Below are 57671 nucleotides of genomic sequence, written 5' to 3'. Positions count from 1 at the left end.
ATATTGCCAAATACAAGATACCCCGCTATGTCTTTTTTGTGGATGAGTTCCCGATGACCGGTAGCGGCAAGATACAGAAATTCCGCCTTAGGGAAATGGCCCTCGAGTTGTGTGAGAAAAATGGTATCGCAATCCTATAGATTACAGTTCCGATAGTTTTCGGATATTGTAAAATAAATATTCGATGTTTCAGATGTTGTCTTTATGCCGGGCATACGAGTCTGTTGCTCGAATGCTGGCTTTTGGTCGGACGCTATTTTTGGGTTACTTTCTACCGGTAGGTCGTATTTTGTAGGTTGGTTAGGTGACATTGCTGTTCAATGTGATGCTCGTTCCGGTTTCCAGCTTATCAAAAGGAATAATATCCACCTTGTCATACAAATTCACGTATGGGGGCCAGTGGACTGGCTGCGGGTTTGTGAATTGCACGAGAGTCTGGGTACAGAGTGATTCTGTTATGAAAACAGATTTTCCGAGGTGAGAATAAATATCAGGAAGAAAACTATATTTAATAATCCATTTATATCATGTATATTTGTATGCAGAAAATCGTTCAGCCACCGCAAATATTGTAGTCGTAGACAAAAGCAATGGTATTTTTTGAGAAGTAAAGACTATTGGTGGCCACACTTCCGATTTACATGACAAAAGACAATATGATGACGGGAGCCACCTCTGTTTTAATAATATATACAGGCGGAACTATAGGAATGATAAAAAACCAGGAAACCAATACCCTGGAAAGTTTTAATTTTGACTATCTGTTGAAATACATTCCGGAACTGAAAAAATTCAATTATCACATTTCTACATACCAATTTTCTCCTCCTATCGATTCTTCTGATATGGAGCCGGTACATTGGGCCCGTCTGGTAGAAATTATCAGTACCAATTACGACAATTATGACGGATTTGTAATTCTTCACGGTACGGATACTATGGCTTATACGGCATCTGCCTTAAGTTTTATGCTTGAGAATTTGAGTAAACCGGTCATCCTTACAGGCTCTCAACTTCCAATCGGAATGCTTCGGACTGATGCTAAAGAGAATTTGATTACTGCCATTGAAATAGCGGCAGCTAAAAATCCGGATGGAACTGCTATCGTGCCCGAAGTTTGTATTTTCTTCGAGAACCACTTGATGCGGGGTAACCGAACTACGAAAATAAATGTAGAAAACTTCAATGCCTTCCGTTCATTTAACTATCCTGCTTTGGCCCGTGTGGGCATACATATAAAATATGCCCAGAATCTTATTCAATATCCGGACATAATTCGACCTTTATTCCCCCATTATTTGTTTGATCCCAATGTTGTTATGTTGACTCTTTTTCCCGGCATCCAGGAAAGCATTATCACTTCATTACTCCATGTTCCTGAACTTAAAGCCGTTGTATTGAAAACCTTTGGTGCGGGAAATGCTCCTCAAAAGGAATGGTTTATCCATCAGTTGAGAGATGCCACCGAAAGAGGGATCATCATCGTCAATATAACACAATGTACTTCCGGTATGGTAGAAATGCAGCGCTACAAAACAGGAAGACAGCTGCTTGATATAGGCGTGATTAGCGGATATGACAGTACTCCTGAGTGTGCGGTTACGAAATTGATGTTTCTTTTAGGCCATAGGCTTTCAGAAAAAGAGATCAGGCACAGAATGAATACATGCATAGCAGGGGAAATTACAAAAGTATGATTCACATAAAAAAGGGCACAAAAAAACCGGTGATTTATCACCGGTTCGCTGTTAATTGTTTTTTTTACCTCATCTAACGAGTATCGTTTACCGTCGTCTGTTAGCTTATGTAGTTGTACTGTTAGCTTGTCCTGCATATCTTCTATGTCGTTCGCAGATAACTCGCTCAATATTGCTTCAAAGGCTTGTATAACGCCTTTTTTTAGTTGTGCTGTTTTCATCTGTACACGTCCTTTCTGTGATTAATATCAATTACTAATATAACAAGCTTTTCATCCTGTAGTTCATATAGCACCCTATAGTTCGCGACTTTTAACCGGTAGTAGCCGCTCATGCCCTTCAATGCCTTAACATTACTGCTCCCATACGGGTTTTGTTGTAACGCCTCAAGTTTCTCGATTATCAAATGTTTGATAAACCGGATCTATCTTTTGTAGACTCTTTAAAGCATTTCGGGTAAATTCTATTGCATACATACACAAAGGTATAGAATGTTTTTTACTTTGCTGGAAAACTTTCCTTTTAATGTGGTGATGCAATAAAAATCCTTGGTGTGTATTAGCAAAATTACAAAAAAAATGGGACAAATCTATCTTTTGTAAACTTGTCCCAAGAGGTGGAGATTACCGGACTCGAACCGGTCACCTCAACACTGCCAGTGTTGCGCTCTAGCCAGATGAGCTAAACCCCCGTTATTTATTATAAAAACTGCCTACCGTTTTAGACGGTGCAAAGATAATAATTATTCTGAAATAATATATTCTATCTTGTGATTTCTTTGTTTTAGGATGATTTGTTTTTCTTACAAAATAGCTGTAAATTTGATCTACCTATTCATCAATGTATCTACTTTCGCTTATCCGGCATAGAGGGTAGTAAAACAGCTTCAATTTCGAATAAAGAATTTGTATTTTTGTAAAATAATTCAGAAAATTAAAAGATCACAATATATGATTGTTTTTAATACCACTTTCCATGTGGAGGAAGAGATCCATGAAGAATTTGTAGAATATATGTTGCAGCATTTTATTCCTATGTCTACAAAAAGCGGCTTGCTCACATCGCCCCGTTTATCGCGTGTGTTTGGTAGAGAGGTGGAAGCAGGTCACTCTTTTGCGATGGAATTCCATGTAACCGATCTGGCTGCATTGGAGCGGTGGAATAGAGAAGAGAGTGGGGTAGTCTACGTTCCGTTGTTAGAGAAATTCAAAGAAAAGATGGTTGGATTTTCCACCGTGATGCAAACCATTAGTTGATGATGCAGAAAGAGCGGATTATAATGGGGATTGACCCCGGTACGCAGGTGATGGGATATGGTATCCTCCGGGTGCTCGACAATAAACCTTACCTGGAGGCGATGGGGGTAATGCAGTTGGGAAAATACGACGATCATTACCTGAAGCTGGCAAAGATCTATGCACGGGTCATAGGCCTTATCGAGGAGTATCTTCCGGATGAGCTGGCCATCGAAGCACCTTTCTTTGGCAAGAACGTGCAGAGTATGCTCAAACTGGGACGTGCCCAGGGAGTAGCTATGGCTGCTGCCATATCAAGGGATATTCCCATTTTTGAATATGCACCCCTGAAGATAAAGATGGCTATTACCGGGAATGGTCGGGCTGCCAAAGAACAGGTGGCTTATATGCTACAGAAACTGCTCCATATTCCGGATGAGAATATGCTTCCGCAACTGGATGCATCGGATGGCCTTGCTGCAGCGTTGTGTCACTTCTATCAATCGAATATTACCATGAGTGAGAAAAAATACAAGAGCTGGAAAGATTATGCGAATCATAATCCGGAGAAGGTGAAATCTGCGGGTAAGCGAGAACAAAGATAAACGGGTTTATCTTTGTCGAGTGGAAGCAGATTGTGTGAAGTAAAATCTATGGTAAGCGAGGACAAACATAAACTTGTTTGTGTTTGCCGACCGGGAGTGGATTACGTGAAGCGAAAAATGGCGGACTTGAGTGAAAAAAATCATTTTGTGAGGAATTAATTACAATTTTTTTTATCTTTGCCTTATGAATCAACTAATATCCCATATTGAATTTTTACTGCATGATCACAATTGTGTGATTATTCCCGATTTCGGAGGTTTTGTGGTAAATGCCATTCCCCCGCAGAGGGATGGGATAGCGGCTTTTGATGCGCCCGTCTGTGAACTGCTGTTTAACCGCGACCTCACCCATAATGATGGGTTGCTGGCCCAGTCTTATATGAAGAATGGCAATATGACGTTCGAATCGGCCATGCAAAAAGTGGAATATGATGTGCAGGTGTTGAAACGGCAATTGCGTGAACAGCGCCATGTGGACATGGGGAAGTTAGGTTCATTTAATATGCATGATGATAAGCGTTTTGTGTATACCCCCGGAGCATTTATCCGCCCTTCACTTTTTGGATTGACCAGGGCTACATTGAAACCACTCATACAAATGCAGCCGGTTGTACCGGTACAGAAAAGTGAAAACAGGCAGAAATGGGGACGTAATGCTGCAATTACTGCTGTCAGCGTGGCTGCCGTGGCCCTGTTGATGTTTATCCTTCCGGTAAGTGATAACACTATTGTCCGGCAATCTGCCCGGATGCTTTCTGAAACCGGGTGGTTACAGTCCAAAGCATCACAACCGGTAAACCGTATTGCTATGACGGATGAATTGGTAGTAAATGAAACGGAAAAAGCAGGAGAATATTCAACTACCCCAAACGGAATGAATGTACCTGCTGCAATGGATGCTGTTGAACAGAACGTAACGGACGATTTACCCAGGTATTATATCGTAATGGGGGTATATAAAGGAGTCGAGTCGGCTCAAAAAACCACAGAATTGTTGCTTGATGAGGGTTTTCATCAGACAGGGTGGCTGGAGCGACCCGACCGTATTGATGTATATGCGGCATCATTTACCGATGAATCTGCTGCAAAAGTCTATTTAAAAGAAGTCCATAAGAAATTTCCCGGGCATAATGATGCCTGGATTTTAAAAAGATAATTAGCTATGTCTTTGAAATGTAATATTATCACCGGCTTTGTCCTTTATTGGGCATATCAGCTCTACAGATATAGAAAGACGCTGACATCCCCTTTCGACAGGTTCCGTTTTCCGGATTTTTAATTTTCTAACTTCTGCCGGAATCTTTCTACTCCATTTTAACATTCAATCCGGACTCTTTTCCCAATCTTCTGTTGTACCTTTGGGGGCACATTTTGATGCACTATTTCATTAAGCCAAATGAGCAGAGTCAAGTTTTCATAGACTATGCCATGGTAAGGGATAGTCTATTTTTAATAAACTATTTTGATAAGCAATATGAGCAAAGTGTGAACTTTGCCAAACTCTGGAAAAGAAATGAACGAAAAAGAATATGAAGCTCAACTACTGAGTACGCCTTACCCAAAACAAGATCCTTATGGCGCATTATCGATGCCCGTTTACCATGCCCTTGCATATGAATTTGAGACAGCAGAAGAGATGGAAGCTGCTTTTTGCGGACGGACAGACGAGCATACTTATTCCCGCATAACCAATCCTACAGTACAACATCTCGAGGAGCGGGTGAAGAATGTGACCGGCGCATATGGTGTCACCGCACTCAATTCAGGTATGGCTGCAATCAGTAATACACTGATTACATTAGCTTGGAGCGGCTGTAATCTTATCACTTCGCGCCATCTCTTTGGCAATACCTATTCCTTTTTCGTAAATACATTGAATGCATTGGGCATGAAGGTACGGTTTTGTGACCTGACCAATCCGAAAGAAGTCGCGGAAGCAATGGATGAGCAAACTTGTGGCCTGTTTCTGGAAATAATCACCAACCCGCAAATGGAGGTGGCCGATTTGGCAGCATTGAGTAAGATTGCTCATGACAGAGGAGTCCCACTGATTGCAGATACCACGATTATTCCTTTCCCAATCTTTCGAGCCATTGATTTTGGGGTAGATATAGAGGTGGTAGCAAGTACTAAATACATCTCCGGTGGTGCGACAACCCTGGGTGGGCTGATCATCGATTACGGACGGTTCAATCAATATCGTACGCCATTGTTACAAGCTCTCAAGGGAACCTCACAATCACCGTTCCACACCAGGTTACGTAAGGAGGTGCACAGGAACCTGGGGGCTTATATGACTCCCGAAGTAGCTTATCAGCAGTCACTGGGTCTTGAGACATTGCAGTTGCGTTTTGAGAGACAGGCTACCGCGTGTAAGGAATTGGCCGGAAAGTTGCAGGCATTACCGCAAGTAAAGACTGTCAATTATACCGGTTTAAGGGATAATCCTTTCTATGGGATAAGTAAAAAACAATTCGGAAACTATCCCGGTGCAATGCTTACCTTCGATCTCGAATCGAGAGAAGAGTGTTACCGGTTTATGAATAGGCTTAAACTGATACGTCGTGCTACCAATTTGTTTGATAACCGTTCTCTGATCATCCATCCGGCCAGTACCATTTTCGGTTCATTTACCGCAGTACAACGCGAGTCAATGGATGTGAAAGAAACTACGATCCGGTTATCGGTAGGATTGGAGAGTGTGGCTAGTCTTTTTGAAGATATCTGCCAGGCGCTGGCATAATCGGGAATAGTCATCTGTCAGAAACTATTTAGCTCTTGTACAGATGCTTTGATATAAAAAATGCCCCCGGAGAGTGAAACAAAACTTTAGGGGGCATTTTAATTATGATAACCTTGCAATCTATTTAATTTATAATTCTTTATAATGGATATTCGTCGAAGGCGTAAAGCAGGGTGGAGAGATAACGTTCCCCTGTGTCGGGCAATACTACTACAATATTCTTTCCTTCATTTTCAGGTTTTTGGGCAAGCTGGAGGGCGGCATAAGCGGCTGCTCCCGATGAGATGCCCACTAATAATCCTTCTGATGCGGCCAGTTTCCGGCTGGTACGAATAGCGTCGTCATTGCTCACCGGAATTACCTGATCCACTACTGCAGCATTGTATGTGCCGGGGACAAAACCGGCGCCGATTCCCTGAATTTTGTGAGGCCCGGGTGCTCCGCCTGAGAGCACGGGTGAATCAGCCGGCTCTACAGCGACCACTTTGATATTGGGATTCAGTTCTTTCAGTCGTTTTCCTGCACCGCTCACCGTCCCGCCGGTGCCGACACCGCTTACCAGGATATCCACTTTTCCGTCCGTATCCCGCCATATCTCTTCACCGGTAGTGTGGTAATGGATTGAAGGATTGGCCGGATTTTCGAACTGTTGCAGGATAATGGCATCAGGCAATTCAGTCTGGAGTTGTGATGCTTTTGCAATAGCTCCTTTCATTCCTTCGGTACCAGGTGTCAGCACCAATTCGGCACCCAGCGCTTTCAACAGATTCCTTCTTTCGAGACTCATCGTCTCAGGCATGGTGAGGATCAGCCTGTATTTTTTGATGGAGGCGACAAATGCCAACCCGATACCTGTATTGCCACTTGTCGGTTCAATGATTACCGAACCGGCTTTTAGTAAACCCTTCTTTTCTGCATCTTCTACCATAGATAGTGCAATACGGTCTTTCACGCTTCCCAGAGGATTAAAGCTCTCTAACTTGGCTATAAGATTGGCTTTGACTTCTTCGGCCTCCTTGAATTGATTGAGTTTCACTAAAGGGGTGTTACCCACTAGATCTGTTAACTTCTCTGCTATCTTTCCCATAATTCTGTATATTAAAATTTTTGACAAAAATAGCAGGTATTGCAGGGGTATGAAATAGCACAATTGTGGTATTTTTTGGTAACAGCTCAGTTTTTCAAGGATTATATATGTTTTTTCAAGTAGAGTCGGTTACTCTGCCTTGCTATTATATCTCACAAAAGCAATCTGTTTGCCGTCAGGCGACCAACTGTGGACATTCAGGGTTCCTTGCCCGCCATAGAAAATAGGTGTCAGATCACGGCTTTCTCCGGTCTCTACGTCCAGTAATCTCAGTTTTACATCTTTTCCGAAAGGGTGTGCTCCCTTCTGATCTTCTATATATGCAATGTAAGCGACACTCTTGTTATCGGGTCCCGGATGTGGAAACCAGTTGTCGTAATCGTCGAACGTGAGTTGTGTCTGTTCACTTCCATCAGGCCTCATCCGGTAAATATGCATACGTCCGGTCCGATGGCTGTTGAAATAGATCCATTCACCGTCGTAACTATATTCGGGGCCGTCATCCAATCCATCGGCGTCTGTCAACCTGATCTCTTCACCGGTAATGACATGAGCCTTATACACGTCCCATTGACCGTCACGCATGGCGCAATAGGTCACCCATTGATTGTCGGGACTTATCCCGTGCCAGTAACTGGGATAATTGCTGGTGATAAGACGGGGTATGCCACCATTGGCCGCAAGGATGAAGATACGGGAATTACCTCCCGAAGAGGATACACGCGGATCATTGTGACTGATGATAAGCCATTTCCCGTCAAACGATAATCCGTGATCATTATTACAGTTATCGGCAAAACCGGTATCAATTATTCCCAAGTGCTTGCCTTTTACCGATATTTTCTCCAGTTTTCCTTTGGTATTGATAATCAAATGTTTTCCATCCCTCGACCAGTTGGGCGCTTCAAAATGCCGCTGTTCATGCAGGATGATTTTCTCTTTTCCGGTCTCTACATCCAACAACACAAGTTCACTACTGATAGGGGTGTTCTGGGCTGTTATTTCAGCCGTAATCAGGAATGTGAAGAAAATAAATGTGTGGAGGAGAAACGTCTTCATCTCTATGATTTTTAAGTTATTTTTTAGTTCCCAAATCCAAAATATCAGGTTCTCTCTAAAATTTTCCAGATAGCTTCCACCCATATGTCATTACTATTCAGCGCAGGAATAAAGGTGAATTTTTCACCACCCGCCTCCATAAATAGTTTGCGAGCTTCGATACCCACATCGTAAAGCGTTTCCAAATTATCGACCGGAAAGCCCGGAGCCACTACCGCCACTTTTTTCCATCCTAATTTGGGTAGATCACGGATATCTGTGTCAAGAAAGGGATTCAACCATTTTTTACCCCTTTGTGAAGAATAGAAAAGGAATGTATCATGCGGATCAATATCCAACTTTTCACAAAATAGCCTGTTGGTCTCTTTCAGTTGATAGACATAGTCGTATTCCTTTCCTTTTTTCCATCCTGCTTCCACCTGGGTCAGGGGAAGACTGTGATAGGAAAATATAAGTTTGTCAATATCGTCCAGATAGTTTTTCGCATAAGATGTGAGGGCATGGATATAAGCCGGATGATTGTAATAGGGCTCGGCAAACTTCAGTCTGAAAGAGTGGGGATGCCTGTAGAAGATATTTCCTATCATGTCCTTGGATGTCTGGGTGGTCGATTGCGCATAATGAGGATATAATGGAAAAACAATCACTTCATGTAGAAGCGGGCATTTCCTTTCTAATTCCCGGAAAGCAGATGCCACATCCGGTTTCCCGTACCGCATGGCAATCTCCACAGGGACGCCTTTCTGCTCTTCCAGTTTTTCCGCCAGTTTTCGCATATGATAAATCAGAGGGGAGACCGGTGTCTCTTCGTTATGCCAGATTAATTTGTATTTCTCAGAGACCCGCGATCCGCTACTTGGCGCGATTATATTTTTCGCAAGGAATTTTGACCACCATTCCGGTTTTCCCGTCAAAAGCGGATCCGAAAGCATTGCTGCAATAAATTCCTTTACATCGTTTGGATTTGTACTCGCAGGTGTCCCTACATTAATTAACAGTATACCTCTCATTTTCCGTTTCCGGTTTTATCTATTCTACATTCCACTTGAATTCTTCTCAGGCACCTAATCACTTAGGCACCTTCCCACCTTATCTTACCCTACATAGGTCTCCAGCAGTTTGGAAAACTCATCGGGTATAATCATCACCGACTTCGTATTTGCGGGAATAAGCATCGATTCGCCCTGACGAAGAGTTTCGCTGTTCCCCTTATCATCTTTTACGGTACAATGGCCGGCCATGCAGATATAAATCACGAAAGAATCGAGAGCGGTATAATCCCGATTCATTTGGCTATCCATTTCCAGAAGATGAGTAGTGAAATAGGGTGATATAACTAATTTTACAGGATGATTTATATTCTTTTCGTATTCTGTCTTATATGAATCGTATACTTTGAAATCGATCGCATCTTTTGCCAATTCGGTATGGAGTTCACGGCTGTTTCCAGCAGCATCTTTACGGTTATAGTCATAAATACGGTAGGTGATGTCGGAAGTCTGCTGTATTTCTGCAATAAAGCATCCGGTACCAATGGCGTGCACACGTCCTGCAGGAAGATAGAACACATCACCGGCTTTCACATCATACTTCATGAGTTTATCGGTGAAGGTGTTATTCTTTACAGTCTCGGGATACTCTTCGGGGGTAATGCTCTCTTTAAATCCGGAGTAGAGATATGCTCCCGGCGCCGCTTTGACAACATACCACATCTCGGTTTTTCCAAAGGAGTTATGACGTTTCTTTCCCAATTCATCATCAGGATGAACCTGGATGGAGAGGTCGTCACGGGCATCTATGAATTTAATGAGCAGGGGAAAGGTATTTCCGAATTTTTGATATACTTCTTTTCCGACCAGTTCCTCTCCTCGGCTGTGCAATAGTTCTTCCAGCAATGTGCCGGCTAAATAGCCGTTGGAAATACGGGAAATATTACCGCGTACGCCTGAAATTTCCCAACTCTCGCCGATACCTTCCTGAATAGGTTCTATGTTTTTAAAGCGACAGATATCTGAGCCACCCCAAATAACCGGTTTTAGGATCGGTTCGAATTTAAATGGATAGAGTGTACCCTCTTCAATAGTAGTATTCCCTGTTATGTTGTTATTATTAGACATATTGATTGTTAAATTGTTGAATTATTGATTGTTAAATCGTTATATTAGGAAATCCGTCTCATCACTATGGCAGTCCGGGCAGGCAGGTATAGACGAAGCCACCCTTTATTATCTTTCGCATAGAGTGGATCATACATTGTAAAATGATGAATAGTATCGTCGTTCAGCCCGAAACCCCCGAACTGTTGGTTATCAGTATCGAGTACAATCTCATATTCACCTGCCGGAACCAGGATGCCATAATCGCTGTATGATTTCTGTGGATTGAAATTATAGACAAATAGCAGCTCTTTCCGCATATATGCCAGTATATTGTCATCGTCTTTATCCCATATCTTTACCAGCGGAAGTGCCTGGAAATCGGGGATGGACTTGATGAGCCTTATCATCTCTTTATCGAAATCACCCAGATAATGATACTTCAGATTATGATCATCAGCCAGATTCCATTGCCGGCGGGCGTACTTGTAGGACCATTGATTCCCTTCCCGTGGAAAGTCGATCCATTCGGGATGTCCGAACTCATTTCCCATAAAGTTGAGGTAACCGCCATTGATAGTGGTTGCCGTTACCAGACGGATCATCTTATGTAATGCAATACCACGATCTACAGTATAAGAACTGCTCATCAGCTTCGACATAAACCAATACATATCGGCATCGATCAGCCTGAATATAATGGTCTTGTCTCCTACCAACGCTTGATCATGACTCTCGACGTATGAGATGGTCTTCTCATCGGCACGGCGGTTGGTCGTTTCCCACCAGATCGCACTGGGATGCCACTCCTCGTCTTTTTTCTCCTTGATCGTCTTGATCCAGAAATCTGGAATATTCATCGCCATACGGTAGTCGAACCCATATCCGCCCGACTCTATGTCCAACGCCAGGCCGGGCATACCGCTTACTTCCTCTGCAATAGTGATGGCATGGGGATTTACTTCGTGTATAAGCTGGTTGGCTAGTGTGAGATAACAGATTGCATCGGGATCCTGATGACCGTTATAGTAGTCACCATATGAACTGAAGCTTTCCTCCAGCCCGTGGCTGTAATAGAGCATTGACGTGACGCCATCGAACCGAAAACCGTCGAACCGGAACTCTTCCAGCCAATATTTACAGTTAGAGAGGAGAAAGTGTAACACTTCATCTTTTCCATAATCAAAACAAAGAGAATCCCATGCCTGATGAATCCGCCTGTTAGGATCATTAGGGAAATAGAGGTCATAACTTCCATCCATTCGTCCGATACCTTCTATTTCGTTTTTTACCGCGTGTGAATGGACGATATCCATGATGACGGCAATACCCATTTCGTGGGCAGTATCGATTAGTTGGCGTAGTTCATCGGGCGTACCGTTCCGGGAAGAAGGTGCGAAAAAACTGGATACGTGGTACCCGAATGATCCATAATAAGGATGTTCCTGGATAGCCATGATCTGGATGGCGTTGTATCCGTTCTCTTTTATCCTTGGTAATATATTTTCCCTGAACTCGTTATAGCTTCCCACTTTCTTTTCTGCCGTAGACATACCTATATGAGTTTCATAGATCAGAAGGGGAGAGCAGTCCGGTTTAAAACCGGTATATTTAAAGTTATACCGGTTTTCGGGTTCCCATACCTGTGCACTGAAAATCAGTGTCTGCTGATCCTGCACTACACGCCTGCTCCATGCCGGGATTCGTTCTCCGGAACCGCCTTCCCAACTTACATGCAGCTTATACAGATCTTCGTGGTGGATACGCCCGGACGGTATCTTTACCTCCCAGATGCCATTATCTATTCGTTTCAAACGGAATGATTCCTGTTTTTGCCAATCGTTGAAGGTTCCCACAAGGAAAATTTCGGTAGCATTTGGCGCCCATTCGCGAAATATCCATCCATCTTCGGTTTTGTGTAGCCCGAAATAGAGATAACCGCTCGCAAAATCAGACAAGGTGATGCGCCCTGCCTGTGTAAGGTCGGATAGGCGTTTCAAATAAAAATTATGGCGTCCTTCAATTGCATTCGCATAGGGATTGAGCCATGGATCATTTTTTATGATGTTAAGCATTGTTCGTATCAGATTAAAAGGGAACAGCTAAACCACCGCTACCTTTATGATAATTTTCTTGGTTTCCCCTTCGCCAATCAGAGGAGCATGCCCATCTTCCGGCGAAAAGATAATAAATTCACCAGGTATAATGGTGACAAATGTCGAAGGTTCATCGTCGAAAAATCCAATGTCATTGACGGGATCGTATCCTTCTTTCGGTTGTGACAGGGATGATAGGGATTTCCATCCGAATATTTCAGGTTTTGTAACCGGTATCTGTATATCGATAAACTTTTTATGTGTTTCAAGTTTGGCTTCCCCAGCCGGTTTCAACTTTGCCTCAGCGATAGTAACCTTCAACAGGTCTCCATCGATTTCGGTGGTTCCTGTCTCCACATTATTAATGTCCAAATTCCCAATAAATTCGAAAGCTTTCTTAAAAAGCGGATGCAAATTGTAATAGTTGGCTGCATTCGCGAGGTTGTCAACAATCATCGTTTCTTTTATTTAGTTATGATTCCAATAGGGCAAAGATAAGAAATTGTAAATATTTTCCTCCATTTTTGACAGTAAAAAAGCGTATACAAAATAAAATTGAGAAAAATGCCATATCTTTGTGACTTAAGTTTAACAAACAGTAATTTCATAATGAAACGAATTATTCCGGTTATCTTCTTGATCATTTCTGTTTTTACGGGACGATTATTTGCGCAAAATTCAGATATTACTTGTAGCCTCGGCTTTACATTTGAAATAAGCGATGACAAAAGTTGGGGATACAAAGAACCGGTCATTGTTGATATAACTCCCGGTTCCCCGGCCGAGAAAGCAGGACTAAAGCTGAATGATATCATTCTTTCAGTAAATCAGAACGGGACTTATCTTAAATCGTATCAGACTATCATGTCGTGGTTCAATCAGGATCCGCATACGATGCATCTTGGTATCCGTAATTTCAGACATGCTTTTAAAGAAATTACAATTGAAAAAGATTGCCGCCATGCCAATGCGATCAGTGAAGCGCAATTGGCTCCGGTATTTTCCTTTTACAGCCTTGAGGATGTGCAGGACAGGCGTTTTCTGATACCGGTAAAGACGACTGTCAACGAAAATGCACTCTTTCATAACTACCGTACATTTGCCTTTTCTCCCTCCGATGAGAATACAAGGCATCTCGATGAGCGGATCAATGCTATTTTTATTCGTGCTTTGGGCGATGTGGGATTACGATATGATCCGAGTGATCCCGATTTTATTATTCAGACATATTATAGTTATGAGAGTAATCCGATGTATAAGCCCGATTCACCTACTTATGGGAGTTATCAGCCTGTGTGGCGATTCGATACAAGGAGTAACAGGATGGTAAAATTACCTCTGTATAACCCCTCTGAAGCAGTTCGGGTAGATGATATTGCCTACAATCTTGAATTTGGATACCGCTTCTATGACAGAAAATTTCTGGAGGCAGGAGATCTGATGTTGATCTGGGAGAGTGAAGTCCGGGAACGTTTGAGTAGTCATTATGATCTGATTGATTATCTGGAGATGAATCTTCCGTTGTTATTGCAGAAGTTTCCGAATCCAGGCAATAAATCGTTTGGTACTTACCATGTGAGTTATCTGAAGTACAACTATACCGGTATTGGATATAATATGAATGACCTGAAAACGGTCGTATCGGTAGATCCGGGCTCTCCGGCTGCAAAAGCGGGTGTTTTACCGGGCGATGTAGTGGTTAATATTCAGGGACAGAATTTTGATCATACCTCTTCTCAAATGCTTACAGAGGGGTATCGCCGTTTTATAGCAGAGACGATGTCTCTAAGAGACAAGAATAGTCGTTATACTGATTCCAATGGTTTTAAAGATTGTATGTTTTGGGATGTTGCCCAATATAATGCCGTATCTGCAGCTATTGCCAATAACCGTCGTTATAAGTCGGCATTTTCATACCTGTTCAACTTTAATCAGTATATAGATTGGAGTACACCTGTATCCATTAATATAATAGTATTGAGGGACGGTAATGAGATGAACTTTGCAGTAACTCCTCAGATTACTATCAGCTCGCATATCCTGGCGTATTAATAGGTGGAAAGGTGCCTAGGTGTTTGGGGATATGAGTGGTTAGGTGGCCGGGTGGTTAAGTGCAGTGTTGGATTTGTTGAATTGTTGAACTGTTCAAAACTTCTAATCTGATCTTTTGAATCTGAAATGCCATCAGTATAGCAGAACCCTTATAATGGATTGTTCCTTAGTTGATTGTTTTTTTGCTCCCAAATCTAAAGTGATGCAGGGTGAAAAAATATTCAAAATAAGTGAGGAAATATTTGGAAGTTATTCTTAGGAATTACTATCTTTGTAGCCCTTTCGCTCAAAAAGCGGGGTCATTATAGAGATAATGAAACAAGCAGATTGAAATAAAGTAAGTGTAACGATTGGAAATCAGTTCCTTTGTTTCGGATGCAAAAAAAATATTGAAAAAACTTTCTCAAAAGTTTTGGAGATTAAAAATAAGTCTCTATCTTTGCACCCGCTTTCAGGAAATAAGTCCTGAGTCGAAAGCAAGGAAAAGCGATCTTTAGGTTATTTACATATACGTTTAAAAGAAGACAAAGCAGAGTATACAAGGGATCGCGGTATGTTTCCCGGGAGCCTCCCAGGTGGGGGCTTGAGGGGAATGGGCATGCCGGGGTCAAATTGGTACCCGTTCAATAAAGGGGTCCGTTGTCATCGGGAGAAGATGCACCGGCCCCATTCTACTAGGAAACTGAAAAATAAATCGTGAATTCGGGGGTCAAGGGAAAAACGAGGACTTTTCGTTCAAAGCAAAGGTTGTTTGTTTAGCTGTTTTGCGGTTATGCCGTAAAGCGGGGTGATTTCAAGGAAAAACCAAAAAAACAAATATACAACGAAGAGTTTGATCCTGGCTCAGGATGAACGCTAGCGATAGGCCTAACACATGCAAGTCGAGGGGCATCACATGAAGTAGCAATACGGATGGTGGCGACCGGCGCACGGGTGAGTAACACGTATGCAACCTGCCTTCAACAAGGGGATAACCCGTTGAAAGACGGACTAATACCCTATAACACAGGGGTCCCGCATGGGAATATTTGTTAAAGGACAACCGGTTGAAGATGGGCATGCGTTCCATTAGCTAGTTGGCGGGGTAACGGCCCACCAAGGCAACGATGGATAGGGGAACTGAGAGGTTTATCCCCCACACTGGTACTGAGACACGGACCAGACTCCTACGGGAGGCAGCAGTGAGGAATATTGGTCAATGGGCGCAAGCCTGAACCAGCCACGTCGCGTGAAGGAAGACGGCCCTACGGGTTGTAAACTTCTTTTGCAAGGGAATAAAGTGGGCCACGTGTGGCCTTTTGCAAGTACCTTGCGAATAAGGATCGGCTAACTCCGTGCCAGCAGCCGCGGTAATACGGAGGATCCGAGCGTTATCCGGATTTATTGGGTTTAAAGGGTGCTCAGGCGGGACATTAAGTCGGCGGTGAAATTTTGCGGCTCAACCGTAAAAGTGCCTTCGAAACTGGTATCCTTGAGTGTGGATGAGGTAGGCGGAATTTGTGGTGTAGCGGTGAAATGCATAGATATCACGAGGAACTCCGATTGCGCAGGCAGCTTACTAAGCCATAACTGACGCTCAAGCACGAAGGCGTGGGGATCAAACAGGATTAGATACCCTGGTAGTCCACGCAGTAAACGATGATTACTGGCTGTTTGCGATATAATGTAAGCGGCTGAGCGAAAGCGTTAAGTAATCCACCTGGGGAGTACGTTCGCAAGAATGAAACTCAAAGGAATTGACGGGGGCCCGCACAAGCGGAGGAACATGTGGTTTAATTCGATGATACGCGAGGAACCTTACCCGGGCTTGAAATGCGTCTGACAGTCGGAGAGATCCGATCTCCCTTCGGGGCAGACGTGTAGGTGCTGCATGGTTGTCGTCAGCTCGTGCCGTGAGGTGTCGGCTTAAGTGCCATAACGAGCGCAACCCTCATCGTTAGTTGCCATCAGGTAGTGCTGGGGACTCTAACGAGACTGCCATCGTAAGATGCGAGGAAGGTGGGGATGACGTCAAATCAGCACGGCCCTTACGTCCGGGGCGACACACGTGTTACAATGGGTGGTACAAAGGGCAGCTACATGGCGACATGATGCCAATCCCCAAAACCACTCTCAGTTCGGATCGGAGTCTGCAACTCGACTCCGTGAAGCTGGATTCGCTAGTAATCGCGCATCAGCCACGGCGCGGTGAATACGTTCCCGGGCCTTGTACACACCGCCCGTCAAGCCATGGAAGCTGGGGGTGCCTGAAGTCCGTAACCGACAAGGAGCGGCCTAGGGTAAAACCGGTGACTGGGGCTAAGTCGTAACAAGGTAGCCGTACCGGAAGGTGCGGCTGGAACACCTCCTTTCTGGAGAGATGGCCCTTGTAAGGCTAAACGGTCAAGACAACCGGCAAAGAAAAGCTTCGCATTGCCCGGAGCTTCCGGTTCACGGTTATTTTTTTCTGAAAAAAAAGGAATGATACAGGGTACCAATAAAATGGATACATGAGCTTTGCAATAGAAACGTATGTGCTAAATAAAACATGACATAATCCACTATAAGGGAAGACATCCCCCCGTTGTAGACGATAAGAACGTATGTAACGAGGCAATAGAGAAGAGGGATGCCGACACGAAACCAGCCAGTCCTATAGCTCAGTTGGTTAGAGCGCTACACTGATAATGTAGAGGTCGGCAGTTCAACTCTGCCTGGGACTACGAATTGGAATTACCAATTACCAATGGCCAATTACCAATAATTAGTAATTGGAAATTAGTAATTAGTAATTAAAAAAACGGGGAATTAGCCCAGCTGGCTAGAGCATTCCGACTTTGGTCGGAAGGGCCAACGGGGCAACCGTAATACCCCGATACAATGAAAAGGGGGAATTAGCTCAGCTGGCTAGAGCATCTGCCTTGCACGCAGAGGGTCAACGGTTCGAATCCGTTATTCTCCACCGGTCCGGTTTGAAAAAGAGCCGGGGGACGGTTTGAGAAAGGCAGTGGGTGATAAGAAAGCGGAGGGCAGGCGAGCCGGAAGCGAGAAACGGCAGAAATATTGAAGTTTGACAGTCCGGAAGGGGACACGGATAAGTTAATAATGAATAATGAAGAATTGCATTCTTGACTATTAATTCTTAACTATTAATTCTTAATTATTAATTATTAATTCAAAAAGGGCGGTTCGACCCCGCGTCAGACAACTATCGATTGCCCGGGTATCCGCGAGGAGCGAAGGGGGGAACAATTGAAAAAGAGATCTTTGACATGGTGAAATAAAACAAGAGCAAAAAACAAAATGAAAAGAGTTCATTGAAATGTGGCATTACCGCCAAGGCAAGTGCAAATTTGCCCCCGATGGCAAAAAGGTAATCCATAAAAAATCAAAGACGCTAAAGTATATTTATCATACCCGGCTGTATCATCGCAAGATGGTGCACACCGGACGGCGAAATAAAAGTGAATAAGGGCACATGGGGGATGCCTGGGCTCTGGAAGGCGATGAAGGACGTGATAAGCTGCGAAAAGCCGCGGGGATTGGCAAATACGAATCGATCCGCGGATATCCGAATGGGGCAACCCGGTACGCGAAGAGCGTACCATTCCACTGTATTGTGGAAGGCGAACGTGGGGAACTGAAACATCTAAGTACCCATAGGAGAAGAAAACAAAAGTGATTCCCGGAGTAGTGGCGAGCGAAACGGGAGCAGCCCAAACCGTACCTGTCTCGGCAGGTACGGGGTTGTAGGACCGGGACATGGCAAGACATCAAGGAAGTGGAACCATCTGGAAAGTTGGATCAAAGAGGGTGAAAATCCCGTACACGTATCCCTGACGAAGCCTACCGGTATCCTGAGTAGCGCGGGACACGAGTAATCCTGCGTGAAACCGGCGGGACCATCCGCCAAGGCTAAATACTCTCCGGAGACCGATAGTGAACCAGTACCGTGAGGGAAAGGTGAAAAGAACCTCGAACAGAGGAGTGAAATAGACCCTGAAACCATGTGCCTGCAAGCGGTCGGAGTCCCGATTCATCGGGATGACGGCGTGCCTTTTGCATAATGAACCTACGAGTTACTCTTGCCGGCAAGGTTAAATACAAGGATGTATGCAGCCGCAGCGAAAGCGAGTCTTCACAGGGCGTGGAGTCGGCAGGAGTAGACGCGAAACCAAGTGATCTACCCTTGGGCAGGTTGAAGTATTGGTAACACAATATGGAGGACCGCACCGGTAAACGTTGAAAAGTTTTCGGATGACCTGAGGGTAGGGGTGAAAGGCTAATCAAACTTGGAGATAGCTCGTACTCCCCGAAATGCATTTAGGTGCAGCCTCGGACTACGAACTTATATGAGGTAGAGCTACTGATTGGATGCGAGGGCTTCGCCGCCTATCAAGTCCAGCCAAACTCCGAATGCGTATAAGTGATACCCGGGAGTGAGGGCGCGGGTGCTAAGGTCCGTGTCCGAGAGAGGAACAACTCAGACCATCAGCTAAGGTCCCGAAATATATGCTCAGTTGCATTTAACGAAGTCCTGCCGCAGCGACAGCTAGGATGTTGGCTTGGAAGCAGCCATTCATTTAAAGAGTGCGTAACAGCTCACTAGTCGAGTGGCGGGGCGTGGATAATAATCGGGCATAAGCATATTACCGAAGCTATGGAACCATATTCTGGTTGGTAGGGGAGCATTCCATCACGGCGTCGAAGGCGCACCGCAAGGTGTTCTGGAGCGGATGGAAAAGCAAATGTAGGTATAAGTAACGACAAAGGGGGAGAGAAACCCCCTCGCCGAAAAACCAAGGTTTCCTGATCAACGCTAATCGGATCAGGGTTAGTCGATCCTAAGGATAAGCCTAGAGGCGATTCCGATGGAAGAAACGGTTAATATTCCGTTACTGTCATGATAAGCTACGCGGGGACGCAGGAGTGACACCACTGCCCACTGACGGAATAGTGGGTTGAAGGGGGTAGGCGTCGAGAGGGGTAGGCAAATCCGCCCCTCGAGCCGAACCTGAAAGTATGGCAAGCCTTCGGGTGAGCCAATAACGTGGGTAAGCAGACTGCCAAGAAAAACCGCTACGCGCCAATTATCATGGCAATCGTACCGCAAACCGACACAGGTGGTTGGGTTGAGAATACTAAGGCGCTCGAGTGATTCACGGTTAAGGAACTAGGCAAAATAGTCCTGTAACTTCGGGAGAAAGGACGCCAGCAGCGATGTTGGCCGCAGAGAAATGGAGAAGGCGACTGTTTAACAAAAACACATGGCTATGCAAAGTCGAAAGACGCGGTATATAGCCTGACACCTGCCCGGTGCTGGAAGGTTAAGAGGAGATGTCATCGCAAGAGAAGCATTGAATTGAAGCCCCAGTAAACGGCGGCCGTAACTATAACGGTCCTAAGGTAGCGAAATTCCTTGTCGGGTAAGTTCCGACCTGCACGAATGGTGTAACGATCTTCTCACTGTCTCGACCGTGAGCTCGGTGAAATTGTAGTATCGGTGAAGATGCCGATTACCCGCGATGGGACGAAAAGACCCCGTGAACCTTTACTATAGCTTTACATTGATGTTGGGCATCCGATGTGTAGGATAGGCCGGAGGCTATGAAGCAGGTACGCCAGTATTTGTGGAGCCGTCGTTGAAATACGGCCCTTCGGGTGTTTGACCTCTAACTCCTTTACAAGGAGGACACTGTATGGTGGGTAGTTTGACTGGGGTGGTCGCCTCCAAAAAAGTAACGGAGGCTTCTAAAGGTGCGCTCGAGACGATTGGTAACCGTCTTTTTGAGTGTAATGGCATAAGCGCGCTTGACTGGGAGACCTACAAGTCGATCAGGTAGGAAACTAGAGCATAGTGATCCGGTGGTTTCAGTATGGAATGGCCATCGCTCAAAGGATAAAAGGTACTCCGGGGATAACAGGCTGATCATTCCCAAGAGCTCATATCGACGGAATGGTTTGGCACCTCGATGTCGGCTCGTCACATCCTGGGGCTGGAGAAGGTCCCAAGGGTTGGGCTGTTCGCCCATTAAAGTGGCACGCGAGCTGGGTTCAGAACGTCGTGAGACAGTTCGGTCTCTATCTATCGTGGGCGTTAGAGATTTGCGAGGCCCCGACACTAGTACGAGAGGACCGTGTTGGACAGACCTCTGGTTTACCGGTTGTTCCGCCAGGAGCACTGCCGGGTAGCTAAGTCTGGGCAGGGATAAGCGCTGAAAGCATCTAAGCGCGAAGCCTACCTCAAGATTAGATCTCTTTTAAGGGTGGTTGCAGACTACGACCTTGATAGGCTGCAGGTGTAAAGGCGGTAACGCAAGTAGCCGAGCAGTACTAATTGCCCGTAAGCTTTGTTTTGTCAGGTCCCTGCAGGGTTTGATAAATAGCATTTGGAGCGTCCGGAAGGATTTGAAGGTGATCTTGGATATTTTTGGATAATTGCTCTTGTTTTTCGTCATGTCAATTTTATGAATTAAGGGTTAAGGGTGAAGAATTTCATTATTCACTATTCATTATTAACTTACAATATTAAGGTGGTTATAGCGTTGGGGATCCACCTCTTCCCATTCCGAACAGAGAAGTTAAGCCCAATGGCGCCGATGGTACTGCATGATTTGTGGGAGAGTAGGTAGCCGCCATCCTTTACACATGAGCCCCCGGAGTTGATGCTTCGGGGGCTTTTTTTATACCCTTGTGCCAACCGTGCGCTCCCTTGCCATATTATGAAATCCTGGACCGTCTAAGGGAAAATGGGCTGAACGATACGGCAAATTATTTGCATTCCCTTCTTTGGGTAGGACAGATGTGGCCGGAAGAAATCGAAAAAATTTAACCATACCCCGTGCAACGTTTTTAGTTTTTTTGCATCTTATAAATAAAGAGGTGTGTTTTTTATTGTTTGTCTTGATTGACAGGTGATTATTTATTACCTTTACTCATTGCTGTCCCATTAAAATCACAAATTGCTCTTTGAAATATTTGAAATATAGTTAGTTAGGCATATTTTTCGAGCGCGACGATTTCAATTTATAACTTTGCAGTTAATAACAACAGGCTGCGATGAATAAAGAGAAATATGTGTTTGCTCAATTAATTTCATTTTTGAATGAAGATAAGTTTAGGCGTATAGTTAGCAAGTATCAGGGGAACCGCTATGTAAAGCATTTCACCTGCTGGAATCAACTGCTTGCTTTGATGTTTGGCCAACTCGCTAATCGTGAAAGCCTGAGAGATTTGATAGTTGCCCTTGATGCGCATCACTCCAAATGCTATCACCTAGGAATGGGCAAGAATGTGTCAAAATCATCTTTGGCAAGAGCCAATCAAGATAGGGATTATCACATTTTTGAAGAGTATGCCTACTTCCTGGTAAGTGAAGCCCGACAAAAACGAAAATCAGACATCTTCAAACTTGGCGGAAATATCTATGCTTTCGATTCAACAACGATCGATTTATGCCTTGCAGTCTTCTGGTGGGCAAAATTTCGTAAGAAGAAAGGGGGCATCAAGATACATACGCTATATGATGTGGAAACACAGATACCAACATTCTTCCATATTACCGAAGCTTCCGTACACGACTCAAAGGCAATGAAAGAGATTCCTTATGAACCTGGCTCCTATTACATATTTGACCGCGCATACAACAATTTTAAGATGTTGTATAGGATTCATCAAATAGAAGCATACTTTGTTGTCAGGGCAAAGAAGAATCTTCAATACAAATCCATTAGATGGAAACGCAGGTTGCCTGAGAATGTCCTTTCGGATACGATTATCGAATTGACCGGCTTTTATCCCAAGCAATATTATCCCAGGCAACTTCGCCTGGTCAGATATTGGGATGAAGAGCAAGAACGTGAATTTGTATTCTTAACCAATGCAATGCATATTTCGGCTCTTCAAGTCGCCGAACTTTACAGGAATCGTTGGCAAGTGGAACTTTTCTTCAAATGGTTAAAGCAACACCTCAAAATCAAAAAGTTTTGGGGAACAACAGAGAATGCGGTAAGAATACAAATCTATGCCGCCATGTGTACTTATTGTTTAGTTGCGATTGTTCAACATGATATGCAACTTGATAGAAGCACATATGAAGTTCTCCAAATTTTAAGCATTTCACTGACGGATAGAACTCATCTAAAAGACCTCTTTAACAAAACTATTTTTCAATATGACAAAGAACGATGTGACCTCAATGGGCCAAGTTTATTTGATTTTTAATAACGTCCCAATTTTAATGGGACACTAATGACCTTTACTGTAAAATTAACCGAAAATGAAACCAGATATTCCGCCAGGCTGTAGATGCCGCTTGTAAGCATGCTTTGCAGGCGGTAAAGAGTTTTTTGAATTATCATTAACTTAAAATCAAACAAATGAAAACCGTAGATTCAACTCGCAAATGCAATTTTATTTTCCAAAGATGCAAAAAATAATTGAGCCGGTGTTTTATAGTTCAATTTTTTTCTTGGTCTTCGGTTTAATTTGTATTGTATCTCCTTCACTTTTTCACTATTAACATCATTAAAGTCAGTTCCTTTCGGGATGTATTGGCGTACGAGTTTATTGGTGTATTCGTTCAATCCTCTTTCCCAGGAACTGTATGGATTGGCAAAGTAAAAATCAATATCCAAAGCGCTTGCAATGGCTTTGTGTTCTGCAAACTCCTTGCCGTTATCGGATGTTATGGTGTGAATCTTTCCTTTATAAGGCATTAACAGACGGATGACAGTCTCCTTTACTGCCTCGGCATTCTTCCCCTTTTCCAATTTTTCCATTAGCACAAACGCCTTGGTTCGCTCCACGATGGTTAAGATGGCACCCTTGCCGTCTTTGCCGATTACGGTATCGATTTCCAAATCTCCAAATCGTTTTTTCTGGTCTACGATTGCCGGTCGGTGTTCAATCCCCACCCTGTCTTTAATGTGTACCCGGGTATCCGATACCGGGCGTCTTCTGTGCTTGAGCTTGTGGCGTAAGAAAGTGTATAAATCTCCTCCTTGCGCCTTGTCTTTGCGAATGTGCTGATAAATCCTTTCCACGCTTACCATCTCAATGCCGTTGACTTTGCAATAGCCGTTAATCTGTTCGGGAGACCACTGTTCTTCCCGTAGTTTTTTGTCAATGAACCGCTGCATGGATGAACTGAAGCTACGCTTGCGCTTGAAGCGTTCCTTGCGTTCATCGGCAAGCATTTGAGCGCGAGCCGCAGAATACTTCCCACGCTTGGCTTTATTGCGGGACAACTCCCGACTTATGGTTGATTCCGATACTCCTACAATCCCTGCAATCTGTTTTTGTGTACTTCCCCTTTGAAGTAGAGCTGATATTTGGTATCTTCGCTCTACGGTCAATTGTTTAAATTTTTTCATAATACAACTATTATAAACATTTTGGCCAACTTTCCCAAGGGAACGCGTTCCCTTGGGAATCTTTTTGACCATTAATAAATGATATTTAGTTGCATTTACTAATTGAATTTACGAACAAAAATAATTTTATTTCTTTTCATGATCTCCTTATTCATGTTGATAGTAGGGATTGGATGCGAAGATGCCAAATTGAAGCTTCCTTCAGAAGAGCAGCCGAGTCAACAGGTGACGACTCGACAGGCCGGAGCAGCGATTTGGGATTTTCCCGTGAAACCGGGAACTGAAGAATGGAAGAGTCTTGAGACGATTGAGCAACAATACGAGGCATATAATATTCCGGAAAGTTTGATAAAAGAAATTTCCACTGATGATCTGGTTAAAATATGCTTGGATTATCCGGAGTGGGGATTGATTTATGCCTTTAATGATCCTCAAACCGGGTTTGCCCATGTATTGGATCTCTTTAATGGTTTTGAAGAGCTCTTTTCAAGAAAAGATGCGGCGAAAGAGTTGATAAAGGTATATTTGGAGATGAATCCTCTTGACGTTAGCCGGCTAAGTACAGATTTAGACAAGGGGTTATTCAGTTTTCAATTTACCCGTATCGAGATGTTGATGGCGACGAATCCTATTGTCTCTTTATTGGGTGATGAAGACGAGCGTCTTTTGCTGCGGGAAGGCATTACAAAATATAGAAGCAAGGAACAGTTTCCCGATGTCTATTCTTTATGGTCTTTATCACCTGTAGCTCATTTATGCCTATCCATTTTAGAAAGTGATGGTAGAGTTTCAGAAGATATTGGCCGGAGAAGTCTAAAAAGAAGAGCCTTATATCATGATAAATCAGTGCTGGATGAAATTATTGTTGAATCTGAAAACTTTTTGAAACAATGAAGAAGTTACATTACATTTACACAGTTATTTTTATGTTCCTTTTTGTAGGTTGTGAAATGGACTCGGAGGATCTGCCGACTTGCCATAACGATCAGTTGCTGTTTGATTTTACGACTGAATTGTCAACTTATTTAGATGATCATTTCTCTTTTATGTGCGAGAATATTCCTTTAACGCAACGATGTTACCGGGATGATTTTATCAAACTGGAGTTGGAAGAAAAAATAGCTTACTATGAACCGATAGGCAATGGAGGCTATCAACCCAGTTATATGTCATATCCGGATTATACCGATGAAGAAATTAGCGCAATCGAATATGTCTTTTCCTTGCATTCGGAGTTGGATAAGATGGACTCCCGTTTGCGAAGGGACTTGCTGTCTATGGCAGTTGGTAAGCACAGGAAAAAATTTGGTCAGGAATATACTGCTCCTGTAAATGCCCGAAAATCAGGCATAGTATTGATCTTATCCATCCTGCAATATGAAAATGCATCTGAAGTGCTGGATAGAATATGCGGTTATTGCACCAAATATAATTTGATTGATCCCTTCGAATTAACTCATAATGAAGAATTCAATCAATTCCTTATAAAGGAAGTATCAAGCTATTTATCGAAATAAAGAGAATAATATGAGAAGACTTATTTACATAATTATAATACACCTGATTAGCATAGGTGTGTTTGCTCAAACCTATACACCATTCGGGACTCCGATTGATGGGTTCTATAGAGGGGAAGGGAGCAGTTCTGATTTAGCGCTTTGGGAACATGAAGCAGATGCATGGGTGAACGCCCATGGCAATGGACAAGTGATAAAGACAGGAAACGCTACGGCAACATATAATTGTCATTCCTTTGCATGGAACATGTCGGAAGGAGGCAATACTATGTGGATAAATATGTTCACGATACTTGACGGACTCATCTTTAATGAAAAAGATCCAAATACAACCCTTCCCGGCCCCACCAATATAACCAGATACTGGACAGATGGGAGTTATATAGAAGTTCCGGAATATCAGGCTACGAAGGTATGGTTTGGCTCTTGTTGGACATGGAGCCATACTCTTAAAAAATGGGTAAATCAATGTGACCATTCTGCCATTAGGTTACCTTCCGGCTTATATGAGTCGAAATGGGGACCGTGGGGCCGGTATATACACCCACGCGATAAATGTCCATACAATTTAAGCAGCAGGAGATATTTTAAAGTCAATCTCCCTATCTCCGGTCCCCCGGCACCCTGTAATGAAGGTTCTTATACTATTGGAAATTTTAATAGGCTTCCGTCGGGATTTACGGTGCAGTGGGGTACAAATAACAGTAATCTGACATTGGTTTCGGGTCAGGGTACTGATATCGCTGTCTATAGAAAAGTAAGGAACGGAGCGGATATGATTGAATGCAAAATCGTGTACAGCAACCGCACTATTAATTTAAACCCCTTGAATGTATATTTTGGGGCACCAGCAATACAATGGATTGCAGGGCCGCAAAGCCCTCCGAATGGACAGGAAGCAGGATATGAAGCTATTCTTCCTCATGGAGCACCAATCCCGACAAACTACGAGTGGATACTCAATCCCCAGGGTCGGAATTCGGTTTATCCTTCAGGTCGTTTTGTATATATTGCTTTTTATGATGCCGGAACATACCAACTTGTATGCAGAGCTACCAATAACTGTGGAGTGGGAGATTATAGTGTTATAACGTTGAATGTCACTAATAACTAAATAAAAATTCTGTCCATCTGTTTATATAGCAGGTAGTTCTCCGGAGGAGACAACTTACATTTTGTTTGAGTGATTTCTCAAATGCTAACCAGTGGGGTAAGAATAAGTGGTGCCAACAAGACTCTTTCCTTTAGGGATATTCACCCAAAACCGGTCAAAAAAGAGGCCGTCTCTCTGAAGTTAACTTCAATTTGAGACGGCCTCCGGTTTTTGTCTTTATCATTACTGTACCGGCTCAAGGTATTGCGAGTAGCAATAACCCTCTTCACCGTCGTTATCACGCACCAACCACCATTGGTCGTTCGCTTTACTGATAAGTGTGATAATAGCTCCCTTTTCGGCTTTTCCCACGATAGGCTGATCCGTTCCGGGTCCTTTGCGGATGTTCAGACGGCTCTCCTGGGTTATGACCCTTACTTTGCCGCCGTCACTAATGGCAGTCTTTACATTCAATACCAGATCGTTACTCTTGAAGTGGGGGTCGATCCGTTTATAGATTTCCCACAATTTGTCTTTCACATCGGCGCTGGGGACAGTACCTTCCACTTTCAGCACATTTCCCGATTCGCTAACCAAAAGATTATTCGATCTGGCCAGATCAACCAACTCTTTGTACTTGTCTGTTAAAGCCATTGTGTACACTATTTAACGGTTAAGTTATTTACTACCTGTACCGGGCTCAGTGCATTCACCTTTTCTATCAGCACCTGCAGATCGCTTTCCCTGATTTCACCGTTTAGCGTAATGACACCGTCTTGTACGGTAGCAGTTACAGTGCCATGGTCTTTAAGCGCATCGGGGAGCGCTGCATTGATAGCGGCATCAAGTTCACTATAATCAGGTGCCGGCGGAACTACTTCCAATTGATTGACAACCGACGTCACGTTCTGTGCACCTGCTACCACACTTTCGGCATAAGCTTTGGCCGCGTCATCGCTCACAGTTCCGGTCAGCGTGGCAACTTTATTTTGCACTGTTACCGTGACACCTGCCAGTTCGGGATTTGCATCGAGCAACTCTTGTGCTGCGGATTGAATGTCCGCATCCTTTACCTGATTACATGATGTTACACCCACTCCAAGTGCAAGGATGAGTGTCACTACGGATAATAAACGTAATGCTTTCATAATTTTTCTTTTTTAATTAGACATTTCTATTTAAACGACAATAATAAAACGTATGAAAGTTTGGATTGTTTTCAAATCTTCCGGTTTTTTATCGTTAGAAAAGCATCCGTTTTTGTCAGAAGATTTTAGTATACTTATGACAGTAGGGCAGGGTACCTTTGTATTCGTAATACTGTTGATGGTAGTCCTCGGCTCTCCAGAAAGTGGAAGCCGGTTTCAGCATGGTGGCCACCCGGTATCCCTTCTCTGTCAATATATCAATATACTTTTGCGCGATCTCTTTTTCGCCGGGATCTGAATAGAAAATGCATGAGAGATATTGTGGTCCTATGTCCGGTCCCTGTCCGTTGGTCTGCGTGAAGTCATGTGTTTCAAAAAAGAGCTTCACCATCTCTTCATAGGACGTCTCAGCAGGATCGAAAATCACTTCAGTCGTCTCCAGATGCCCGGTATTCTTCTGACACACCTGCTGATAAGTGGGGTTTTCCACATGACCACCCATAAATCCTACAGCCGTCTGCTTCACTCCCGCCGCTTTCATAAAAAAATATTCCGTTCCCCAGAAGCATCCCGAGGCGAAATAAGCAGTAGTGAGGCCTTCCTTTTGCGCAGGGACAAATTTCAGCGAGATGGAGTTCACACAGTGGCGTGTCTGCCTGGGAGTGAATCCTTCACCCAGGAAGACGTGTCCCAGGTGTGCTCCACAACTGTTACAGATAATCTCTGTGCGGCGTCCGTCGGCATCGCGTATACGTTTTACAGCACCCTCTATCTCATCATCGAAAGAAGGCCATCCGCAATCCGACTCGAATTTATCTTCCGAATGGTAGAGTGGGGCGTCACATCGCTTACAATAATATGTCCCTGCCACTTTATTATTCAAATATTCACCCGTAAAAGGACGTTCCGTACCCTTGTGGATGATCACTCTCTCTTCTTCGTGAGTCAGTGTATTATAGTCCATAATCTCATTTTTGTTTTTTGTAATAGCCGATTCTTTTTGTTTACCCTGTCCGCATGCAGTGACAAGAATGAGGGTAAACAGAAACAGCAGGTATGTTCTCCTCATTGTTCTAATTACTCCTTGATTTTTTAAAGATATTTTATAAAAGCATACCGCCTCCTTTGTTTCAGGTAGAGTGGGTCGGTGTCATTATCATATGCTTCACGCTCGAAACAGATATTCCTGTATGCTGTGTATCTGTCTTTATAGCGAATCCATCTGAGGATCCATTCCATTACATACCAGATATAAAATCCGATCACCAGCAGTTCTACCATCTGCCGGGTATGTACGGATTCATGCGTGAGAATGCACTCATCCAATCCCGGTTCTTCTTTTCTCGCAAAGACAACCCCGAAAAGGTTGATCGCCCTGAATCCCTTTACCGGTAAGAAGTTGGAATAGATAACCTTCATGCATTCATTTCAAATTAAAGAAAATCGATAATTATCACTATTTCCCGAGAGATCGGGATCAATTCTCATCCTTTCATTCTCCCAAAGGTAGAAACATTTCATAAATTTCGTAACTTTGCAGACTTAAAAATCGATAAATCAAAATAGAATACAAAATGGATATGAATTTCTCACCGGATCTTCCATATAAGGTAGCAGATATTTCGCTGGCCGATTTTGGAAGGAAAGAAATAGAGATAGCCGAGCATGAAATGCCCGGTTTAATGGCGATACGGAAGAAATATGCTTCCGAGAAACCATTGAAAGGTGCACGTGTAATGGGGTCGTTGCATATGACCATCCAGACGGCCGTATTGATAGAGACGCTGGTGGAACTAGGTGCAGATGTACGTTGGGCCAGTTGTAATATTTTTTCCACACAGGATCATGCTGCTGCGGCCATTGCTGCTGCAGGTATTCCCGTATTTGCATGGAAAGGAGAGACGTTGGAAGAGTACTGGTGGTGTACCGAGATGGCCTTGCGTTTTCCCGAAGGGAGAGGTCCCAATCTGATCGTCGATGATGGTGGTGATGCATCGTTACTGGTACATATGGGATATCAGGCTGAAAACGATTCGTCTGTTATCGACAGAAAGGGGGCTAATCGTGAAGAACAGGCTATCCTTGATACATTGCACCGTATATTGAAAGAAGACGGCCAGCGTTGGCATAAAACAATCGCCGGGATGAAAGGAATCTCTGAAGAGACTACCACAGGTGTGCATCGTTTGTATCAGATGATGGAGAGAGGCGAATTATTGGTGCCTGCTATCAACGTGAACGACTCGGTAACCAAATCGAAGTTTGATAACCTCTATGGTTGTCGGGAATCATTGGCAGACGGTATTAAACGTGCTACTGACGTGATGATTGCTGGCAAGGTGGTAGTCGTATTGGGATATGGTGATGTTGGTAAGGGTTGTGCCCATTCGATGCGTAGTTACGGAGCACGAGTGATCGTTACCGAGATCGATCCTATTTGTGCGTTACAGGCAGCCATGGAAGGATTTGAGGTTACCACAATGGAGGAAGCAGTAAAAGAAGGCAATATCTTTGTAACGACTACCGGAAACCGTGATGTGGTCACCATCGAACATATGCAACAGATGAAAGACCAGGCGATCGTGTGCAATATCGGCCATTTCGACAATGAAATACAGGTTGACCGCCTGGTGAATTTCCCCGGAATTGAGCACCTGAATATCAAGCCGCAGGTAGATAAGTACACTTTCCCTGGAGGTAATTCGATATTTTTGCTGGCTGAAGGCCGTCTGGTGAATCTGGGCTGTGCTACCGGTCACCCCTCATTCGTGATGAGTAATTCGTTCACTAATCAAACGCTGGCGCAGATCGACCTCTGGAAGAATAATTATGAGGTAGGTGTCTACCGTTTACCAAAACATCTGGATGAAGAAGTGGCCAGGCTGCATCTTGATAGGATTGGTGTCAAACTGACGACCCTTACGCAGAAACAGGCTGATTATATCGGTGTGCCGGTAGAAGGGCCGTTTAAACCGGAACACTATCGGTATTGAAAAGTGGGAAAGTGGGAAAGTGGGAAAGTGGGAAGGTGATTTCCCAATTTCCAAATACTACCTCCGGATCGAACGTGAAAATAAAAAAACTTTGCTAAGAAACCGTTTCGATCCTAGTGATTTAGCTGAAACAGGAGAAAAAATCCGGTTTTTTATGGCTTTTAGGGTTGCATAATTAAAATAAAGATTTTATCTTTGCACTCGCTTTTGCAAGAAAGCACTAGGTCGATTCGCTAGCTCAGCAGGTAGAGCACATCCCTTTTAAGGATGGGGTCCTGGGTTCGAGCCCCAGGCGGATCACAACCAAAAGGAAAAGCCCGCTATTTAGCGGGTTTTTTCTTTTTAAACCATTCAAGTTGTGTAATTACGGGAGCATTTTATATTCATTATTGGATCTCCGAATCGGGGGGAGGAATGCTTATTTGTTTGTCTTCTACCAGAGATGTCACTTCTTTGTAATTGCGTATTTTAGGGATGACTTCCTCCTCTGCTGCACCAATGATTACCCCGAACTCATAGAGATGGGTTATGATTAACCCTTCCCTATGAAGTTGTTCCGCTACAATGGTCAGCTTGTCTAAGTAGATCTCAGATATGGTAATTATGATCTGTCGCATATTCTTTTATTTAGGGGCTATGGAGAGTCCTACACCCACATCTTCGGGCGGTAAAGGGAGTGCTCGGGCATTTTTCCTCAATTCTTCTTCAATCATCGCAGGAGTTGCATCCGGATATTTCTCGAAGAAGAGGGCTGCAATTCCGGCTACATAAGGAGTAGCCATACTGGTGCCTGAGATGGTACGATATCTTGCAGGCATGGACCAGGAAGAGTAGACATTGACTCCCGGTGCAGCAATATCGACCAACCCCGAAGGGTTAATAGCGCGATTTGAGAAATCACCGACCTGGAGTTCCGAGTCTACTGCGGCTACGGCAAGGATAGACGGACAATCGGCAGGGCTTGACACTGGACTGAATAGACCTTTTGACCGTTGACTGTCGTTACCCGCTGCAGCCATAATGAGCGCTCCTTTAGATAGAGCGAACTGGGCAGCCCGTTCATAGGCTATATCGTAACTCTCGCCTTCCGATACGGGGGAGCCGAGGGACATGGATAATACCTTGCAACCATTATTGGCTGCCCAGGCCATGCCGTTCAGTATCCACGACTGGGCGCCGCTCCCCTGGTTGCTTAGAACTTTTCCCACATAGATATGTGCATCGCTCGCCACTCCGTAACGTGTTCCTTGTTCATTGACCGATCCGCATGCCGTACCGATGCAATGGGTACCATGTCCGTGGAGATCATCGACCGGCTCATCGGGAACAAACGAAGTGGTTGTGATCTCCCGTTCTTTAAAATCGGGATGAGTGGTGTCGAATCCGGTATCCAATACCGCTACCTTGACTGCTGCGCCTGTGTATGGCGAATGGAGCACTTTGGTAATGTCTATTCCCCAGGTTGCCCCGTTATTGATATCGTTATCTGCAGATACTTCATCCGGAATATATACCACTTTCTCTGGTACAACCATAAAACCACTTCCCGATAATTTCATCTGGACTACCTTATCTTCTTCCACACCGACCAGCGCAATGCCCAGCTCATTGAATACGAGGGCATCGGCATCTTTTAATAGATTTTCATTCGGCGGCATGGTAATAAAATCGGCAGTGGTGGCTACGGATAATCCCCATCTTTTTTCAAGCAGACGAATGGTTTCCAGTACCTCATTACTGTTTTTATCGAGGATCAGGAAATAGCGGCCGGTATAACGGGGGGTATTGGACGCGGCCGGGGCAATATTGTCTTTCAGGAAGGTTTGTCTTCCGAGTTTGGGTGGTTGCATAATTGTTCTTCTTTTTTCCGGACCTCTTCCTTCCATAGAGCGATCTCAGCCTTTTGTTTCCTGTTCTCCTCCATGATAGAGAATAGATTCGGGAGGTAAATTCTTGTGTAGGAATAACCGATAATAAATCCGGCAACGAAAGAGTAGATGATCAGTGCAATCAGAAGCGGTCTGGCTGAATCCACCTGTAACATCAAGTTACTGTTGTCAATAAGATAATCGGCCATACTTTGCAGGTACCCGGGTATCCTGCCCAATTGCGTAAGGGTAACCCCGATAATTATCTTGGTGAGCCAGTCCGACACATCTTCCAGGTTGGTATTCGGCATGTACTTTGTACTTCTGTCATAATCTTCGTGAGGGTTGTAGTTTTTGTTCAGTTTTGGAATGGCAAACAGAAAACCCAACAACCCGCCTAGCAACATGGAAGCAAAAGCAATGATAATCAGTAACCCAAAGAGATCCCAGTAGCTCTGCGATATATTGGCATAAGCAAAACAGGCGATCATACTGGGCAGGATCATTACAATGGGGAACAGGTGGATATAGTGTCCCGTTCCGGTTGAAGGTTTGCTTGTGTTCATGATTTTTCAGTATGATTATTTAATTTCACTTCGCCTCTTGCAGATCGTTACAGACATTAGGAAGAGACGATCCGTACCCTACACTGGTAGGTTCTGTTATCTAACCGCCGGCACATCTTATGCAGGTATTGTGCAGGCCAATCACGTTGCATTGCGACTGCAATATAATAAAAATATTTTGATTTGGACAAGATAAAAAAGAAAAAGGCGCCGATAGTAATATCGACGCCAATTGCTGTGATTAACAAATGTTTAGAAAGATCAAACTCTTCTTTATTTATTTTTATTTTTTCAGGATACTTTCCGTTTTTTCTGAAAAAAATCGGAAAGATCCTTTTATACATGGGTATTTATCATCAGTGAGGTAGGCATAACCCGCCCCAAGACTCAGTCGATGTTGTATTCACCTGCTAACGCATGAAGTCCGAAGAAGTGGCCGTTGAACGATTCACACGTCCAGTAGTGAAGTTCGGGTTGAAAGAATTTCTTCATATTGTTTTTTATTTTCAGCAAAATAATGGCATATTTTCGATATTTGTTTGTCTTTAAAATGCAATATTTATAATTCAGTAAGCTTTAACATTAGTTAAATTATAACTCAAAATGCAATACATCACTGTTATGTTATTGATTATTAATTAACTATTAGGTCAATTCTGATAGTGGAAAAAAGGAGATAGGACTGTCGTGGTCACTATAAAGTATTTCCTTGTGACATAGACATTTCCGGACTAATTTATAGAGTGGGGAAGACGTTGGAAAGAGGTGGGCGTCATTCCAAACTCTTTTTTGAACGATCGGGAGAAGTAAGCGAAATCATTAAAACCGCAGTTCATGGCAATTTCACCAATTGGTTTCTGGGATCTGGAGAGGAGTTGTGCGGCTTTATTCAATCTTACTTTCAAAATGTAGTTGGAGGTTGTCATCCCGGTAGCCGCTTTTATCTTACGGTTCAATTGAGAAGAGCTCAGGCAGATTTTATCGGATATTATTTCAATGATATTTTGCGTATTGTCAATTTCTTTATAGATCAAGTTGGTAATTTGTTTGAGGAACTCTACAGCAGTATTCTTTTTTACGATGTTGTGTTCTATGCCTTTTCCTGTGTTTATCGCGGTGAGCGCGTATTTACTCCACATCAACTTCCGTGCATCCAGTAGTTGATTGATCACCGCCAACAACTCCTCTTCAAAGACCGGCTTGGACAGAAATGCATCAGCTCCGCACCGGAATCCTTTTATACGATCTTCTTTAGAATCGCAAGCAGAGAGTAGGATAACCGGTATGTGTGCGATGGTATCCGAATTTTTAATCTCTCTACATAAATCATAGCCGTTCATACCGGGCATCGTGATGTTTGAAATAATAATATTGGGCATGGTTTCAGCTGCTTTTTGAGCGGCTCCCCTTCCGTTGTCTACTGTAACGATACAGTAGTTTTCCTGCAGGATAGAAAAGAGGTAAGAAGTCATATCTTTGTCATTTTCCACTATGAGTACCGTCGGGTTTTCTTTTGAAATGCAGCACTTTTCAATATTATTTTCGGGTTCCTTACTGTAAGTAATGGTATTGTGTGTGGTTAGAGAATATCCGTTTTCGCATGTTGTTATGTCGGATTTTATCCGTTTCTGCATGTTTGTTTCAGGTAACATGCTGTCTATCAATGAAAGGAGATCCTGTGACTGACGGACGAGTATATCCAGGTTTATTGAATTTTTGTGAAGATCATTTGTATCCAGATTATTTATAAGTCTCTGGGTTAATCCGGTAATAATGGTGACAGGTGTTTTTAACTTGTGTGCAATATTAGCGTAAAAATCCGATTTTATCTTTTCCTGGCAAGGATAAGCCTCAACCTTTTGTTTCTTTATTTGGAACAATTGGACTAGAATGATGATGAAACCGGTTAAAGCAATAAAAATCGATAGAGTACGGTGTGTAGCTTTTGTTTTATTTCTCCCAATATTTTCAAGTTGTGTTGCCAATAATATTTCCTCTGTCTCATTTGATTTTTTTTCATAAGCCAGTCTGTGTGTCATGATCCGGTTGATGTCCCGTCCACTTCGGAATGCTTTTGCATAGGAAACGCCCTTCTCGTAAGCTTCGAGGGCTGCAGCGTTATTACCCTGTTGCTTGTATAATTCTGATAGGAGCATGGAGGCTTTTTCCAGATAATTAGGTAATTTAAGTTCATCCGATATTTTTAATCCTTTATGTAGAAAGGTTTCGGCTTTCAGGTAGTCTCCTTTTCGGATGCAAATATTTCCGAATGAAATGCAACTGTTCAGCCAGTTTAATTTGTCCGATGTGTGTCGGAGAGAATTATATGCGCTTTCGATATATACCGAAGCACTTTCGTATTTACCTTGCAGCATATACAGGTTACCGATACGTTCAAAGCAGGAAGACATCCCCGATACGGAATTGGTTTCAATATACAGTTTCAGCGCCCGGTCGAAATATTGGTATGCTGAATCATACTCCATCCAGCTTTCGAAAGATGAGCCGATGTCTGCCAGATTCTTTGCTTGTCCCAAAATGCTATTGTTTTGTCTCTCTATTTGTAGCGATTTTTGTAAAAACAATAAGGCATCATCCGGTTGATTGATTCTTAAATAAATATTTCCCAATCCGTTTAGTGTTTTTGCTTTTTCCGATAGAATTTCTTTATTGTTGTTTTTTGGTAATTTATTTAGTAGCGATAGCGCCTTAAAATAATATTCAGACGATTCACCCAACATGCAAATAGCTTTATAATCATAAGCCAGTGTGTTTAGCGCCTCTATTTCCCGGATTGGGTCGCTGTACTCTTCTGCCGTGTTCAAGTAATATATATGGTATTGTATCGCTTTTAAATAAGTATAGCTATTCAGATAATATAAGCCCAGTTGACGATAGGTTTTCATCTCGGCATAACAGTCCCGGGAGGACTGTGCTAACGAAAGGTAATTAAAAAGGGCAATGGTATCGTTTGAAATCCTGTTTAGTAATGAGTCTATCGAATTATGATTTTTATCTACGAAAGAGTTATCTGGGGTTGATCCCATATTGTTCTTATTTCCCGGGCTACATGCAAGTAAAATAAGACAGGACACAAAAATAAACCATTTTTGTGAGTTCAAATCCATGATCTGTTTTTTCTGTTGCATAAGCATATGTGAAGAGTTCTTCGGTTATTTAATATTTTTCAATACCATATATTTAAAAAAAGACAGCATTCTTATATAAAACAGACATATATGGCAAAAAAATATATAGACAATTATATATTTTAATGTCTATCTGAAATACGCAATAAAATTGTCTGCTAAAGTAAAAAAAGAGAGCTCTTAATAGGTGGTAAAGACAGCAAAACTTTATTGCTGATTTTACCACAATTAAAAAATAGACGATTTCCTATTTTTTTTGATAAAAACAGACAATCGCCCTTCATTTAGATAATCGGGTTAATCACAGGTGTTTTTCTTTCCATTGTGAAGCTGTTATTCCTATATATCTTGCAAAGCATTTACTAAAATAACTTTTGTCAGTATACCCCACCTTTTCGCTTACCTCTTCAATAGTCATATTTTTATTGTTTGCCATCAATTTTTTTGCCTCCTCAATACGTAACTCGTTGATCCATTCATTGAAAGTTTTTTGTTTTGACCTGTTGATGTATTGCGACAGATATGACCTGTTGGTGGAGACCTGTGCCGCTACCTTAGTAATGGTAATTTTCGGATTTGTGAATAGCTTTTGTTGTTCCCATTTTCCTACTGCTTTTCCTATCTGGGAGAATGTGATCTCAGATGACTTTATCGGTTTTTCCTCCTCTTCCCTCAGTACTGGTACCATAATATTAAAAATATTTTTGTAATTGAGAAAGTGAACGGCATAACCAATATAAAAGAGAATGGCAAATATGTAAAACGGTATTATAATTTTCAGTGTGGTAAAGATGGCAATTATAACAGTTATGCCGGAAATTAGTATGAACAGATGGGAGGTTTGTATCCATTTCAGGCTGTCGGTTCCAATTCCGGTAAAATAATTGTCCACTCTTTTCCGGTATTTCCCGTAGTGGTTAAAGAATAATTGAGTAATGATGAGGAGGGAAATTACAAAGAATAATAACAGACTGTAAAAGATTATATTGACAATTTTTTCTTCCCAATTTAAAAGATTCGATAATATACTGAGGAGACCCAGGATAAATACCGGAATCAGCTGGTACATCAATAATTTGAATGATAAATACCTATAATTGATCAGGGTTAGACTTACATGTGTGAAGAGAAACAGTTGGAAAGAGAAAAAAATGAGGACGAATATCTTGAGAGAAAGAAGATCCAGCTTTTGTAATTTACCGGTTATTATAAACAAGCTGAAAGCCGTGAATAGTAAATAGATAAAAGCCATAATATATCTAGCTTTGTTGTAATTATGCAAGAACTTGCTATGTGGCGTTGCGCTGAAGGTAAATACCAAAGAGAGTACTAGTGTGGTCCAAAAACCCCCGGTAGCGAAGAAAATGTGAAAATTATCGATCATAGTCTTGCAAGTTTAAAGTATTCAAAATTCGCTGGCATGATATTTATGTCGTCTCTGATTCATCTTTTTGGATATTTTCATTATCGGGGATCTTTGTGTGCTGGATTTTTTCTTTGAATTGACGGGGTGTCATTCCTGTTTCCTTCCGAAAGGAATTAAAAAATACGGATTTAGTATTAAAACCAACTGAGAGCGCTAATTCGTTTATGGGATGATTATTCCTATGGTCATTTTTATTTTCGAAAATACTTATTGCTTCTTGAATCCGATACTTGTTGATAATTTCCGTGAATCTTAAACCTTGTGAGTTGATAGCTTTAGAGAGATAGCTGCGGTTCGTACCCATCTCCGAAGCAACCCTGCTTAAATCGAGATCGGGTTGCAGATATCTTTTACCGTCTTCTAACCAGGCTTTAAAATCATTGAAGAGGAAAGACTCTTTTGATTCGAGGGAGTAGTGCGGTTTTTTGTTTTTTACCCTTTTTCTCATATTGCTGATCAGGATAAATGTGATATTGACTACTATCAGGAAGACAAGAGCAGTATGAAATATGATCCGGTTTTTTCTTTTGACCCTCTGCAGTTGATTTATTTCACGGGCGGCCTTGTCCAGTTCTATTTGTTTTTCCGTGAAGTCTACAATTCCTTTTGCCGATAATTGGTGGTATTTATTCCCGCTGACTTGGGCTGAATCAAGAAAAACCTGCGCTTTCACCTGATCGGTTGGCAGAAAAGCAGTCGATAATTCGCTGTAGGCATCATGCTGTAAATTTTCCCATCTGTCATCTTTGATGGTCTCAATTGCCTGCATGGCATATTTTTTTGCTTCTTCGTACCTGTTGAGCTTATTGTAAACAGAAGCCAGGCCAATGAGGGCTATCGATTTTTGTCTTTCGGATCCGAAGAAATTATCATCTATCCGGATCACTTTTTCAAATGATCTGATGGCCATAAGATAATTTTCCTGCAAACTCTCAATCGTTCCCAAATAATTATAGATGGAGGCCTGCTTTTGCTGGTCATGGGTAAAGTCTGCGGTCTCCATGGCCAGTTTTGCGTAGTATTGCGCACTGTCTGTCTGCTGTAGATTCAGATAGGTTTTAATCCCCACAATATAGAGGTAGTAGAGCTCTTCGTTATCATCGTACTTCTTCAACGTTGTTTCTGCCTCTTTGATTTTTTTTGTGGCTTCATCGAATGAGCCCAATTCTGCATAAAAGCTTGCCAGGAACTTTTGGTTCACAGCCGCACTCTTCTCTAATCCGGCCTCACGGTAATGTTCTTCCGATTGGTGAAGTAAACCGATGGCATGCTCATAATTTTCGTAATAGTACATGATCCTTGCCATCACACGTTCAATCAGGGCATGGCATCTTATATCGTACACTTTACTTCCCACAAATGCAGAGGCTGTCTGAAAAGATTCCTGAAGCTGATTCAGGCGGAATTGGGTTAATGCCATGATACCATTATAGTAGTAGAGGTCACGGCCCTGTAACTCTTCAGGGCGGATACCCTGCAATATAATTTCGGCGCTGTCGGCTCTTCCGGATTCACTGAGTGCTCCAGCTTTGAAAATATCGCTCACATGCCGGATATTTTCCGACAGGTATTCCAGATCCTGGTCTTCTAAGTGTAACAGGCTGTCATTCTGATTCTCGATGAAAAAAAGGTCTATCATCTTTTCCAATCGAACCGGGTATTGGGTCTTTGATTGCCGGAGACAAGACTGGAAAAAAAACAACAAAAAGAACCACAGAAGAGGAATTCCTATTGCTTTTATATAGCAGGTGACAGACATATTTTGGTTGTTTAGTTAATTGTTTTTTGGTCTTGTCAAACAAATACACAACATACATATATGCTGTCAAATATAGGAAATTTTGTAAAAAGTTCCAAATAAATAATTCTTATTTTCATAATAATTAAATTAGTGAGAAAATAAATATATTAATATTTAAAATTTCTAAAATATTATTTGAAATAAGCTTTAATGTAGATGTTGTTTTGTGTAATTTAATGTAATTATTGTTTTTTTATATCTCTGTGCGAAACAGGAGGAAATCTATTTTGAGGATAAGAAATTAATCGTTATCTTTGCACCCGCAAATGCAAAAAATCAATTTTAAAAGAAACTACTAAATGGCAACAAAACTTCGTTTACAGAGAAGAGGACGTAAAAATTATCCCTTCTATCAGATTATTGTTGCAGATAGCAGAGCACCACGAGATGGAAAGTACATTGAGAGGATAGGTTCATACAATCCGAACACACATCCTGCTACGATCACTTTAGATTTCGAAAGAGCTTTGTATTGGCTGCAGACTGGGGCACAACCCACCGACACGGTACGTAATATCTTATCGGAAGAGGGTGTATTATTGAAAAAACATCTTCTTGGAGGTGTGAAAAAGGGCGCTTTTGATGAGGCGGAAGCTGAAAAAAGATTCGAAGCATGGAAAAATTCGAAATCGCAACTCACTCAGAAGATCAAAGATAAAGATGATGAGCAAAAGCGTGCTGAAGAAAAAGCTCGTCTGGATGCCGAAAAAGAGGTTAACAAGACCAGGGCGGAAGTTTTGGCTAAGAAAAAAGCCGAAGAAGAAGCTGCTAACGCTCCTGCTCCCGTAGAAGAGGAAGTTCCTGCTGCTGAAGAAACAGTTGAAGTTGCAGAACCGGCTGAATCAGCAGTTGAAGAAATTGTTGAGGCAAAGGTTGAAGAAGTCCCTGCAGAAGTGGAGGAAGCGCCTGTGAAGGAAGAAGTTCCTGCTGAAACTCCCGCCGCAACCGAAGAAACTCCTGCTAAAGAGGAAGCAGTTGCTGAAGTAAAGGAAGAACCGAAAGCCGAAGCTTCTGAAGAAGTTGCAGAGGAAAAACCTGAATAAATTAAACATACATTAAGGGAAAAAGACCTGGTGCATTTGCATCAGGTTTTTTTTTGAGTAAACCGTCCTTTACCCTCCATATTCTGTTAGTCATCGGATTGTCGGTCTAAGCAAAAATCCGCTTCATATTTACTTCTCGTTGAATCCCAGACTGAGTAGAATTTGTAAAATCTTATCATCTGCATGAAAAACCGTGTATGCTCGATATTCCCTCCGTAAAGGATAATTGGAGCGAAACCAGTAAAATTTCTCGGGAGAGGATTTCAGTGCGGTTGTTTCTTTCATCGGATTATAAGTATGCCAAACCGCATGTTGGAGCTGATGCCCTGAATCAATGCCCTGCAGGTTGATGATAGGGTTTAAGGGAGATGGTATCTCCTGATAGTGTATATTTTCTGCGCTTAAGTTGAAGAATTTATTGAGATTTTCAAGGCTCATCTTTGTGGCTGTCCACTTGCCGTCGGCACTATAACCTGCAATATGAGGTGTAGCGATATCTGCCAGTTGAAGTAATTCCCTGTCTATCTCCGGCTCATTTTCCCAACAGTCGATTACCACTCCGGCAATATTTCCATTATGAATTGCTCTCTTTAGGGCCTGATTATCTGCTACCCCTCCCCGGGCTGCATTGATAATAAAAGGTCTTTTTGTGGCTGATGACAGGAAACGGTCATCTGCCAAATGAAAGGTTTTATGTTTTCCGGTCTTTGTCAATGGCGTGTGGAAGGTAATGAAATCTGCTTCCCGTTGGATGGTTTCTATATCCGTGAAAAGCCCCGGACCTTCATTCTCTTCACGTGGTGGGTCGTTCAGCAACACCCGCATCCCGAGTTTATTGCAGGCAGCATCGACCTTGCTTCCTACATTCCCTACACCTACTATTCCAATAGTTTTTTTTGTCAGATCCAATTGATATTTATCGGCCAGATATAACAGGGAAGCGGTCACATATTGCTCAACCGAAGCAGCGTTACAGCCGGGTGCGGTACGCCAGGCAACTCCGTGGGCGTCACACCATGCCGTGTCGATATGGTCAAAGCCGATAGTGGCAGAACAGATCAGCTTTACATTGGTTCCCGTAAGGATCTCTTCTCCGAAATGGGTGACAGTACGCACAATAAGCGCATCTTTTTCCTTTATAGCCTCCCGGGTGAATTGATTTCCCGGAAGGTATTCCACTTCGCCGAACTGTTCGGCAACCCCTTTCAAGTAGGGTATATGTGCATCCGCAAGTATTTTCATAACTAATAACTAAAAACTAAAAGTGGAGAATTTTGACTCTTGAATCTGAATTGAAAATCGACGTAGTCAAATCCAGACAGAATTAACTAATCACTTTTCCACCTGGTCACCTTTCAAGTATTGATGCATTGCCTTGGCAGCCTTTCTCCCGTCACCCATGGCGAGAATAACAGTCGCTCCTCCGCGCACGATGTCACCGCCGGCAAAGATCATCTCGTCGGCAGTCTGCATTGTGTCGCTGTTGACAACGATGGTGCCCCAGGAAGTGACTTCCATCCCATCGAAGCTTTGCGGGATCAAAGGATTGGGAGAAACCCCCACACTCACAATCACCTCATCAACTTCCAGCCAGGTGGTGTCACCTTCAATCGCTACGGGACGGCGGCGTCCGGACTGGTCGGGCGCACCTAATTCCATCCGTTGTAACAACATCCTCTGTACGTGTCCCTGTTCATCCCCCTCGTAACGAATAGGGTTATGTAATGTATAGAATTCAATTCCTTCCTCTTTGGCATGCTTGATCTCTTCCACACGGGCAGGCATCTCTTCTTCGGAGCGACGATAGACAATCATTGCTCTCTCAGCTCCAAGTCGTCGTGCAGTACGGACGGCATCCATGGCGGTATTGCCGCCACCGACTACTGCTACTTTTTTTCCCTTATATACCGGGGTATCGCTATCGGGATCGGCTGCCTGCATAAGATTTACACGGGTAAGATACTCATTGCAGGACATAATACCAATCAGGTTTTCACCGGGAATATTCATAAAGTTGGGCAACCCGGCACCGCTACCTACGAAAATACCTTTGAACCCTTCGGCTTTGAGATCTTCTTGCGAGATAGTTTTGCCTACAATACAGTTGGTTACGAACTTCACCCCCATCTTTTTCAGGCCATCGATTTCGATATCCACTATCTCATTAGGCAGACGAAACTCGGGAATGCCGTAACGAAGTACACCTCCTAGCTCATGGAGGGCTTCAAATACGGTGACGTCGTATCCCAGCTTCACCATGTCACCTGCAAAAGCTAATCCTGCAGGGCCGGATCCCACTACGGCGATCTTGATGCCGTTAGTTGGAGCAGTCTCCGGTATGGAGATATTACCGCTCATACGTTCGTAATCGGCTGCAAATCGTTCCAGATGGCCTATGGCTACGGGTTCTTTCTTCAGCTTCAACGTATAGAAACACTGGCTTTCGCACTGCCGCTCCTGTGGGCATACACGGCCACAGACTGCCGGCAGGGCACTGGTTTCCTTCAATGTTTTGGCTGCCTCTAAGAATTCACCCCGCTCGATATTCTTGATGAACTTGGGGATATTGATCTCTACGGGACAACCGGTGATGCAGGTAGGATCCACGCAGTCGAGGCAACGATGTGATTCATTGGCGGCCAACTCTGGCGTCAACCCGAGGTTTACTTCGTCGTATGTACGACTACGCACGGCAGGATCTACTTCAGGCATCTTTACCCGTGGTATGGCAATACGATCTTTGTTTTTTATCGATTTGCGCAATGCCTCCCGCCACTCCTGTGCCCGTTCGGCTTTCAGATATTCACTCATATATTTTGTTATTCAAAAATTCAAGATTCAAGATTCAAAATTCAAAATCGTTGAATCATCAAATCTGTACATCAAAAAATCAATCTTCTCCACTCTCCACTTTTAACTTTTCACCTGTCATACGCCTTTAACCGCATCAGCATTTCGTTGAAATCCACCTGATGGGCATCGAATTCAGGCCCGTCCACACACACAAACCGGGTCTGTCCGCCCACTGTGACACGACATGCTCCACACATCCCGGTACCGTCAACCATAATAGTATTAAGTGATGCTACGGTAGGTACATCATACTTTTTTGTCAATTCTGACACAAATTTCATCATGATAGCAGGGCCAATGGTGACGCACATATCTACTTTCTCTCGCAGTATTACTTTCTCCACGCCGTTGGTAATCAATCCCTTCTCGCCATAAGACCCGTCGTCGGTCATGATTATCACTTCGTCGGAATGCTCTCGTACCTGCTCTTCGAGGATGATTAGTTCCTTTGTCCTCGCCCCGAGTACCGAAATCACTTTGTTTCCCGTTTCTTTCATGGCTTTCATGATGGGCAGCATCGGTGCGATACCCACACCTCCTCCCGCACATACGACCGTTCCGAAGTTCTCTATGTGGGTAGCCTTTCCCAATGGGCCTACTATATCGGTGATATAATCTCCTGTGTTGAGTTCACATACTTTTTGTGATGATTTCCCTACCTTTTGAATGACCAAGGTGATTGTCCCTTTTTTCAAATCAGCATCAGCAATGGTGTAAGGCACACGTTCCCCTTTCTTTCCCACGCGTACGATTACGAAGTGCCCTGCTCTGCGGCTTTTGGCGATAAGTGGAGCTTCCACCTCAAACTTTACCACTCTGTCGGATAAATACTCTTTCGAAACGATTTTGTTCATGTTGTGTTGGATTCAATAAATCGGAATACAAAAGTAGGTTATTTTGAGGGTTTCTAAAAGTAATTAATGTATTTTTGTGGGAGTTTTAATACGCTTTGTTGCTGATTTCCGTCAAGAATGGAAATTTTAAAAGCTAATTGCCCAATTAACATATAAAAATGAAAACCAAATTACCCTTTTTACTTTGCATTCTGATATTTGTATCTCAATTATCGGCACAAAGCGTAAGTAAAAAAGAAGTACGACTGAGTGGAAATGCGTATGTCACGGCACATGGTGCCGGTGCAAAAATCGGCCGTCACGGGTTGGAAAAATGGACGGATCCGAAAAGTGAGGTGAAAACATATGTCTATTTCTCCAGACCGCAGACTGTACGGGTAACTCTTAATGGTACCCTCGACGAAGGAAAATCACGGATAAAAGTGGGGATAGAACATCAGGGCGTTCATCAAAAAAACCAAAACATTCAACTAAATGCCGGAGAGTTTAGCGTAGAGTTGAAGCCTTTCCGTATCGTCGAACCGGGGTATGTCACAATAACGTTACAGGGTATCTCTAAAACGGGAGGGGATTTTGGGGTAATTGGATCGCTAACCATTGAGAATGATGATGACAGGATGGTTTATGTGGATGATTTTGCCGACTATTGGGGGCGGAGAGGGCCCTCTGTACATCTTTCTTACACCATGCCGGAAGATACCATTGAATGGTTTTATAATGAAATAATGGTACCGCAGCACAATGATGTAATCGGGAGTTACTATATGGCAAACGGTTTTGGGGAAGGATATTTCGGGATACAATGCAATTCGGAGAACGAACGAAGAGTCCTCTTTTCTGTGTGGAGCCCGTTTGAAACGGAAGATCCGAAACTGATTCCCGACAGTATGAAAATTGTGATGCTCAAAAAAGGAAAGGACGTGTATACCGGGGAATTTGGCAATGAAGGGTCGGGTGGCCAGAGTTTCTTGCGTTATCCGTGGAAGATTGCGAACACTTATCGTTTTCTTACCCGTGTGGCGCCCGATAATAAAGGGAACACAGTGTATACCTCGTGGTTTTTCGCTCCCGAAGAGAACCAATGGCGACTTATCGCGTCGTTCCTTCGTCCGAAAACCGACACATATTATAAGCGGGCGCATTCTTTCCTTGAGAATTTTATTCCCGGGCAGGGGTATCTGACGCGAATGGTTTATTTCGGGAATCAGTGGTTTCGTGCCAAATCCGGGGAATGGATCCCGGGAAAGAAAGCATCATTCACCTACGATGCGACTGCGAAAGCAGGTGCCCGTATCGATTATCAGGGAGGGTATGATCCACAATCGAACCGGTTTTTCCTGAAAAACTGTGGATTTTTCCATGACTCTACCGAATTTCAATCCAGATTCCATAAAACGGCTGGTAATCAACCGCCGGAAATAGATTTTGACGGGCTTCCGTGAAGAAGATTTCAAATTTAGTTGCACTGATTTTCAATTTACTACGTCGATTTTCAATTCAAATTCAAGATTCGAGAGGCAGTATTCCTGTTTATTTCATTGAAGGTTCTTCCCGTTTTAATATGACTTAACAAAATAAATTTTACCTTTGTATCGTATGACAACAAGCGATATATTAGAAAGAATCTTACTGCCTATCAATGATTTATGGTGTGTAGACAATGTTCAAATAAATGAAGAAGAAAAATCTGTTTATGTTCACCTATCATATAAGTTTGATTTTGTAGAAATTGACGGAAGAGATTACCCCATTTACGATTATCGTCATGAGCGTAATTGGCGTCATTTGGATTTATGGCAATACAAGACCTATTTAACTGCACGTATTCCGCGCTATAAAATAGGCGGTGAAATCCGTTCCGTTGACGTTAGCTGGGCAGATACAGGTGAACGTCTGACGACTTTACTTGAAAAAAAACGATAGAAACTTTGTCTCTGACAAAAAGTCAAAGCCGCACAGCTAAACTTTTGTCATTGAGCCACTCACAAGTAAGCCGGATAATGCACCGCAGCGTATCTCGAGGGCTGGAACGTCGAGACAAAAGCGACATTTATCCACACCTGAGCATTGACGAGAAAGCAACCAAAAAAGGACATCACTATTTAAGCATCTTATCCGATGAGCGCGCCGGAGTAGTTATTGAGGTTGTATCGGGACGAACCAAAAAAAGCGTAGATGATTTATGCGTAAAACTTTCTCAAAAGCAGCGCAAATCCGTCAAGACCGTATGCACGGATATGTGGGATGCTTATATCTATGGCGCAAATAAGTATTTTAAGGAAGCTAAACTCTGTCATGACAACTTCCATTTGGTGGGCTATTTGAATAAAGCGGTAGATAAAGTTCGCAAGAGAGAAGTTAAAACAAACGATGCCTTAAAGAAGAGCAAGTATCTGTTTTTGAAGGATAAAATGAACTTTACCAATAAACAGTATATTGCTTTCGAGGCTATATCAAATGCCAATTATGAGGTTTCGAGAGCTTGGAGAGTAAAGGAAAATTTTAGAGACATCGCATTTCGCCAAAACCGGCTGGATGCCCTTGCCATATATTCCTTTTGGCGGCTGGATGCCCAAAGGGCGAATATTAAAGAAATGAATGAGGTAGTCGAGATGTTTGACAGACATCAAAACGGCATTGTAAACGCAATAGAAACAGGTGCCTCAAATGCAAGAGCAGAAAGGTTAAACAGTTCAATACAAGAGATAAAAACAATTGCCAGAGGATATAGAAATGATGATAATTTTAGAGTAGCAATTTTGTTTTTCCATGGAAATCTTGATATGTATCCATAAATGTTAAGTCATACTAAAACTTATAGAACCTCATTGAAAATTGCTATCTTTGTACCAAAGAAGCGAAAAAATATTGTTGAAAAATATTTTTGTTACTGATGTGTTATTCATCTGTTCAATGATATCCCGTTTCTTTTTAAGTATCAATGTGATACGTGAAATATGGGGTTGACCGGTTTTGACAGCGGGTAGAAGAGGTTTGTAAGCATGCAGTGCGTTGTCGGTTTGCACTTTAATCTCAAACGTCAAACAATTAACTGGCAATAACAATTACGCTCTTGCTGCGTGATCGAAGTATAGTAGATCAATCGCTTAATTCCGCCACCAGGTGGCAGAACAAGACATCACCCGGAAGCTGTGGCTTCGAAGCGTTCCGACCAGGTGGTGCAGGTAAATCGGAGATAGGATAGGCGAGGCTTCGGCGCCTTTCCGAAATTAAGAAGATAAGGATGGAGTATGGTGGCTTCAGTCGCGCTCCTTCCCGACAATCAAAATGAAGCTAAGCATGTAGAAAGCAGATTGCTTCCTCGTTTGGACGAGGGTTCGACTCCCTCCAGCTCCACAAATACCACTGGTAATTAATAGGTTATTTTATTTACACCCAATTCTACACCCAGTAATGTAGAGTTGGGTATTTTGTTTTTATCAAATACTAAAATCCCTATCTATACTTTCATATGGGGGATACTCCATTTGACTCGTACAAGCCGAGGGCATTACTTCCAATTTTTTTATTCTAACTCATTTATCTCCCGTTTTAATTCTGTCAATAATTGTTTCTCTGTGGGTAGATAAAGCTGGTATTTACTGGCCATGATAGTTTTATTCTCTTCCGGTAGTGAATACTTTAAAGAATTGGATATCATAATAAAAGGAATGACGGTTGCTGTTGTATGACGTAAAACCGCTCTATGTGCAGCTTCTCTATTTTTTCAGTTGTTGCATTACTGCTTTCGCTATTTCTTTTGAGCTGAATGGATTTTGTCCTGTAATAAGATTTCCGTAATACATGAAGATTTTTTAATTGTTATTAGCCAAATACTGATGCCGGACTGTACATAAGAGTAAACCCCGAAAATTTTTCGGGGTTTACTTTCAAATAATATTGTATATTACTGTTTATCGGCAGGGTAGAGCGGAACGTTCACAGGTTTGGTTGTTTTACCGTCTCCGGTTGCTTCCTCCCTCATTCCTGAAATTCGTTACTTCACGCTGGATAAAATCTCTTTCTGCTTGCTGGGCTTTGTATAACTTCTCGGGTGAGAGCACTTTCTCGAATTTGACAGAGTACTCCTTGTCGAGTTCCGCCTCTTTGAGTTTGACATCTACATCGTCTTCGAGCATTCTTTTGTACTCTTCATCGGATATATTACTGTTATCCTTGATCCGCTGTACCTTATCACGATGGTTTCTGTGCAGCCTAAACTTCTTTTGCGTCAATTCATTACTAAGGGGAAAATATTTACCCGCTTCCTCCTGCGTAAGACCTGCCTCTTTCGTCACATACTCCTTTTTCCTTTTCTCATAATCTGCCATATTCATTTTCCTGTCCTGTGAAGTCTGGGCAGAGAGAATTAAAAAGTTGGCAGGCAGTATAATTGCACACAAAAGCAAAAAAATACTTCTTCTCATTACAAAATTTGTTTTTAAATGATGTATGATAGTTCAGTTCAAATAATACTGATGATACATGTAATCGAAATAGCTGTCATCAATCAACTGCTCTTCGAGATATTGATAGAATTCCTCTTCGGTTATCTGTACGGTAGACCAATAGCTTTCCGCATTACCGGATGAGGTGGAGAGCATCTGTTGATTAGCAAGCTGATCCCCGGTTGTACTGCCGTTTCCGGGAGTTTTTACCAAAAAATTAATGGTGATGTAAAGCCCGACGAACATGGCAGCCAGATAGACCCATGGCTTGGCTCTGTCCCACATTGAAACCGGCTCTGGAACTATAATCTCCTTTTCCGGCAGGCGATTCATTATTTCTTCATTGAATTGCGCGAAATAATTTTCGGGAACTTTAAAAGGATTTTTAGTCTTGTCTATTTCTTTTAATTTGTTAATTTTTGTATCCATACCTCTTATTTTTGCGCTGCTCTGTTGAATAGACTTAATGAATCGATAAAAGTTTAATGGGGTTCACTTAAAAATTTTTCAATTTTTTTTACCGCATGATGGTAAGAGGCTTTGAGCGCTCCCACCGACGTTCCCAATATATCAGAAATATCTTCATATTTCATCTCTTCGGAGTATTTCATATGAAAGACGAGACGCTGCTTTTCCGGAAGGGTAAGAATGGCTTTCTGAAGAAGTTTTTGTGCTTCGTCACCGTCGAAATAGGGATCGCTTTCCAATGTGTTGAGCAGGAATGAATTGTCGTCATCCAAAGCGATATGGTTTTGACTACGTTTCTTGTTGAGGAAGGTGATGCTTTCGTTGATGGCAATACGGTAGAGCCAGGTAGTGAGCTTGGCTTCACCCCTGAAGTTTTCGAGATTCATCCAGGCTTTGACGAATACATCCTGTAAAATGTCGTTGGCATCATCATGTGAAATCACCATTTTCCGTACCTGCCAATAGAGTCTTTCACTGTATTCGGATACAAGCCTGGCAAATCCTTTTCGACTTGTTCGTGGATCTCGTAATTCTTCCAGTAACTGTTCCTCGTTATTCATTTCCTTTTTATATGGAATTCAATGCAAAGGTAAACGATTTTTATTAACTTTTCCATTACTCCTCATCTCCTTTTTCAAACCATATTACAAAATCGATCGCTTCCCCGGGATTTTGTTGCCACCATTCCAAAGATTCAGGAAAATAGGATACACTGATATAACGGCAGAAAGTGTCGTAATATTCAGAGTCTGCAATATGAGAGAAGAAGGGAGTATAAAAAGTCCAGAAAACGCCTTCTTTAGCACCTTTGCTCTCCCGGGTGAGTACATTCATAATCTCTTTGTTGACAGTTTTGAAAAGGATGAAGTCATCTTTTTCTTCTGATGAGTTTTTCAGGGAATCGAGTGTAGAGGTAATAGCATGGTATACGAAATTGCGATTCAACCCTTCTTCAATGCTTAAAGGCGGAATTTTATCGGCCTGTGGTATGGTATCGGGTTTGTTGCGCATCATCTGTTGCTGGATGAATGATCTTTGTACAGGCGCTTCATTTGTTTTGATACGCATGATGGCCAACATTTCCTCGAAGGCGCCCTTCGACCGTTTGCTGTCGGGCTCCAGGAGAAGGAACATCTGGAACGATAGGATACTTTGCACCCATAATCCGCTATCGTTAAGTGCATAAGCATTCAATAAAAAAGCACCGCTATGAGATTTATCCAGGTCGATAGCTCTTTTTACATGTTCCAATGTTTTGTCGTTATCTCCTTTTTTATAATAATTGAGCGCTAAGTTATAATGCAACACGAATCCATCCCCATTTTTTATCAGGCCTTCCTGAAGTAGTGCTATGGCTTCATCTACCTTATTCATTCCTGCCAGCGCCTCGCTTTTTACCGCATAGGCACCCGGAGATAATTGTTTGTTGCCGGAATTGACTACCTGGGTACTATATTTTGATGCATTTTGATAATCCTGTAATGCCAGATAGGATAGTGATAACTCGTAAATTGCCTGTACTGATTTGGGATCGAGCGTAAGCGCCTCATTATATTTATCGATAGCTTCTTTGAATTTACCTTCATCATGCAGTTCAACGCCTTCCTGGATCAACTCCTCCGCTTTGGCATTCTGCCCGTATGAAAGAAACAACGGGGCGGCGGCAATCAATATAGTAATCAATAATATAGTTCTTTTCATTATCGTGTAGTCTAAGTTTAATAATCGTTCCCACTAAGCGATATTATAGAAGACGGGTATGTCCGGATTATGTTATCACGAAAGAACGACTAAATTTTTTGCGTGGATAAAAATAGGACAAAAAAAGATAAGTTCCGGTTCTTATTGGCAAAATCCACTTCATTTGTAACACAAATAAACAAATGGCTCTCTAAAATAAAATGATTTTTACATTTTTTGGTCTCAACACAAACTTGAATTACCTTTGTTCCTTATTTTAATAATCATCATGCAGTATATACAGGTACAATTCAGTTGTGAGCCCAATACGGAGGTGTTAACAGATGTCCTCTCGGCCCAGTTGGGAGAAATAGGGTTCGAATCGTTTGTCCGGACAGAAACGGGGTTGGATGCATATATTCCTTTATCCGGTTTATCGCTTGGTAAAGTGGACCTACTTCTTTCTGAATTTCCGCTGGAAGCGGAGATCACTTATTCCTGCCTTGAAATGGAAGATAAGAACTGGAACGAAGAGTGGGAGAAAAACTACTTCCAGCCGGTGGTTATTGATGATATGCTGTGTATACACAGTTCATTTCATAAGATAGGCGGTGAGTTCAAATACAGTATATTGATTGATCCCAAAATGTCGTTCGGCACAGGGCATCACCAGACCACGGAATTGATGATGAGGGAGTTGTTGGAAATGGAACTGCAAGGCAAGTCCCTTCTCGATATGGGGTGCGGTACCGCTGTCCTGGCTATCCTGGCATCCATGAGGGGCGCTTCCCCTATAACCGCCATCGATATAGATGAATGGGCATATCATAATGCGATGGAGAACACGCGGCTGAATGGTATCGACAATATCCGCTTGTTTCAGGGCGGGGCGGAATTGCTCGGCGATGAAACATATGATGTGATACTGGCCAATATTAACCGGAATATTCTCCTGCAGGATATAGCGGCATACAGGCAGGTTTTGAATAGAAACGGAATGCTTGTGATGAGCGGTTTTTATAAGGAAGATATTCCTGCCATACGTGCTGCTGCCGAAGGCCAGGGATTAACTTACGGACACTTTTCCGAAATAGATCAATGGGTGGCTGTTGCATTTTGTTATCAATAAAATAAGCACTACCTTTGTGCCGATTTTCAGAAGAACCGATAAATTTATCTGTTTTAGGTTATTAGATTGGGTTATTAAGATATGGAGTGGTTGATAGAATTAATTACCGGAACGAGTATAGCACATTCAATACTTGTGATGGCTTTGGTAATCTCGATAGGATTGCTATTGGGTAAGGTAAAGATTTTTGGAATTTCTCTCGGAACGACCTGGATACTCTTTTTCGGTATCTTTCTCGGGCATATAGGCCTGCAGGTCGATGAAAATATACTCCATTTCCTGAAAGAATTCGGATTGATCCTGTTTATATATTCTATCGGGATGCAGGTCGGCCCCAGCTTCTTTTCCTCATTCAAACAGGGAGGCATCACTCTTAATATACTGGCATCCGGCGTAGTGCTGCTGGGCGTATTGGTCACCTATATCATACATCTGGTAACCGGATTGCCTATTGCTACCATGGTAGGCATATTGTCGGGAGCTGTTACCAATACACCGGGACTCGGGGCAGCACAGCAGACCTATACCGATGTAATGGGAACTACCGATCCTACTATCGCTACAGCCTATGCGGTTGCTTATCCGTTAGGAGTGGTGGGGATCATTTTGAGTATCGTTCTTTTCAGATATATCTTCAAGGTGAATTTTGCCAAAGAGAACAGTACTTTAGATGGCAATGATGCTTCCAAGATGACGGAAGCGCATATGTACTCCCTGCAGGTGATGAATCCCTCTATCTTCGGAAAAAATATCCGTGAAGTGAAACGGTTAATTGACAAGGAATTTGTCATATCAAGGGTATTATATGCAAAAACCGGCGTGTTGGATGTCCCTCAAACAAAGACCATACTCGAAGAGAACGACAAAATACTGGTTGTTTCCAACCTGAAGAATATCGATGTGATTGAAGCGTTTATCGGACAACGTATCGACATGGACAGAAGTGAGTGGAATAAACTGGATTCACAACTGGTTTCACGCAGAATATCGATTACTAAACCTGCGATCAACGGACGTTCCATAGGCAGCCTGAAATTGCGGAATCTGTTCGGCATCAATATCACCCGGGTGAACCGTGCCGGGGTTGACCTGATTGCCGACTCCCGTCTTCAATTGCAACTGGGCGACCGCGTGACAGTCGTGGGCTCGGAAGAATCTATCGCCAATGTGGAGAAATTCCTTGGTAATTCATTGAAACGCCTCAGGGAGCCCAATCTCATCTCTATTTTTATAGGTATTGCATTGGGAGTACTCCTGGGAAGTATTCCATTTATGATCCCGGGTATTCCCCAGCCGGTAAAACTGGGACTGGCAGGCGGGCCGCTTATTGTGGCTATATTGATTAGTAAATTCGGGCCGAAGTACAAACTCATCACATACACAACCATGAGTGCCAACCTGATGCTGAGGGAGATAGGCATTGCGCTGTTCCTTGCCTGTGTAGGGCTCGGTGCCGGTGAGAATTTTGTCGAAACAGTCGTGAATGGAGGGTATAAATGGGTTGGTTATGGGGTTATTATTACCGTGGTACCCTTGCTGGTCATCGGTACCATCGGCCGAAAGGTCTATAAACTGAACTATTTCACCTTGATGGGATTAATTGCAGGTAGTATGACTGATCCTCCTGCATTGTCCTATGCAAATGCCACAGCAGGGAATGATATGCCTGCGGTGAGTTATGCAACTGTCTATCCGCTTACGATGTTCCTCAGGGTGATCACGGCTCAATTGCTGATCCTTCTCTTCCTCTGAATCGTTTTACCGTCCCGCAAACGATTGCATGGGAATCCGGATAAAAAGCGCAGGCTTTTATCCGGCTCCTTCATGAAACATTGTAGCTTTGCTTGTCAACCATAAATAGTTAACAGATATTGGCTAATGGCACACCTTATATTTACAATGAATTATCATACCGCATGGGGTGAACAGGTTTGTCTTTGCGGGAATACTCCGGAACTTGGGGATTTAAATGAAGACCGGGCGATCACGCTTGATGCTGATGGAGGCAACTGGTCTGCTGCAGTGGATATTGAAGAGGCAACAGATATTGGCTACTACTATTTCATCAGAAAAGGAGGATATACCATTCGCCGTGAATGGGGGAATAACCGCAAGATCCATATTACAAAGGGGCGGAGAGAATTCATTATCAATGATCTTTGGAAGAATAAATCATATCATTCCTATCTTTATTCCACAGTTTTTACAGATACTGTTTTCAGGCATGAAAGAAAGCCACTCCCTTCAAAATATTATCCTCATACTCTCTTGTTGAATGTGATCTGTCCTTATGTCTCCGGCGATCAGTCATTGATGATCACAGGTGAATGCCAGGAACTGGGTGTATGGGATTTGAAGTTGGCGAAACCGCTCTCTTATATCGATGAAGGGGAGTGGCAAATAATGCTTGATGCAAAAAAACTGCCTGCAAAGAGTGAATATAAATTTGTAATCGTAGATAAAAAAAGCGGTGAGGCGGTACACTGGGAAGATGGTATAAATCGCCTGTTAACAGCAACGGCAGCACATCGGGGAAACACTGTACAGGTGGAAATGGGGTTGCTCTTTCATTATCAGGGATTTACTTATCGGGGTACAGGTACGGCTATTCCTGTCTTCTCCCTGAGGACTGGCGACAGCTTTGGTGTAGGTGACTTCGCCGATCTGCGCAAGATGGTCGACTGGGCAGCACTCACCCGGCAGCAGCTGATCCAGTTGTTACCCGTGAATGATACCACAGCCACTAAAACCTGGCGAGACTCATATCCTTATAGTGCTATTTCAGCCTATGCCCTCCATCCCATATATCTTGGCTGCAGTGATTACCCGTTGAAAGTGAAGAAAAAACAGAATGCTTTCCTGAAAGAGGCAAAAGAGTTGAACAGCTTGCCCGACCTGGATTACGAAAAAGTATTGTCGCTAAAGACCCGCTATAGCCGGGAACTCTTTCAGCAAGAGGGGGAGGAGGTTCTCGTATCGGAAGGTTATATTGCTTTTTATAAAAAGAATGAATCATGGCTTTTCCCCTATATGTGTTATTGCTTCCTGCGTGATAAGTATGGCTGTGCCGATTTCAGGGAGTGGGGGGACTATGCCTCTTACAATGGTACGGCATTGAAGGAGATGGTCGATACCGATGCCGAAGCCAGAGTGGAGACACAATTCTGGGCTTTCCTGCAATACCTGCTTCATCAGCAATTCTCCGGCGTGAAAGTATACGCCAATGAAAGGGGAGTGGCACTAAAAGGAGATATCCCCATCGGTATCAGCCGTAACAGCATAGACGCATGGGTAGCCCCTGACCTCTATCATATGGATACCCAAAGCGGTGCTCCACCCGATGATTTCTCATTCTTCGGCCAGAACTGGGGTTTCCCCACATATAACTGGCAGATGATGGAAAAGGACGGTTATGCCTGGTGGGTAAACCGCTTCCGCAAGATGGCAGATTATTTCGATGCCTACAGGATAGACCATATCCTGGGTTTTTTCCGTATCTGGGAAATACCGCTCGACGCCGTGCAGGGGTCGCTTGGGCACTTTAGGCCTGCCCTGCCTTTTTGGATAGAAGAGATCAATCGTGCGGGAATCCCCTTTGATGAGGAACGGATGGTACAACCGTTTATTCATGAACACTTTCTGGCGGATATTTTTGGGGAGCATACCGAAGAAGTGAAGAGGGAATACCTTGAAATAACAGGGTGGCAGCGGTTTAAATTGAAATCACACTGCAATACCCAAAGAAAAGTTAAACAACTGTTTGATAATAAAAAGGATGAAAAGAGCAGGAGGATATGCGACGGGCTTATGTCTTTGTGCGCAGAAGTGCTCTTCGTGCGTGATCCGCAGGATCATCACCGGTATCATCCGCGTATTACGGTGCAATATACTCATTCATATCGCTATCTTGACACCCACGTAAAGGAGGCGTTCAATCGCCTGTATGACGAATTTTATTATCACCGGCATAACTATTTCTGGCGTGAAGAGGCAATGAAGAAATTACCGGTACTTATCTCATCCACCAGGATGATGGCCTGTGGAGAGGATTTAGGTATGGTTCCCGACTGTGTACCGTCGGTGATGCATGAATTGCAGATGTTGAGTTTGGAGATCGAGCGGATGCCAAAAGACCCATTCGCCACTTTCACCGATCTACAGCGGTTGCCTTATCTGTCGGTATGTACTACTTCCACGCATGACATGTCGCCCCTTCGTCTGTGGTGGACTGAAAACCGGGAACTTACCCAGCGCTATTACAACGAAGTATTGCATCATGAAGGAGTTGCTCCGGCTGAGTGTAATATTACTATCTGCCGGCAGATCATTGAACGTCATCTCCGTTCGTCGGCCATGTGGGTAATCCTGCCGTTGCAGGACTGGCTGTCTATCGATGAAAAACTGCGTAATCCCGATATTGCCACCGAGCGGATCAATATACCAGCAAATCCGGAGCACTACTGGCGTTACAGGATGCATATCTCCCTGGATGACCTGCTTAAAGAAACTGCCTTTAACGAGAAAGTGGCAGCGCTTTCCGGTCGGTAATTGGAGGTGGGAAGGTGATAAAGTACCTGAGTGGGTAGATGCCCGGATGGTGTTAAGTGGTAAAGTGAAAGAGGGTAGAATCCACGGTGTGGATTTACCCTCTTTTCAAATTATGTTATCTCTGTATGGTCACGCTTTTCCGGCGCTTCCCAATACACTTTCAGTCTTGTGCATATAGAGTTTCTTCAACTCTTCACGTGCCGGGCCGAGGTATTTACGCGGGTCAAATTCAGCCGGTTTGGTAGCAAACACTTCACGTACGGCTGCAGTCATGGCCAGACGTCCGTCGGAGTCGATATTGATCTTGCAAACAGCCGATTTGGCAGCTTTGCGCAATTGTTCTTCCGGGATACCGATTGAATCGTCCAGTTTTCCTCCGTATTTGTTGATAGTTTCCACATATTGCTGGGGAACGGAAGAAGATCCGTGGAGAACGATGGGGAATCCGGGGATCCGTTTTTCAATTTCTTCGAGGATATCGAAACGCAATGGGGGCGGAACCAGTACACCATGTTCGTTGCGGGTGCATTGTTCAGGAGTGAACTTGAAAGCACCGTGTGAAGTACCTATGGAGATGGCCAAAGAGTCAACACCGGTACGTGTCACAAAATCCACTACTTCATCGGGTTCGGTATAAGTATGGTGTTCTGCCTGTACATCGTCTTCAATACCTGCCAATACGCCGAGTTCTCCTTCCACGGTTACATCGTGTTGGTGGGCATACTCAACCACTTTCTTTGTCAGGGCGATGTTTTCTTCATAAGGAAGATGTGATCCGTCGATCATCACAGAAGAGAAACCACTCTCTATACAATCCTTGCAAAGCTCAAAGCTGTCGCCATGGTCGAGATGGAGCACGATAGGAATTTCATATCCCAGTTCTTTTGCATATTGTACGGCCCCCTGAGCCATGTAACGCAATAATGTCTGATTGGCGTATTTACGTGCGCCGCTCGATACCTGCAGGATTACAGGAGACTTTGTTTCAACACAGGCCGAAATAATAGCCTGAAGTTGTTCCATGTTGTTGAAATTGAAAGCAGGAATAGCATAGCCGCCGTCTA

45 protein-coding genes, 4 tRNA genes, 3 rRNA genes, 1 other RNA gene and 1 pseudogene (2 of these 54 cut by a window edge) are annotated in these 57671 nt (G+C 43.1%); 26 read left to right on the top strand and 28 right to left on the bottom strand.

Features of this window, described 5'->3' with window-relative positions; all coding sequences use genetic code 11:
- Positions 1 to 140: the 3' end of an AMP-binding protein gene (locus PSM36_RS09540; RefSeq protein ID WP_076930709.1), read on the top strand. Its footprint begins 1528 nt before the window's first position; only the last 140 of its 1668 coding nucleotides appear in the window; its start codon lies beyond the left edge, outside the window; the stop codon is at positions 138 to 140.
- Positions 141 to 656: 516 nt separating this feature from the next.
- Positions 657 to 1697 (top strand): asparaginase, encoded by a 1041-nt coding sequence (locus PSM36_RS09535; RefSeq protein WP_076932163.1) that lies wholly within the window; start codon positions 657 to 659, stop codon positions 1695 to 1697.
- A gap of 217 nt (positions 1698 to 1914) precedes the next feature.
- Here PSM36_RS09535 and PSM36_RS17890 read toward each other — a convergent pair whose 3' ends face one another.
- Positions 1915 to 2103 carry a type II toxin-antitoxin system RelE family toxin gene (locus PSM36_RS17890; RefSeq protein ID WP_161947563.1) on the bottom strand — a complete coding sequence of 63 codons (189 nt, stop codon included), beginning with the start codon at positions 2101 to 2103 and terminating at the stop codon, positions 1915 to 1917.
- 211 nt (positions 2104 to 2314) lie between these two features.
- Positions 2315 to 2388: transfer RNA gene (locus PSM36_RS09525), tRNA-Ala, on the bottom strand.
- Between the two features lie 259 nt (positions 2389 to 2647).
- Between PSM36_RS09525 and PSM36_RS09520 the strand changes: the two genes are divergently transcribed.
- The 4 genes from PSM36_RS09520 (at position 2648) to PSM36_RS09505 (ending at position 6280) form a co-directional block, all read left to right on the top strand.
- On the top strand, positions 2648 to 2953 hold the full coding sequence (locus PSM36_RS09520) for a DUF4286 family protein (protein ID WP_076930708.1): 306 nt from the start codon (positions 2648 to 2650) through the stop codon (positions 2951 to 2953).
- A gap of 2 nt (positions 2954 to 2955) precedes the next feature.
- Entirely contained in the window at positions 2956 to 3537 is a 582-nt protein-coding gene (ruvC, locus tag PSM36_RS09515) for a crossover junction endodeoxyribonuclease RuvC (RefSeq protein ID WP_076932162.1), read from the top strand.
- A 184-nt stretch (positions 3538 to 3721) separates the two neighbouring features.
- The gene (locus PSM36_RS09510; protein WP_076930707.1) at positions 3722 to 4693 is read left to right on the top strand and encodes an HU domain-containing protein; all 972 of its coding nucleotides are present in this window, start codon (positions 3722 to 3724) and stop codon (positions 4691 to 4693) included.
- Between the two features lie 357 nt (positions 4694 to 5050).
- Complete coding sequence (locus tag PSM36_RS09505; RefSeq protein WP_076930706.1) at positions 5051 to 6280, top strand: PLP-dependent transferase; 1230 nt, start codon at positions 5051 to 5053, stop codon at positions 6278 to 6280.
- A gap of 139 nt (positions 6281 to 6419) precedes the next feature.
- On the opposite strand, the gene cysK is transcribed toward PSM36_RS09505, so the two are convergent.
- The 6 genes from cysK to PSM36_RS09475 form a co-directional block, all read right to left on the bottom strand.
- Positions 6420 to 7367 carry a cysteine synthase A gene (gene cysK / locus PSM36_RS09500; protein WP_076930705.1) on the bottom strand — a complete coding sequence of 316 codons (948 nt, stop codon included), beginning with the start codon at positions 7365 to 7367 and terminating at the stop codon, positions 6420 to 6422.
- Positions 7368 to 7496: 129 nt separating this feature from the next.
- Positions 7497 to 8426, bottom strand: coding sequence for a TolB family protein (locus tag PSM36_RS09495; protein WP_076932161.1), 930 nt, complete (start codon positions 8424 to 8426; stop codon positions 7497 to 7499).
- 44 nt (positions 8427 to 8470) lie between these two features.
- On the bottom strand, positions 8471 to 9436 hold the full coding sequence (gene hemH, locus PSM36_RS09490) for a ferrochelatase (RefSeq protein WP_076930704.1): 966 nt from the start codon (positions 9434 to 9436) through the stop codon (positions 8471 to 8473).
- An 84-nt stretch (positions 9437 to 9520) separates the two neighbouring features.
- Positions 9521 to 10543 carry a type I phosphomannose isomerase catalytic subunit gene (locus PSM36_RS09485; protein WP_076930703.1) on the bottom strand — a complete coding sequence of 341 codons (1023 nt, stop codon included), beginning with the start codon at positions 10541 to 10543 and terminating at the stop codon, positions 9521 to 9523.
- 44 nt (positions 10544 to 10587) lie between these two features.
- On the bottom strand, positions 10588 to 12597 hold the full coding sequence (locus PSM36_RS09480; protein WP_076930702.1) for an alpha amylase C-terminal domain-containing protein: 2010 nt from the start codon (positions 12595 to 12597) through the stop codon (positions 10588 to 10590).
- Positions 12598 to 12624: 27 nt separating this feature from the next.
- Positions 12625 to 13074, bottom strand: a complete 450-nt coding sequence (locus PSM36_RS09475; protein ID WP_076930701.1) for a YhcH/YjgK/YiaL family protein — start codon at positions 13072 to 13074, stop codon at positions 12625 to 12627.
- Positions 13075 to 13227: 153 nt separating this feature from the next.
- Here PSM36_RS09475 and PSM36_RS09470 point away from each other — a divergent pair, with 153 nt between their 5' ends.
- The 7 genes from PSM36_RS09470 (at position 13228) to PSM36_RS09435 (ending at position 22872) form a co-directional block, all read left to right on the top strand.
- Positions 13228 to 14670, top strand: a complete 1443-nt coding sequence (locus PSM36_RS09470) for a PDZ domain-containing protein (protein ID WP_076930700.1) — start codon at positions 13228 to 13230, stop codon at positions 14668 to 14670.
- 820 nt (positions 14671 to 15490) lie between these two features.
- Positions 15491 to 17021: ribosomal RNA gene (locus PSM36_RS09460) — 16S ribosomal RNA — on the top strand.
- 277 nt (positions 17022 to 17298) lie between these two features.
- Positions 17299 to 17372, top strand: a tRNA-Ile gene (locus PSM36_RS09455).
- A gap of 165 nt (positions 17373 to 17537) precedes the next feature.
- Positions 17538 to 17611: transfer RNA gene (locus PSM36_RS09450), tRNA-Ala, on the top strand.
- Between the two features lie 496 nt (positions 17612 to 18107).
- A 23S ribosomal RNA gene (locus tag PSM36_RS09445) occupies positions 18108 to 21006 on the top strand.
- A 172-nt stretch (positions 21007 to 21178) separates the two neighbouring features.
- Positions 21179 to 21290, top strand: a 5S ribosomal RNA gene (rrf, locus tag PSM36_RS09440).
- The 16S, 23S and 5S rRNA genes sit together here with 2 tRNA genes alongside, the layout of an rRNA operon.
- Before the next feature lie 418 nt (positions 21291 to 21708).
- Positions 21709 to 22872, top strand: a complete 1164-nt coding sequence (locus tag PSM36_RS09435) for an IS4 family transposase (RefSeq protein WP_076930699.1) — start codon at positions 21709 to 21711, stop codon at positions 22870 to 22872.
- 170 nt (positions 22873 to 23042) lie between these two features.
- Here PSM36_RS09435 and PSM36_RS09430 read toward each other — a convergent pair whose 3' ends face one another.
- On the bottom strand, positions 23043 to 24023 hold the full coding sequence (locus PSM36_RS09430) for an IS30 family transposase (protein WP_076932160.1): 981 nt from the start codon (positions 24021 to 24023) through the stop codon (positions 23043 to 23045).
- Between the two features lie 138 nt (positions 24024 to 24161).
- Here PSM36_RS09430 and PSM36_RS09425 point away from each other — a divergent pair, with 138 nt between their 5' ends.
- From PSM36_RS09425 to PSM36_RS09415, 3 genes are read left to right on the top strand one after another with little or no spacing between them, the layout of a single operon-like run.
- Positions 24162 to 24917, top strand: coding sequence for a hypothetical protein (locus tag PSM36_RS09425; protein WP_154670999.1), 756 nt, complete (start codon positions 24162 to 24164; stop codon positions 24915 to 24917).
- A complete protein-coding gene (locus tag PSM36_RS09420; protein ID WP_076930697.1) occupies positions 24914 to 25540 on the top strand; it encodes a hypothetical protein in 627 nt (208 codons plus the stop codon). Before PSM36_RS09425 ends, PSM36_RS09420 begins: the two co-directional genes overlap by 4 nt.
- A gap of 10 nt (positions 25541 to 25550) precedes the next feature.
- A complete protein-coding gene (locus tag PSM36_RS09415; RefSeq protein WP_076930696.1) occupies positions 25551 to 26654 on the top strand; it encodes a DUF7689 domain-containing protein in 1104 nt (367 codons plus the stop codon).
- A gap of 222 nt (positions 26655 to 26876) precedes the next feature.
- Here the strand turns inward: PSM36_RS09415 and PSM36_RS09410 are convergent, their stop codons facing one another.
- From PSM36_RS09410 to PSM36_RS09395, 4 genes are all read right to left on the bottom strand, one after another.
- The gene (locus tag PSM36_RS09410; protein WP_076930695.1) at positions 26877 to 27287 is read right to left on the bottom strand and encodes an SH3 domain-containing protein; all 411 of its coding nucleotides are present in this window, start codon (positions 27285 to 27287) and stop codon (positions 26877 to 26879) included.
- A gap of 8 nt (positions 27288 to 27295) precedes the next feature.
- Positions 27296 to 27781 carry a BON domain-containing protein gene (locus PSM36_RS09405; protein ID WP_076930694.1) on the bottom strand — a complete coding sequence of 162 codons (486 nt, stop codon included), beginning with the start codon at positions 27779 to 27781 and terminating at the stop codon, positions 27296 to 27298.
- Between the two features lie 115 nt (positions 27782 to 27896).
- On the bottom strand, positions 27897 to 28850 hold the full coding sequence (locus tag PSM36_RS09400) for a bifunctional methionine sulfoxide reductase B/A protein (RefSeq protein ID WP_173823131.1): 954 nt from the start codon (positions 28848 to 28850) through the stop codon (positions 27897 to 27899).
- Positions 28851 to 28873: 23 nt separating this feature from the next.
- Positions 28874 to 29200 carry a hypothetical protein gene (locus PSM36_RS09395; protein WP_076930693.1) on the bottom strand — a complete coding sequence of 109 codons (327 nt, stop codon included), beginning with the start codon at positions 29198 to 29200 and terminating at the stop codon, positions 28874 to 28876.
- 155 nt (positions 29201 to 29355) lie between these two features.
- Here PSM36_RS09395 and ahcY point away from each other — a divergent pair, with 155 nt between their 5' ends.
- Both ahcY and PSM36_RS09385 read left to right on the top strand, forming a co-directional pair.
- Positions 29356 to 30774: an adenosylhomocysteinase gene (ahcY, locus tag PSM36_RS09390; RefSeq protein ID WP_076930692.1), complete on the top strand. Its 1419-nt coding sequence runs from the start codon at positions 29356 to 29358 to the stop codon at positions 30772 to 30774.
- 227 nt (positions 30775 to 31001) lie between these two features.
- Positions 31002 to 31074 (top strand) — tRNA-Lys (locus tag PSM36_RS09385).
- An 86-nt stretch (positions 31075 to 31160) separates the two neighbouring features.
- On the opposite strand, the gene PSM36_RS09380 is transcribed toward PSM36_RS09385, so the two are convergent.
- From PSM36_RS09380 to PSM36_RS09345, 7 genes are all read right to left on the bottom strand, one after another.
- Positions 31161 to 31391 carry a hypothetical protein gene (locus PSM36_RS09380; protein ID WP_076930691.1) on the bottom strand — a complete coding sequence of 77 codons (231 nt, stop codon included), beginning with the start codon at positions 31389 to 31391 and terminating at the stop codon, positions 31161 to 31163.
- Positions 31392 to 31397: 6 nt separating this feature from the next.
- Complete coding sequence (locus PSM36_RS09375; RefSeq protein WP_154670998.1) at positions 31398 to 32624, bottom strand: S8 family peptidase; 1227 nt, start codon at positions 32622 to 32624, stop codon at positions 31398 to 31400.
- Positions 32588 to 33208, bottom strand: coding sequence for a hypothetical protein (locus PSM36_RS09370; RefSeq protein ID WP_076930690.1), 621 nt, complete (start codon positions 33206 to 33208; stop codon positions 32588 to 32590). The genes PSM36_RS09375 and PSM36_RS09370 overlap by 37 nt, the downstream gene beginning before the upstream one ends.
- Before the next feature lie 387 nt (positions 33209 to 33595).
- Positions 33596 to 33700, bottom strand: a complete 105-nt coding sequence (locus PSM36_RS09360; RefSeq protein WP_083710999.1) for a DUF3575 domain-containing protein — start codon at positions 33698 to 33700, stop codon at positions 33596 to 33598.
- A 239-nt stretch (positions 33701 to 33939) separates the two neighbouring features.
- On the bottom strand, positions 33940 to 36255 hold the full coding sequence (locus PSM36_RS09355) for a hybrid sensor histidine kinase/response regulator transcription factor (protein ID WP_161947562.1): 2316 nt from the start codon (positions 36253 to 36255) through the stop codon (positions 33940 to 33942).
- Positions 36256 to 36658: 403 nt separating this feature from the next.
- The gene (locus PSM36_RS17475) at positions 36659 to 37045 is read right to left on the bottom strand and encodes a helix-turn-helix domain-containing protein (RefSeq protein ID WP_161947561.1); all 387 of its coding nucleotides are present in this window, start codon (positions 37043 to 37045) and stop codon (positions 36659 to 36661) included.
- Positions 37046 to 37784: 739 nt separating this feature from the next.
- Positions 37785 to 39422, bottom strand: a complete 1638-nt coding sequence (locus PSM36_RS09345; protein ID WP_161947560.1) for a tetratricopeptide repeat protein — start codon at positions 39420 to 39422, stop codon at positions 37785 to 37787.
- A gap of 461 nt (positions 39423 to 39883) precedes the next feature.
- Here PSM36_RS09345 and PSM36_RS09340 point away from each other — a divergent pair.
- Positions 39884 to 40414 (top strand): annotated as a pseudogene (locus PSM36_RS09340) (30S ribosomal protein S16); the annotation flags it as partial.
- 342 nt (positions 40415 to 40756) lie between these two features.
- On the opposite strand, the gene pdxB reads toward PSM36_RS09340, so the two are convergent.
- From pdxB to PSM36_RS09325, 3 genes are all read right to left on the bottom strand, one after another.
- Complete coding sequence (pdxB, locus tag PSM36_RS09335) at positions 40757 to 41869, bottom strand: 4-phosphoerythronate dehydrogenase PdxB (protein WP_076930684.1); 1113 nt, start codon at positions 41867 to 41869, stop codon at positions 40757 to 40759.
- Positions 41870 to 41959: 90 nt separating this feature from the next.
- Positions 41960 to 43438 (bottom strand): NADPH-dependent glutamate synthase, encoded by a 1479-nt coding sequence (gene gltA / locus PSM36_RS09330; protein ID WP_076930683.1) that lies wholly within the window; start codon positions 43436 to 43438, stop codon positions 41960 to 41962.
- 110 nt (positions 43439 to 43548) lie between these two features.
- On the bottom strand, positions 43549 to 44334 hold the full coding sequence (locus tag PSM36_RS09325) for a sulfide/dihydroorotate dehydrogenase-like FAD/NAD-binding protein (RefSeq protein ID WP_076930682.1): 786 nt from the start codon (positions 44332 to 44334) through the stop codon (positions 43549 to 43551).
- A gap of 158 nt (positions 44335 to 44492) precedes the next feature.
- On the opposite strand from PSM36_RS09325, the gene PSM36_RS09320 reads away from it, so the two are divergent.
- The 4 genes from PSM36_RS09320 (at position 44493) to ssrA (ending at position 47694) form a co-directional block, all read left to right on the top strand.
- Positions 44493 to 45776, top strand: coding sequence for a DUF3472 domain-containing protein (locus PSM36_RS09320; RefSeq protein ID WP_076930681.1), 1284 nt, complete (start codon positions 44493 to 44495; stop codon positions 45774 to 45776).
- 154 nt (positions 45777 to 45930) lie between these two features.
- A complete protein-coding gene (locus tag PSM36_RS09315; protein WP_076928393.1) occupies positions 45931 to 46257 on the top strand; it encodes a transposase family protein in 327 nt (108 codons plus the stop codon).
- 5 nt (positions 46258 to 46262) lie between these two features.
- Positions 46263 to 47129 carry an ISL3 family transposase gene (locus tag PSM36_RS09310; RefSeq protein ID WP_161947535.1) on the top strand — a complete coding sequence of 289 codons (867 nt, stop codon included), beginning with the start codon at positions 46263 to 46265 and terminating at the stop codon, positions 47127 to 47129.
- A gap of 164 nt (positions 47130 to 47293) precedes the next feature.
- Positions 47294 to 47694: a transfer-messenger RNA gene (gene ssrA / locus PSM36_RS09305) on the top strand.
- Between the two features lie 596 nt (positions 47695 to 48290).
- Here ssrA and PSM36_RS09300 read toward each other — a convergent pair.
- From PSM36_RS09300 to PSM36_RS09285, 4 genes are read right to left on the bottom strand one after another with little or no spacing between them, the layout of a single operon-like run.
- Complete coding sequence (locus PSM36_RS09300) at positions 48291 to 48761, bottom strand: hypothetical protein (protein ID WP_076930680.1); 471 nt, start codon at positions 48759 to 48761, stop codon at positions 48291 to 48293.
- 33 nt (positions 48762 to 48794) lie between these two features.
- Positions 48795 to 49211: a hypothetical protein gene (locus tag PSM36_RS09295; RefSeq protein WP_076930679.1), complete on the bottom strand. Its 417-nt coding sequence runs from the start codon at positions 49209 to 49211 to the stop codon at positions 48795 to 48797.
- A 53-nt stretch (positions 49212 to 49264) separates the two neighbouring features.
- Positions 49265 to 49810: an RNA polymerase sigma factor gene (locus PSM36_RS09290; RefSeq protein WP_076930678.1), complete on the bottom strand. Its 546-nt coding sequence runs from the start codon at positions 49808 to 49810 to the stop codon at positions 49265 to 49267.
- Positions 49811 to 49865: 55 nt separating this feature from the next.
- Positions 49866 to 50951: a tetratricopeptide repeat protein gene (locus PSM36_RS09285; RefSeq protein ID WP_083710997.1), complete on the bottom strand. Its 1086-nt coding sequence runs from the start codon at positions 50949 to 50951 to the stop codon at positions 49866 to 49868.
- Between the two features lie 268 nt (positions 50952 to 51219).
- On the opposite strand from PSM36_RS09285, the gene prmA reads away from it, so the two are divergent.
- The 3 genes from prmA to PSM36_RS09270 all read left to right on the top strand — a co-directional run bounded on the left by prmA (position 51220) and on the right by PSM36_RS09270 (position 56607).
- On the top strand, positions 51220 to 52059 hold the full coding sequence (gene prmA, locus PSM36_RS09280) for a 50S ribosomal protein L11 methyltransferase (RefSeq protein WP_076930676.1): 840 nt from the start codon (positions 51220 to 51222) through the stop codon (positions 52057 to 52059).
- An 81-nt stretch (positions 52060 to 52140) separates the two neighbouring features.
- The gene (locus PSM36_RS09275) at positions 52141 to 53811 is read left to right on the top strand and encodes a putative transporter (protein WP_076930675.1); all 1671 of its coding nucleotides are present in this window, start codon (positions 52141 to 52143) and stop codon (positions 53809 to 53811) included.
- A 126-nt stretch (positions 53812 to 53937) separates the two neighbouring features.
- Complete coding sequence (locus PSM36_RS09270; RefSeq protein WP_076930674.1) at positions 53938 to 56607, top strand: 4-alpha-glucanotransferase; 2670 nt, start codon at positions 53938 to 53940, stop codon at positions 56605 to 56607.
- 129 nt (positions 56608 to 56736) lie between these two features.
- Here PSM36_RS09270 and PSM36_RS09265 read toward each other — a convergent pair whose 3' ends face one another.
- Positions 56737 to 57671, bottom strand: partial view of a class II fructose-bisphosphate aldolase gene (locus PSM36_RS09265; protein ID WP_076930673.1) — the 3' portion only. 58 nt of this gene lie beyond the right edge of the window; only the last 935 of its 993 coding nucleotides appear in the window; the start codon falls outside the window, past its right edge; it ends in the stop codon at positions 56737 to 56739.

The sequence above is a fragment of the Proteiniphilum saccharofermentans genome (assembly GCF_900095135.1).
In the GTDB taxonomy this organism is placed as follows: Bacteria; Bacteroidota; Bacteroidia; order Bacteroidales; family Dysgonomonadaceae; genus Proteiniphilum; species Proteiniphilum saccharofermentans.
This window is presented reverse-complemented; position numbering and strand designations above follow the sequence as displayed.

Excerpts from the sequence above, each read along its gene's own strand:
- pdxB (WP_076930684.1), bottom strand. The coding sequence starts at position 41,869 with ATGAAAATACTTGCGGATGCACATATACCCTACTTGAAAGGGGTTGCC.
- prmA (WP_076930676.1), top strand. The coding sequence starts at position 51,220 with ATGCAGTATATACAGGTACAATTCAGTTGTGAGCCCAATACGGAGGTG.
- PSM36_RS09285 (WP_083710997.1), bottom strand. The coding sequence starts at position 50,951 with ATGAAAAGAACTATATTATTGATTACTATATTGATTGCCGCCGCCCCG.
- PSM36_RS09355 (WP_161947562.1), bottom strand. The coding sequence starts at position 36,255 with ATGGGATCAACCCCAGATAACTCTTTCGTAGATAAAAATCATAATTCG.
- PSM36_RS09420 (WP_076930697.1), top strand. The coding sequence starts at position 24,914 with ATGAAGAAGTTACATTACATTTACACAGTTATTTTTATGTTCCTTTTT.
- PSM36_RS09495 (WP_076932161.1), bottom strand. The coding sequence starts at position 8,426 with ATGAAGACGTTTCTCCTCCACACATTTATTTTCTTCACATTCCTGATT.
- PSM36_RS09315 (WP_076928393.1), top strand. The coding sequence starts at position 45,931 with ATGACAACAAGCGATATATTAGAAAGAATCTTACTGCCTATCAATGAT.
- PSM36_RS09415 (WP_076930696.1), top strand. The coding sequence starts at position 25,551 with ATGAGAAGACTTATTTACATAATTATAATACACCTGATTAGCATAGGT.
- PSM36_RS09270 (WP_076930674.1), top strand. The coding sequence starts at position 53,938 with ATGGCACACCTTATATTTACAATGAATTATCATACCGCATGGGGTGAA.
- PSM36_RS09395 (WP_076930693.1), bottom strand. The coding sequence starts at position 29,200 with ATGAAGGTTATCTATTCCAACTTCTTACCGGTAAAGGGATTCAGGGCG.
- PSM36_RS09325 (WP_076930682.1), bottom strand. The coding sequence starts at position 44,334 with ATGAACAAAATCGTTTCGAAAGAGTATTTATCCGACAGAGTGGTAAAG.
- gltA (WP_076930683.1), bottom strand. The coding sequence starts at position 43,438 with ATGAGTGAATATCTGAAAGCCGAACGGGCACAGGAGTGGCGGGAGGCA.
- PSM36_RS09320 (WP_076930681.1), top strand. The coding sequence starts at position 44,493 with ATGAAAACCAAATTACCCTTTTTACTTTGCATTCTGATATTTGTATCT.
- PSM36_RS09275 (WP_076930675.1), top strand. The coding sequence starts at position 52,141 with ATGGAGTGGTTGATAGAATTAATTACCGGAACGAGTATAGCACATTCA.
- PSM36_RS09485 (WP_076930703.1), bottom strand. The coding sequence starts at position 10,543 with ATGTCTAATAATAACAACATAACAGGGAATACTACTATTGAAGAGGGT.
- PSM36_RS09520 (WP_076930708.1), top strand. The coding sequence starts at position 2,648 with ATGATTGTTTTTAATACCACTTTCCATGTGGAGGAAGAGATCCATGAA.
- PSM36_RS09345 (WP_161947560.1), bottom strand. The coding sequence starts at position 39,422 with ATGATAGACCTTTTTTTCATCGAGAATCAGAATGACAGCCTGTTACAC.
- PSM36_RS09375 (WP_154670998.1), bottom strand. The coding sequence starts at position 32,624 with ATGCAACCACCCAAACTCGGAAGACAAACCTTCCTGAAAGACAATATT.
- PSM36_RS09380 (WP_076930691.1), bottom strand. The coding sequence starts at position 31,391 with ATGCGACAGATCATAATTACCATATCTGAGATCTACTTAGACAAGCTG.
- PSM36_RS09475 (WP_076930701.1), bottom strand. The coding sequence starts at position 13,074 with ATGATTGTTGACAACCTCGCGAATGCAGCCAACTATTACAATTTGCAT.
- PSM36_RS09505 (WP_076930706.1), top strand. The coding sequence starts at position 5,051 with ATGAACGAAAAAGAATATGAAGCTCAACTACTGAGTACGCCTTACCCA.
- PSM36_RS09510 (WP_076930707.1), top strand. The coding sequence starts at position 3,722 with ATGAATCAACTAATATCCCATATTGAATTTTTACTGCATGATCACAAT.
- ruvC (WP_076932162.1), top strand. The coding sequence starts at position 2,956 with ATGCAGAAAGAGCGGATTATAATGGGGATTGACCCCGGTACGCAGGTG.
- PSM36_RS09535 (WP_076932163.1), top strand. The coding sequence starts at position 657 with ATGATGACGGGAGCCACCTCTGTTTTAATAATATATACAGGCGGAACT.
- cysK (WP_076930705.1), bottom strand. The coding sequence starts at position 7,367 with ATGGGAAAGATAGCAGAGAAGTTAACAGATCTAGTGGGTAACACCCCT.
- PSM36_RS09480 (WP_076930702.1), bottom strand. The coding sequence starts at position 12,597 with ATGCTTAACATCATAAAAAATGATCCATGGCTCAATCCCTATGCGAAT.
- PSM36_RS09295 (WP_076930679.1), bottom strand. The coding sequence starts at position 49,211 with ATGGATACAAAAATTAACAAATTAAAAGAAATAGACAAGACTAAAAAT.
- PSM36_RS17475 (WP_161947561.1), bottom strand. The coding sequence starts at position 37,045 with ATGGTACCAGTACTGAGGGAAGAGGAGGAAAAACCGATAAAGTCATCT.
- hemH (WP_076930704.1), bottom strand. The coding sequence starts at position 9,436 with ATGAGAGGTATACTGTTAATTAATGTAGGGACACCTGCGAGTACAAAT.
- PSM36_RS09435 (WP_076930699.1), top strand. The coding sequence starts at position 21,709 with ATGAATAAAGAGAAATATGTGTTTGCTCAATTAATTTCATTTTTGAAT.
- PSM36_RS09400 (WP_173823131.1), bottom strand. The coding sequence starts at position 28,850 with ATGAGGAGAACATACCTGCTGTTTCTGTTTACCCTCATTCTTGTCACT.
- PSM36_RS09425 (WP_154670999.1), top strand. The coding sequence starts at position 24,162 with ATGATCTCCTTATTCATGTTGATAGTAGGGATTGGATGCGAAGATGCC.
- PSM36_RS09410 (WP_076930695.1), bottom strand. The coding sequence starts at position 27,287 with ATGGCTTTAACAGACAAGTACAAAGAGTTGGTTGATCTGGCCAGATCG.
- ahcY (WP_076930692.1), top strand. The coding sequence starts at position 29,356 with ATGGATATGAATTTCTCACCGGATCTTCCATATAAGGTAGCAGATATT.
- PSM36_RS09300 (WP_076930680.1), bottom strand. The coding sequence starts at position 48,761 with ATGAGAAGAAGTATTTTTTTGCTTTTGTGTGCAATTATACTGCCTGCC.
- PSM36_RS09430 (WP_076932160.1), bottom strand. The coding sequence starts at position 24,023 with ATGAAAAAATTTAAACAATTGACCGTAGAGCGAAGATACCAAATATCA.
- PSM36_RS09290 (WP_076930678.1), bottom strand. The coding sequence starts at position 49,810 with ATGAATAACGAGGAACAGTTACTGGAAGAATTACGAGATCCACGAACA.
- PSM36_RS09360 (WP_083710999.1), bottom strand. The coding sequence starts at position 33,700 with ATGAAGAAATTCTTTCAACCCGAACTTCACTACTGGACGTGTGAATCG.
- PSM36_RS09370 (WP_076930690.1), bottom strand. The coding sequence starts at position 33,208 with ATGAACACAAGCAAACCTTCAACCGGAACGGGACACTATATCCACCTG.
- PSM36_RS09405 (WP_076930694.1), bottom strand. The coding sequence starts at position 27,781 with ATGAAAGCATTACGTTTATTATCCGTAGTGACACTCATCCTTGCACTT.
- PSM36_RS09470 (WP_076930700.1), top strand. The coding sequence starts at position 13,228 with ATGAAACGAATTATTCCGGTTATCTTCTTGATCATTTCTGTTTTTACG.